Source organism: Janthinobacterium sp. PLB04 (genome assembly GCF_021165895.1).
Taxonomy (GTDB): domain Bacteria; phylum Pseudomonadota; class Gammaproteobacteria; order Burkholderiales; family Burkholderiaceae_D; genus Janthinobacterium; species Janthinobacterium lividum.
Genome location: NZ_CP088968.1, coordinates 781,485 through 838,244 on the forward strand (window position 1 = coordinate 781,485; position 56,760 = coordinate 838,244).

The 56,760-nt window shown below is 62.1% G+C and carries 55 protein-coding genes and 1 tRNA gene (2 of these 56 running past the window's edge); 47 read left to right on the forward strand and 9 right to left on the reverse strand.

From position 1 onward, the window contains the following. The 7 genes from LSO07_RS03335 to pth form a co-directional block, all read left to right on the forward strand. Positions 1-1,633, forward strand: the 3' portion of a protein-coding gene (locus LSO07_RS03335; RefSeq protein ID WP_034778524.1) for a tetratricopeptide repeat protein. Its footprint begins 152 nt before the window's first position; the window shows 1,633 of its 1,785 coding nt (coding positions 153-1,785); the start codon falls outside the window, past its left edge; it ends in the stop codon at positions 1,631-1,633. A gap of 126 nt (positions 1,634-1,759) precedes the next feature. Then, the gene (locus tag LSO07_RS03340) at positions 1,760-2,410 is read left to right on the forward strand and encodes an outer membrane lipoprotein LolB (protein ID WP_034778337.1); all 651 of its coding nucleotides are present in this window, start codon (positions 1,760-1,762) and stop codon (positions 2,408-2,410) included. Next, the gene (gene ispE / locus LSO07_RS03345) at positions 2,407-3,291 is read left to right on the forward strand and encodes a 4-(cytidine 5'-diphospho)-2-C-methyl-D-erythritol kinase (RefSeq protein ID WP_151092279.1); all 885 of its coding nucleotides are present in this window, start codon (positions 2,407-2,409) and stop codon (positions 3,289-3,291) included. The genes LSO07_RS03340 and ispE overlap by 4 nt, the downstream gene beginning before the upstream one ends. A 78-nt stretch (positions 3,292-3,369) precedes the next feature. After that, positions 3,370-3,446: transfer RNA gene (locus tag LSO07_RS03350), tRNA-Gln, on the forward strand. 150 nt (positions 3,447-3,596) lie between these two features. After that, positions 3,597-4,547 (forward strand): ribose-phosphate pyrophosphokinase, encoded by a 951-nt coding sequence (locus tag LSO07_RS03355; protein WP_034753270.1) that lies wholly within the window; start codon positions 3,597-3,599, stop codon positions 4,545-4,547. 168 nt (positions 4,548-4,715) lie between these two features. Then, positions 4,716-5,324 (forward strand): 50S ribosomal protein L25/general stress protein Ctc, encoded by a 609-nt coding sequence (locus LSO07_RS03360; protein ID WP_034778340.1) that lies wholly within the window; start codon positions 4,716-4,718, stop codon positions 5,322-5,324. Between the two features lie 115 nt (positions 5,325-5,439). Beyond that, on the forward strand, positions 5,440-6,024 hold the full coding sequence (gene pth, locus LSO07_RS03365) for an aminoacyl-tRNA hydrolase (RefSeq protein ID WP_151092281.1): 585 nt from the start codon (positions 5,440-5,442) through the stop codon (positions 6,022-6,024). Here pth and LSO07_RS03370 read toward each other — a convergent pair whose 3' ends face one another. Beyond that, positions 6,025-7,122 carry a serine hydrolase domain-containing protein gene (locus tag LSO07_RS03370; protein ID WP_151092283.1) on the reverse strand — a complete coding sequence of 366 codons (1,098 nt, stop codon included), beginning with the start codon at positions 7,120-7,122 and terminating at the stop codon, positions 6,025-6,027. 118 nt (positions 7,123-7,240) lie between these two features. Here LSO07_RS03370 and LSO07_RS03375 point away from each other — a divergent pair, with 118 nt between their 5' ends. From LSO07_RS03375 to LSO07_RS03445, 15 genes are all read left to right on the forward strand, one after another. After that, positions 7,241-7,816, forward strand: a complete 576-nt coding sequence (locus LSO07_RS03375) for a DUF2975 domain-containing protein (protein ID WP_070278949.1) — start codon at positions 7,241-7,243, stop codon at positions 7,814-7,816. Then, complete coding sequence (locus LSO07_RS03380; RefSeq protein ID WP_034778346.1) at positions 7,816-8,049, forward strand: helix-turn-helix domain-containing protein; 234 nt, start codon at positions 7,816-7,818, stop codon at positions 8,047-8,049. Before LSO07_RS03375 ends, LSO07_RS03380 begins: the two co-directional genes overlap by 1 nt. 153 nt (positions 8,050-8,202) lie before the next feature. Further along, the gene (gene ychF / locus LSO07_RS03385) at positions 8,203-9,294 is read left to right on the forward strand and encodes a redox-regulated ATPase YchF (protein ID WP_151092284.1); all 1,092 of its coding nucleotides are present in this window, start codon (positions 8,203-8,205) and stop codon (positions 9,292-9,294) included. Between the two features lie 110 nt (positions 9,295-9,404). Next, positions 9,405-10,328, forward strand: coding sequence for a glycosyltransferase family 2 protein (locus tag LSO07_RS03390; protein WP_151092286.1), 924 nt, complete (start codon positions 9,405-9,407; stop codon positions 10,326-10,328). A 56-nt stretch (positions 10,329-10,384) separates the two neighbouring features. Continuing rightward, positions 10,385-10,933 carry a dTDP-4-dehydrorhamnose 3,5-epimerase family protein gene (locus LSO07_RS03395; protein WP_208672446.1) on the forward strand — a complete coding sequence of 183 codons (549 nt, stop codon included), beginning with the start codon at positions 10,385-10,387 and terminating at the stop codon, positions 10,931-10,933. A 21-nt stretch (positions 10,934-10,954) separates the two neighbouring features. Then, positions 10,955-12,367 (forward strand): lipopolysaccharide biosynthesis protein, encoded by a 1,413-nt coding sequence (locus tag LSO07_RS03400; protein WP_151092288.1) that lies wholly within the window; start codon positions 10,955-10,957, stop codon positions 12,365-12,367. Positions 12,368-12,488: 121 nt separating this feature from the next. After that, positions 12,489-13,007, forward strand: coding sequence for a sigma-70 family RNA polymerase sigma factor (locus tag LSO07_RS03405; protein WP_092609933.1), 519 nt, complete (start codon positions 12,489-12,491; stop codon positions 13,005-13,007). Positions 13,008-13,010: 3 nt separating this feature from the next. Then, on the forward strand, positions 13,011-13,976 hold the full coding sequence (locus LSO07_RS03410) for a FecR domain-containing protein (RefSeq protein WP_151092290.1): 966 nt from the start codon (positions 13,011-13,013) through the stop codon (positions 13,974-13,976). A gap of 103 nt (positions 13,977-14,079) precedes the next feature. Continuing rightward, positions 14,080-15,846, forward strand: coding sequence for an ABC transporter ATP-binding protein (locus tag LSO07_RS03415; protein WP_151092292.1), 1,767 nt, complete (start codon positions 14,080-14,082; stop codon positions 15,844-15,846). Next, positions 15,840-17,615 carry an ABC transporter ATP-binding protein gene (locus tag LSO07_RS03420; RefSeq protein WP_151092294.1) on the forward strand — a complete coding sequence of 592 codons (1,776 nt, stop codon included), beginning with the start codon at positions 15,840-15,842 and terminating at the stop codon, positions 17,613-17,615. The genes LSO07_RS03415 and LSO07_RS03420 overlap by 7 nt, the downstream gene beginning before the upstream one ends. 13 nt (positions 17,616-17,628) lie before the next feature. After that, a complete protein-coding gene (locus LSO07_RS03425) occupies positions 17,629-18,585 on the forward strand; it encodes an ABC transporter permease (protein WP_225317162.1) in 957 nt (318 codons plus the stop codon). Beyond that, on the forward strand, positions 18,582-19,532 hold the full coding sequence (locus LSO07_RS03430) for an iron chelate uptake ABC transporter family permease subunit (RefSeq protein ID WP_151092298.1): 951 nt from the start codon (positions 18,582-18,584) through the stop codon (positions 19,530-19,532). Before LSO07_RS03425 ends, LSO07_RS03430 begins: the two co-directional genes overlap by 4 nt. Next, positions 19,529-20,299 (forward strand): iron ABC transporter ATP-binding protein, encoded by a 771-nt coding sequence (locus tag LSO07_RS03435; RefSeq protein ID WP_151092300.1) that lies wholly within the window; start codon positions 19,529-19,531, stop codon positions 20,297-20,299. The genes LSO07_RS03430 and LSO07_RS03435 overlap by 4 nt, the downstream gene beginning before the upstream one ends. 1 nt (position 20,300) lies before the next feature. Next, positions 20,301-21,284: a siderophore ABC transporter substrate-binding protein gene (locus LSO07_RS03440; RefSeq protein WP_151092302.1), complete on the forward strand. Its 984-nt coding sequence runs from the start codon at positions 20,301-20,303 to the stop codon at positions 21,282-21,284. Positions 21,285-21,388: 104 nt separating this feature from the next. Continuing rightward, positions 21,389-23,842 carry a TonB-dependent receptor gene (locus tag LSO07_RS03445; RefSeq protein ID WP_151092304.1) on the forward strand — a complete coding sequence of 818 codons (2,454 nt, stop codon included), beginning with the start codon at positions 21,389-21,391 and terminating at the stop codon, positions 23,840-23,842. Positions 23,843-23,844: 2 nt separating this feature from the next. Here LSO07_RS03445 and LSO07_RS03450 read toward each other — a convergent pair whose 3' ends face one another. Both LSO07_RS03450 and LSO07_RS03455 read right to left on the reverse strand, forming a co-directional pair. Continuing rightward, positions 23,845-24,681 carry a MipA/OmpV family protein gene (locus LSO07_RS03450; RefSeq protein WP_151092306.1) on the reverse strand — a complete coding sequence of 279 codons (837 nt, stop codon included), beginning with the start codon at positions 24,679-24,681 and terminating at the stop codon, positions 23,845-23,847. Next, a complete protein-coding gene (locus LSO07_RS03455) occupies positions 24,678-25,172 on the reverse strand; it encodes a hypothetical protein (RefSeq protein WP_151092308.1) in 495 nt (164 codons plus the stop codon). The genes LSO07_RS03450 and LSO07_RS03455 overlap by 4 nt, the downstream gene beginning before the upstream one ends. Before the next feature lie 133 nt (positions 25,173-25,305). Here LSO07_RS03455 and LSO07_RS03460 point away from each other — a divergent pair, with 133 nt between their 5' ends. From LSO07_RS03460 to LSO07_RS03470, 3 genes are all read left to right on the forward strand, one after another. Further along, positions 25,306-26,400 carry a type II asparaginase gene (locus tag LSO07_RS03460; protein WP_070259582.1) on the forward strand — a complete coding sequence of 365 codons (1,095 nt, stop codon included), beginning with the start codon at positions 25,306-25,308 and terminating at the stop codon, positions 26,398-26,400. A gap of 128 nt (positions 26,401-26,528) precedes the next feature. Further along, positions 26,529-27,380, forward strand: coding sequence for an MOSC domain-containing protein (locus tag LSO07_RS03465; RefSeq protein WP_151092310.1), 852 nt, complete (start codon positions 26,529-26,531; stop codon positions 27,378-27,380). A gap of 34 nt (positions 27,381-27,414) precedes the next feature. Next, positions 27,415-28,572: a GGDEF domain-containing protein gene (locus LSO07_RS03470; protein ID WP_092609076.1), complete on the forward strand. Its 1,158-nt coding sequence runs from the start codon at positions 27,415-27,417 to the stop codon at positions 28,570-28,572. Here the strand turns inward: LSO07_RS03470 and LSO07_RS03475 are convergent, their stop codons facing one another. After that, positions 28,573-30,552, reverse strand: a complete 1,980-nt coding sequence (locus LSO07_RS03475) for a monovalent cation:proton antiporter family protein (protein ID WP_034778378.1) — start codon at positions 30,550-30,552, stop codon at positions 28,573-28,575. Positions 30,553-30,636: 84 nt separating this feature from the next. Here LSO07_RS03475 and LSO07_RS03480 point away from each other — a divergent pair, with 84 nt between their 5' ends. From LSO07_RS03480 to LSO07_RS03515, 8 genes are all read left to right on the forward strand, one after another. Then, complete coding sequence (locus tag LSO07_RS03480; protein WP_034778532.1) at positions 30,637-31,671, forward strand: KpsF/GutQ family sugar-phosphate isomerase; 1,035 nt, start codon at positions 30,637-30,639, stop codon at positions 31,669-31,671. Then, positions 31,671-32,204 (forward strand): KdsC family phosphatase, encoded by a 534-nt coding sequence (locus tag LSO07_RS03485; protein ID WP_034778379.1) that lies wholly within the window; start codon positions 31,671-31,673, stop codon positions 32,202-32,204. Before LSO07_RS03480 ends, LSO07_RS03485 begins: the two co-directional genes overlap by 1 nt. 42 nt (positions 32,205-32,246) lie before the next feature. After that, positions 32,247-32,858, forward strand: coding sequence for an LPS export ABC transporter periplasmic protein LptC (lptC, locus tag LSO07_RS03490; protein ID WP_225317163.1), 612 nt, complete (start codon positions 32,247-32,249; stop codon positions 32,856-32,858). A 25-nt stretch (positions 32,859-32,883) separates the two neighbouring features. Beyond that, positions 32,884-33,465, forward strand: coding sequence for a lipopolysaccharide transport periplasmic protein LptA (gene lptA / locus LSO07_RS03495; protein ID WP_034778381.1), 582 nt, complete (start codon positions 32,884-32,886; stop codon positions 33,463-33,465). Continuing rightward, on the forward strand, positions 33,465-34,220 hold the full coding sequence (gene lptB, locus LSO07_RS03500; protein ID WP_034778383.1) for an LPS export ABC transporter ATP-binding protein: 756 nt from the start codon (positions 33,465-33,467) through the stop codon (positions 34,218-34,220). Before lptA ends, lptB begins: the two co-directional genes overlap by 1 nt. Before the next feature lie 4 nt (positions 34,221-34,224). Then, on the forward strand, positions 34,225-35,703 hold the full coding sequence (locus tag LSO07_RS03505) for an RNA polymerase factor sigma-54 (protein WP_092609065.1): 1,479 nt from the start codon (positions 34,225-34,227) through the stop codon (positions 35,701-35,703). A 69-nt stretch (positions 35,704-35,772) separates the two neighbouring features. Continuing rightward, a complete protein-coding gene (hpf, locus tag LSO07_RS03510; protein ID WP_034778388.1) occupies positions 35,773-36,135 on the forward strand; it encodes a ribosome hibernation-promoting factor, HPF/YfiA family in 363 nt (120 codons plus the stop codon). Between the two features lie 135 nt (positions 36,136-36,270). Beyond that, positions 36,271-37,356 carry an enoyl-CoA hydratase/isomerase family protein gene (locus tag LSO07_RS03515; RefSeq protein WP_151092314.1) on the forward strand — a complete coding sequence of 362 codons (1,086 nt, stop codon included), beginning with the start codon at positions 36,271-36,273 and terminating at the stop codon, positions 37,354-37,356. On the opposite strand, the gene rapZ is transcribed toward LSO07_RS03515, so the two are convergent. The 5 genes from rapZ to ilvA form a co-directional block, all read right to left on the reverse strand. Further along, a complete protein-coding gene (gene rapZ / locus LSO07_RS03520; protein WP_035824128.1) occupies positions 37,357-38,220 on the reverse strand; it encodes an RNase adapter RapZ in 864 nt (287 codons plus the stop codon). A gap of 321 nt (positions 38,221-38,541) precedes the next feature. Then, a complete protein-coding gene (hprK, locus tag LSO07_RS03525; RefSeq protein WP_034753337.1) occupies positions 38,542-39,477 on the reverse strand; it encodes an HPr(Ser) kinase/phosphatase in 936 nt (311 codons plus the stop codon). A 36-nt stretch (positions 39,478-39,513) separates the two neighbouring features. After that, positions 39,514-39,996, reverse strand: coding sequence for a PTS sugar transporter subunit IIA (locus LSO07_RS03530; RefSeq protein ID WP_034753339.1), 483 nt, complete (start codon positions 39,994-39,996; stop codon positions 39,514-39,516). A 333-nt stretch (positions 39,997-40,329) separates the two neighbouring features. After that, positions 40,330-41,172, reverse strand: a complete 843-nt coding sequence (gene queF, locus LSO07_RS03535) for an NADPH-dependent 7-cyano-7-deazaguanine reductase QueF (protein ID WP_070278970.1) — start codon at positions 41,170-41,172, stop codon at positions 40,330-40,332. An 82-nt stretch (positions 41,173-41,254) separates the two neighbouring features. Next, complete coding sequence (gene ilvA, locus LSO07_RS03540; RefSeq protein ID WP_034753344.1) at positions 41,255-42,790, reverse strand: threonine ammonia-lyase, biosynthetic; 1,536 nt, start codon at positions 42,788-42,790, stop codon at positions 41,255-41,257. Positions 42,791-42,991: 201 nt separating this feature from the next. On the opposite strand from ilvA, the gene LSO07_RS03545 reads away from it, so the two are divergent. The 14 genes from LSO07_RS03545 to aspS all read left to right on the forward strand — a co-directional run. Then, entirely contained in the window at positions 42,992-43,483 is a 492-nt protein-coding gene (locus tag LSO07_RS03545; RefSeq protein ID WP_034778395.1) for a YqaA family protein, read from the forward strand. 268 nt (positions 43,484-43,751) lie between these two features. Beyond that, a complete protein-coding gene (locus LSO07_RS03550; RefSeq protein WP_151092316.1) occupies positions 43,752-47,792 on the forward strand; it encodes a DUF3683 domain-containing protein in 4,041 nt (1,346 codons plus the stop codon). Then, the gene (locus LSO07_RS03555) at positions 47,789-48,232 is read left to right on the forward strand and encodes an HIT family protein (protein ID WP_225317164.1); all 444 of its coding nucleotides are present in this window, start codon (positions 47,789-47,791) and stop codon (positions 48,230-48,232) included. Before LSO07_RS03550 ends, LSO07_RS03555 begins: the two co-directional genes overlap by 4 nt. Before the next feature lie 9 nt (positions 48,233-48,241). Continuing rightward, complete coding sequence (locus LSO07_RS03560) at positions 48,242-48,694, forward strand: gamma-butyrobetaine hydroxylase-like domain-containing protein (RefSeq protein WP_070278973.1); 453 nt, start codon at positions 48,242-48,244, stop codon at positions 48,692-48,694. Positions 48,695-48,792: 98 nt separating this feature from the next. After that, on the forward strand, positions 48,793-49,137 hold the full coding sequence (locus tag LSO07_RS03565; RefSeq protein ID WP_034778403.1) for a YciI family protein: 345 nt from the start codon (positions 48,793-48,795) through the stop codon (positions 49,135-49,137). Positions 49,138-49,139: 2 nt separating this feature from the next. Beyond that, positions 49,140-50,381, forward strand: coding sequence for an RNA polymerase sigma factor (locus LSO07_RS03570; RefSeq protein WP_151092318.1), 1,242 nt, complete (start codon positions 49,140-49,142; stop codon positions 50,379-50,381). Between the two features lie 29 nt (positions 50,382-50,410). Further along, on the forward strand, positions 50,411-51,145 hold the full coding sequence (gene ubiE, locus LSO07_RS03575; RefSeq protein ID WP_034778407.1) for a bifunctional demethylmenaquinone methyltransferase/2-methoxy-6-polyprenyl-1,4-benzoquinol methylase UbiE: 735 nt from the start codon (positions 50,411-50,413) through the stop codon (positions 51,143-51,145). A gap of 42 nt (positions 51,146-51,187) precedes the next feature. Next, complete coding sequence (locus LSO07_RS03580; protein WP_151092320.1) at positions 51,188-52,132, forward strand: Tim44 domain-containing protein; 945 nt, start codon at positions 51,188-51,190, stop codon at positions 52,130-52,132. Between the two features lie 152 nt (positions 52,133-52,284). After that, positions 52,285-52,923 carry a ubiquinone biosynthesis accessory factor UbiJ gene (locus tag LSO07_RS03585; protein WP_070257694.1) on the forward strand — a complete coding sequence of 213 codons (639 nt, stop codon included), beginning with the start codon at positions 52,285-52,287 and terminating at the stop codon, positions 52,921-52,923. After that, on the forward strand, positions 52,920-54,491 hold the full coding sequence (gene ubiB / locus LSO07_RS03590) for a ubiquinone biosynthesis regulatory protein kinase UbiB (RefSeq protein ID WP_034778413.1): 1,572 nt from the start codon (positions 52,920-52,922) through the stop codon (positions 54,489-54,491). The genes LSO07_RS03585 and ubiB overlap by 4 nt, the downstream gene beginning before the upstream one ends. A 19-nt stretch (positions 54,492-54,510) precedes the next feature. Then, on the forward strand, positions 54,511-55,113 hold the full coding sequence (locus LSO07_RS03595) for a methyltransferase (RefSeq protein ID WP_151092322.1): 603 nt from the start codon (positions 54,511-54,513) through the stop codon (positions 55,111-55,113). Positions 55,114-55,192: 79 nt separating this feature from the next. Next, positions 55,193-55,507 carry an FmdB family zinc ribbon protein gene (locus tag LSO07_RS03600; RefSeq protein WP_034778416.1) on the forward strand — a complete coding sequence of 105 codons (315 nt, stop codon included), beginning with the start codon at positions 55,193-55,195 and terminating at the stop codon, positions 55,505-55,507. Positions 55,508-55,547: 40 nt separating this feature from the next. Beyond that, entirely contained in the window at positions 55,548-56,189 is a 642-nt protein-coding gene (locus LSO07_RS03605; protein WP_034778417.1) for a DUF502 domain-containing protein, read from the forward strand. A gap of 63 nt (positions 56,190-56,252) precedes the next feature. Continuing rightward, positions 56,253-56,760, forward strand: the beginning of a protein-coding gene (gene aspS, locus LSO07_RS03610) for an aspartate--tRNA ligase (protein ID WP_071653294.1). The gene runs 1,295 nt beyond the window's last position; the window shows 508 of its 1,803 coding nt (coding positions 1-508); the start codon lies at positions 56,253-56,255; its stop codon lies beyond the right edge, outside the window.

Consider the following 56,760-nt stretch of genomic DNA (forward strand, 5'->3'; position numbering starts at 1 on the left):
GGGCGAGAAGCTGCCCAAGGTCGAGTTGAGCAGCGATTTGCTGTACAAGCTGACCAAGGCGGAAATGGAATTCAAGAGCGGCCAGTGGCAAGGGCCGTACGTGACGATGATGGTGGCGGCGCAGCAGACGCGCGACCCGCGCCTGGCGCGCCGCGCTTCCGAAATGGCGCTGGCCGCCAAGCAGGGCAGCGAGGCGCTGGCGGCCATCCGCCTGTGGCGCGACCTGGCGCCCGAATCCGATGAGGCGACCCAGTTCTTCCTCGGCTTCGTCGTATTGACGGACAAGATCGAAGAAGCGGAACCGATTTTTGCCGAGCGCCTGGCCAATGCGCCGCAGGGCGCGCGCGGCGTGGCCCTGTTCCAGATGCAGCAGATCCTGTCGCGGGCGAATGACAAGCTGTATGCCTACGCGATGGTGACGCGCCTGGTGCAGCCCTACCTGGACATGTTCGAAGCCCACCTGGTGCTGGCGCAGGGCGCGCTGTCGCTCGGCGAGCGCGAGCGCGCCATCGGCGAAGCGAACAAGGCGCTGGCCATCAAGCCGAACTCCGAGCTGGCCGCGCTGACCCTGGCGCAGGTGACGGGCGAGCCCGAGGCGGCAGGCAAGGTGCTGGCCACTTTCCTGCAAAAGAATCCCGATGCCGTCGAAGTGCGCGGCGCGTATGCGCGCCTGCTGGTCGAGCAAAAACAGCTGGAGCCGGCGCGCGACCAGTTCCTGCTGCTGCTGAAAAGCCAGCCCGATAACGTGGGGGGCCTGTATGCGCTGGGCATCGTGGCGCTGCAGCTGGAAGACACCAAGGGCGCGGAGCAGTACTTCAAGCGCTTCCTGGCCGTGCTGGATAAAAATCCTGGCGACGCGCGCGATCCGTTCAAGGCCCTGATGATACTGTCGCAGATCGCCGAGACGCGCGGCGACACGGCCGGCGCCATCGCCTGGCTGGACAAGGTCGACAACAGCGCTTCCGCCGGCTATGTCGAGGCGCGCTTGCGCCGCGCCCAGCTGATCGCCCGCGGCGGCAATCTCGATGCGGCGCGCAAGGCGCTGACGGAAATCGAAACGGACGATCCGGCAAGCCAGGCGCAGGTGCTGCTGGTCGATGCGCAATTCCTGCGCGATGCCGGCTATGTGCAAAGCGCCTACACGGTGCTGGAAAACGCCTTGCTGCGCTTCCCCGACAATCCGGAGCTGCTGTACGACTACGCCCTGCTGGCCGAGCGCCTGGATAAGCTCGAGCTGATGGAAGCGAGCCTGCGCCGCGTGATGGCGCTGGCGCCCGACAATCAGCATGCGTATAACGCCCTCGGCTACTCGCTGGCCGAACGGGGCATCCGCCTTGAGGAAGCCCATGCGCTGATCGAAAAAGCCTTGCAGATGGCGCCGGGCGACCCGTTCATCATGGACAGCATGGGCTGGGTGCAGTTCCGCATGGGCAACCTGGCCGCCGCGGAAAATGCGCTGCGCCGTGCCTATGCCGTGCGCAGCGATCCGGAAATCGCCGTCCACCTGGGCGAAGTGCTGTGGCAGAAGGGCGACAAGGCCGAAGCGCAAAAGCTGTGGCGCGAGGCGCAAGGCAAGGACCCGAAAAACGATGCGCTGAAAAGTACGCTGGCGCGCTTGAATGTCAGTTTGTGATTGTTAACCCAAGGACAAATGCTGCGGTCAGACCCTGCAGGGGGAATGCGTTCCAATGGAACGCATTCCGATCCCGCAGGGACTGACCCCGGGTTTTGCACTTGGGGTGAACTCAAAAAATTCCCCATGCCAAAAAACTTCATCCCTCTGACCGTTCTGTGCCTGTCCCTCTCGGCCTGCTCGACCCTGACTTCCCCCTTTTCGTCCGGCGCCGCGCCGTCCGGTAATGCCGTCGCGCCTTACCGCGAACAGGTGGAACTGACGGGCCGCCTGAACGTCGTGTACCAGAAGGATGACAAGCCTGAATCGGCCACCGTCAATTTCAACTGGCAACAGACGGCGCAGCGCACGGACGTGACCCTGTATTCGCCTGTTGGCAGTACGCTGGCGACGATTGCCGTCACGCCGCAGCAAGCCGTATTGACGCAGAGCGGCAAGGCGCCTCGCAGCGCGCCCGATGTCGATACCCTGAGCGCGCAGATGCTGGGCTGGTCCTTGCCCGTGTCGGGCTTGCGCGACTGGCTGCAAGGCTATGCCGTGGGCGCCGATGGCAAGCGTTTCGTCGCTTCGCCGGCGAACGACAGCGTCACCACGAAAGATGGCTGGCGCTTGCGCTATGTGTCGTGGCAAGAAGTAGGGCAAAATGCGGCCGACAATACACCGGGCGCCTTGCCCCAACCGCGGCGTATCGATGCCGAACGCAATGCCAGCGCGCAGGCCGATGCCGTCTCGCTGCGCATCGTGCTCGATCCCGCCCCATCCGCTCAAGCACAATGACGTTGACTACCCTGAATAACTGCCCGGCTCCCGCCAAGCTGAACCTCTTTTTGCACGTCAACGGCCGCCGCGCCGATGGCTACCATCTGCTGCAGACGGTGTTCCAGTTGCTCGACCATGGCGACACCTTGCACTTCGCGCTGCGCGACGATACGCTGATCCGCCGCGTGACGGCACTGGCCGGCGTGCCGGAAGAACAGGATTTGATCATCCGCGCCGCCAAGCTGCTGCAGGCGGAAGTGCTGCGCCGCACGGGCGCCTTGCCGCGCGGCGTCGATATCGCCATCGACAAGGTGTTGCCCATGGGCGGCGGACTCGGCGGCGGTTCATCCGATGCAGCCACGGCCCTGATGGCATTGAACCGCCTGTGGCAAGCGGGCTTGAGCCGCGAGGAATTGATGGCGCTGGGCTTGCCGCTGGGCGCCGATATCCCGTTTTTCATCTTTGGCGAAAACGCCTTTGCCGAAGGCGTGGGCGAGGCCTTGCAGCCCGTCGCCACGCCCGAATGCTGGTACGTGGTGATCGAGCCGGGCGTGCAAGTGCCGACCGCCGCAATTTTTTGCGCGGAAGGCTTGACGAGAAATACCGAACCCGTCACAATAGCGGACTTTTCCAGGCACCTCGCAGAAGGCAACGATGCGGGCGGGTTTGGCAAGAATGATTTACAGCAAGTGGCATGCAGTCTTTTCAAGCCGGTAGCAGATGCGGTAGAATGGATGGGTGCTTACGGTGAGGCCAGGATGACTGGCTCCGGTGCTTGTGTATTCAGTGCGTTTGGCAGTCAGGAAGAAGCGGATGCGGTGCTCAGCAATGTGCCACCGGTCTGGATCGCCTGGAAGGCAAAAGCGCTGAGCCGCCACCCGATGCTCACCATGTTGTAGAGAGCAAAAAAAGATTTTGCTTAGCGTCAAATAGTCGGTATAATACTGGCCAACATGACGGCAAGCAGTCAGTAACGTAGGGGAATCGCCAAGCTGGTTAAGGCACTGGATTTTGATTCCAGCATGCGAAGGTTCGAATCCTTCTTCCCCTGCCACCATTTCACCGTAGTCTGTCGATGCGAAGTTGGCGTCCAGTGCGGGAAAAAGCAGATATGTCGCCACGCGGCATATTCTAAACAATGACTGACCGGGCCTATGCCCGGTTAGTGCTTTTCAAGACTTCTATATCACCTCTTGGGACTCCCATGGCTTACGAAAACCTGATGGTTTTTACCGGCAACGCGAATCCAGCGTTGGCAGAGGGGGTCGCAAAAAACCTCGGCATCCCTCTCGGTAAAGCAAACGTTTCGAAATTCTCCGACGGCGAAGTAATGGTCGAGATTAACGAAAACGTGCGCGGCAAGGATGTTTTTGTTTTGCAATCCACCTGTGCTCCAACCAACGACAGCCTGATGGAAATCATGCTGATGGTTGATGCCTTGAAACGTGCTTCCGCTGGCCGCATCACCGCCGCAATTCCTTACTTCGGCTACGCCCGCCAAGACCGTCGTCCACGCTCCGCGCGTGTGGCGATTTCGGCCAAGGTGGTGGCGAACATGCTGGAAGAAGCCGGTGTCGAGCGCGTCCTGATCATGGACTTGCACGCTGACCAGATTCAAGGTTTCTTCGATATTCCAGTCGACAATATTTACGCTTCGCCAATTTTGCTGGGCGACCTGCAAAAGAAAAACTACCAAGACCTGCTGGTGGTGTCGCCGGACGTCGGCGGTGTGGTACGTGCGCGCGCACTGGCAAAACGCCTGGGCTGCGACCTGGCCATTATCGACAAGCGTCGTCCAAAAGCGAACGTGTCCGAAGTGATGAACATCATCGGTGAAGTCGAAGGCCGCAACTGCGTGATCATGGATGACATGGTCGACACGGCAGGCACCCTGACCAAGGCTGCCGAAGTGCTCAAAGAGCGCGGCGCGAAAAAAGTCGTGGCGTATTGCACGCACGCGGTGCTGTCGGGCCCGGCGATTGACCGTATTTCGGCATCGCCACTCGATGAGCTGGTCGTGACCGATACGATCCCCCTGTCCGAAGCGGCCCTGGCCTGCGGCAAGATCCGTCAATTGACGTGCGCGCCGCTGCTGGCCGAGACGTTCAAGCGCATCATCAAGGGTGATTCGGTTATTTCCCTCTTTATCGATTAATTCGACAAGAGCAGCAACAGACGTAATGCCTGCGGCGCGACTGGCTTTTTGCCTGTTGCGCCGCAGTGTTTTGATTTTCGGGGTGTTTTGCACCCCATTTTCGAGGATTCCTGGTCGCGGGAGTCTTCATAACACAAGGCGCAAGCCTTGTTCTTCTTGGAGTTTCACATGAAAGTTATCGCATTTAAACGCGAATTGCAAGGTTCCGGAGCGAGCCGCCGCCTGCGCATTTCCGGCCAAACCCCTGGTATCGTCTACGGTGGCGCTGAAGCCCCGGTGCTGATCTCGCTGGATCACAACGCCCTGTACCACGCGTTGAAAAAAGAAGTGTTCCACTCGTCGATCCTGGACCTGGAAATCGACGGCGTTTCCCAGCAAGTTCTGTTGCGCGACTTCCAAGTCCACGCATACAAACAACTGGTTCTGCACGCTGACTTCCAGCGCGTTGACTCGAAGCAAGCTATCCACGTGAAAGTGGCGCTGCACTTCGTCAACGCTGACGTTTCCCCAGCAGTCAAACTGCACGGCGCGACCATCAGCCACGTAGCCAACGAAATCGAAGTTTCGTGCCTGCCAGGCCAACTGCCAGAATTCATCAACGTTGACCTGTCGAACATCGACGTCGGTCACTCGCTGCACGTTGGCGACCTGGTCCTGCCAGCTGGCGTGACCGCTGTCACCCACGGCGCCAACCTGACCATCGCTACCGCTTCGGTACCGGCTGGCCACGTTGCTGCTGAAGCCGCTGCTGCTGAAGTTGTTGCTGACAAGAAGTAATTTTGCCGCCGCAGCAATGCGGTAGTCGCAAGGAAAAACCCGTCCGGTTCGCTCCGGACGGGTTTTTTTCTGCCTGTTTTCACCGATAATACGTTTTTACACTGCAGACACAGCCATGCCCATACGCCTGATCGTCGGCCTCGGCAACCCGGGACCCGAATACGAACAAACCCGCCACAATGCCGGCTTCTGGCTGGTGGACAACCTCGCCAACAGCTTGCCCGGCACGCGCTTGCAGCGCGATTCGCGCTACAACGCCATGCTGGCCAAGACTGCCATCGGCGGCAATGAAGTCTGGCTGCTCGAACCGCTGACCTTCATGAACCGCTCGGGCCAGTCCGTGGGCGCGCTGGCGCGCTTCTTCAAGATTGCCGCAGATGAAGTGCTCGTCGTGCACGACGAACTCGATCTGATGCCTGGCATCGCGCGCCTGAAGAAGGGCGGCTCGGCCGGCGGCCATAATGGCTTGAAGGACATCACTGCCGCGCTGGGCACACAGGATTACTGGCGCTTGCGCCTGGGCATCGGCCATCCGCGCACCCTGAGCCTGCAGCAGCAGGTGGCCGATTTCGTGCTGCACCGCCCGCGCCGCGAAGACCAGGAGCTGATCGAGCAGGCGATCGAGAAATCCCTGCAGGTGATGCCGCAGATCGTCGAGGGCAAGTTCGAGGCGGCAACCATGAAGTTGCACACCGCGTAATTATTTCCCCGCCTTGCCGAAGCCGGCCAAGATGGTTTTCGCCATCTGCTGCTGGCTGGCCTGGGCGCTGCTGCCTTCACCCGCGTTGGCGGCGATCAGCAAGCCATCGCCGCTGCCGGGCGCCAGCGCGATCAGCGCGTGCCAGTAGCCGTTCGAACCCAGGTGCGTGAGCACGCGCTGCGGCGCCTGGGGCGGGAAATGCATCACGCCCCAGCCCAATGCCGCATTTGTGTCGCCCTGCGCCGTGTGCAGCAACACATACGTTTCCTGTTTCAGCAGTTTCCCCTTGCCTTGCTCGCCATGCAGTTGATCGAGCGCAAACTTGGCCCAGTCTTGCATGCTCAGGTGAATTTCCCCATCGGGCGCCATCATCAGCGGATTGCTGGCCATCAGGCCGGCAATCGGCTTGTTTTCCTTGTGGCCCAGGTTTTGTCCCTGCACGGTGGGGCCGAAGGCGGCCCGCATGCCCAGCGGGCCGAACACCTCCGCCTGCATCAGGTCCTCATATGTCTTTCCCGTGACCCGCTCGGCGATGGCGGCGGCGATCATGGCGCCGCTGTTCGAGTAGTGCGATTCGCCGCGCGGCGCGGCCACCGGCGCATCGGCCAGCGCCCGCTGCGCGTATTCCAGGCGCAGCAGGGGCAATGGCCGCGTGTCCGTATAGGTGGAATTGATCCATGCCTCATCGGGATTGGGCGGCAGGCCGGCGCGGTGCGACAGCAGATCCATCAGGTTGACATCGCGGTACTCGGCGCGCATGTCGCCGGCCAGCGCGGGCAGCATGCCTGACAGCGGCGCATCCCACGACAGCACGCCCCGTTCCACCAGCCGCGCGATCAGGGTCACCGTCATGGCCTTGCCGTTGGAGCCGATATTCCACACGTCATCGGCGCGCACGGCGTCCTGGCCGTCATTGGCCCGCACGCCCGCTTGCGTTTGCGCCTCGATCTTGCCGTCGCGGATGACGAGAATGGCCATGGCCGGCACGCTCTTGTCGGCCAGCGCCTGCTGCAGCATGGCATGCAAGTCATGGGCGCGGGCGGCGCCGCTGAGCAAAAAGGCGGTGCTGCAAACGAGTGAGGCAAACAGGGTTTTCATGGTGTTTCCAGTCGATAGGGGTGAGCTAACATGTTAAAATGGTCGCAAAACATGATTTAATTATTGTTTTACGATAATTTATTCTAACGAGACTTGACGCTTTCGTATACTTTTAAATATGAAAAAAAATCCAGAGGGACCGGCGGCGCTGAGCCGGCGCGTGCGCTACGGCGTCTCCGCGTTCTTTGTGCTGTACCTGCTGCTGACGGTGCTGGGCTGGCTGGCGCCCGCGCCGGCCGCGCACGGCAGCCTGGGCGATGCGGGCATGTATGAATTGTTGCTGCAATTGCAGAGCCAGCCATTCGAGCGCCTGGCGGCCATGCCCTTGTGGCAGCGGGGTCTGGGCCTGGCGCTGGCCTTGCCAGCCTTGCTGGTGCTGGGCGACGCCGTACGCCAGCTGGCCGTGGTCTTGCGCCAGTTCGAGCAGGGGGTGTTTTTTACGCCGCAGGTGGCGCAGCGCTTTCGCCGTTTTGCCGGCGGCTTGCTGCTGGGAACGGTGTTGACGTTGCTGGAGCCGACCGTGCGCGGCATGCTGTTTGGCTTGCTGGACGAGGGGACGAGCCAGTTGCGCCTGGTCATCGACATCACGGGCGGCGACTTGTGGACCTTGCTGTTGTGCACGGTTTTCCTTGCGCTGGCGCAAATCCTGCATGAAGGCCAGCGCCTGGCCGATGAAAACAGCGGGTTTATCTGATGGGCATCGTCGTGCGCCTCGACCTGGTACTGGCCAGGAAAAAAGTGAAATCGAAGGAACTGGCGGCCTTCATCGGCATCACGGAACAGAATTTGTCCCTCTTAAAGTCGGGCAAGGTGCGCGGCGTGCGTTTCGATACCCTGTCGAAAATCTGCGAGATGCTCGAATGCCAGCCCGGCGACATCCTGGAATTCGATGCGTCGCAGCCGGACGACGGGGATGGCGACAGTTAGCGGCACAGAGGGCGGTTTTTTTGAAGAGTAGGGTGCATAGAGGTACAATTGACCCTTACAAGCATTAATACAGCAAGATTATCCAGAAAACGCCCGCAACGGCCGTTTTGCACCAGCCGCTTGCCGGCAATATTGATTATTTAAAGGTTTTCCATGAGTCTCCAATGCGGTATCGTCGGCTTGCCGAACGTCGGCAAGTCCACCCTGTTCAATGCACTGACGAAAGCCGGCATCCCGGCTGAAAACTATCCGTTCTGCACCATCGAGCCGAACGTCGGCGTCGTCGAAGTGCCGGATCCGCGCATGGATGCGCTGGCCGCCATCGTCAAGCCGGAACGCATGGTCAACGCCATCGTGGAATTCGTCGACATCGCCGGCCTGGTGGCCGGTGCATCGAAGGGCGAGGGCCTGGGTAACCAGTTCCTGTCGCACATCCGCGAAACGGACGCCATCGTCAACGTCGTGCGCTGCTTCGAAGATGACAACGTCATCCACGTGGCCGGCAAGATCAATCCGCTCGACGATATCGAAGTCATCCAGACTGAACTGGCGCTGGCCGACATGGGCACCGTGGAAAAAGCCATTCACCGCGAAAACAAGAAAGTCCGTTCGGGCGACAAGGACGCGGCCAAGCTGCTGGCCATCATGGAACGCATGATGCCTTACCTGAACGATGCCAAGCCCGTGCGCGCCATGGGCCTGGACGCCGACGAAATGGAACTGATCAAGCCGCTGTGCCTGATCACGGCCAAGCCGGCCATGTTCGTGGCCAACGTGTCCGACACGGGCTTCACGAATAACCCGTTGCTGGACCAGCTGACGGCCTATGCGCAATCGCAAAACGCGCCCATCGTCGCCATCTGCGCCGCGCTGGAAGCGGAAATCGCCGACCTGGACGATGCCGACAAGGGCGCTTTCCTGGCCGACATGGGCATGGAAGAGCCAGGCCTGGACCGTCTGATCCGCGGCGCGTACAAGCTGCTGGGCTTGCAAACCTACTTCACGGCTGGCGTGAAGGAAGTGCGCGCCTGGACCATCCATGTGGGCGACACGGCACCGCAAGCGGCCGGCGTGATCCACACCGACTTCGAACGCGGCTTCATCCGCGCGCAAACCATCGCCTATGACGACTTCATCGCCTACAAGGGCGAAGCGGGCGCCAAGGAAGCGGGCAAGATGCGCGCCGAAGGCAAGGAATACGTGGTCAAGGATGGCGACGTGCTGAACTTCCTGTTCAACGTCTAAGGACAGATGCTTGCTGGCGAGCGCCAGCAACATACTGCATTCGTCCATTGCGAAATGCCGCTCAATGTATTTGGGCGGCATTTTTTTGTCTGTGATGTGAAAGGCTTGCCATGCAGTCAGAGAAACACCCGCTCGTTTCCATTGTCATGGCCACGTATAACCGGAGCAATATCCTCGGGTATGCGATTCAATCGGCACTCGCCAGCACCGTGCAGGATTGGGAACTGATTATCGTCGGCGATTGCTGCACCGACGACACTGCCGAGGTGGTCGCCGCGTTCGGCGACGCGCGCATCCGCTTTGTGAACCTGGACACCAATTACGGCGAGCAGACGGGACCCAACAATCTCGGTGTCAGCCTGGCGCGTGGCACCTATCTGGCATTCCTGAACCACGATGACCTGTGGTTGCCCGATCATTTGCAAAGCAGTATCGATGTCCTCGAGCGCGCCGGGGCCGACCTGGCCTTTGGCCAGGGATTGGTGGTCTTGCCGGTCGGATATCACATGGTGGGGGCGCTGGCGGACGGCGTGCAACCGTACCGTCCATGGATGGACGTGCCCGCCACTCTGTGGGTCATGCGGCGTGAACTGACCCGGCAGATCGGCCCGTGGAAGCCATCATGGGAAGTGCGCTGCTCGCCGTCGCAGGCGTGGTTGCACCGCGTGTATCGCGCGGGGCGGCCGATGCTGGTCCATCCCCGTATCGGTGCCATCCTTATCCAGTCTGGCACCCGCAGCAATGCCTACCTGGAACGGCAGCACAGCGAGCATGCGTTCTGGTGGGCGCACATGCAAGATCCGCTGAATATTCTGCAGGCGGTTACCACGCTGTATGGCAAAGTGGGCCATGAGCGTCTGATTGCGCCGCTACAGTCTGCCATGACGACCGTAAAAGCGTTGTCGCGCCGTCTTTGTTATATGTTGGGGCTGTGGCCGCCGTATCCCGGTTACTGGCTCAGGTATTGGCGCAAAGGCACATTTTTACGTGAATTGCGCCGCCGCCGGGGATTGAAGGAGCTGCCGCGGCGATAGATAATATGATGGCAATACATAAGAGAATTTTTATAAAATTTCTGGGGGTAGATCTGGTGGATGAGAAAGATAACTGGCTGTTGGCTGGCGCGAAGCAGGATGGCGAAAGCATTACCAAGGAGTGGAAGCCGACGACGCCTTCCTTGATCGATGGCGTGATCTTTCAGGAAATCAAGCCTGTCTTGACGGCGTACGGTAGCCTGACTGAAATTTTCCGTACGGAATGGGTGCCCGATGCGGCGCAGATAGGCCAGATATTCGCCTCGACCCTGGAGCCGGGCGGACTGAGTGCCTGGCATGCGCATGCCATCACGACGGACCGCCTGTTCGTGGCGGCAGGCCAGATGCGCGTGGTGCTGTACGACGCGCGCACGGATTCGCCGACCTTTGGCATGCTCAACGAATTCAAGCTGGGCACCAAGCGTCCCGGCCTGCTCGTCGTGCCGCCGCGTGTCTGGCATGGCGTGCAGAATTACTGCAGCACGCCAGCCATCCTCGTCAATGCGGTGGACCATGCGTATCGCTATGATGCGCCGGATCACTGGCGCGTGCCGGCCGATTCGGACACGATCCCATATCGTTTCTCTAACGACAGGCATGGCTGAGATGTCCTGCCTGCCTGGCTGATGCACCTGACCCGTCTCGCGGGTTTTTCAGCCGGCCCCATCTTGTCGCTGCTGGGCAGCCTAGCCACCGTGCCTGCCGTGGCCTGGCTGTTTCCGCCTGCCGACATCGGCAAGCTGGATTTCTTCATGACCGCGTGCACGGTGGCCAGTTTGCTGATGTCGCTGGGGCTGGATAAGGCCTTTCTGCATGAATACCATTACAGCACCGCGCGTAGCGGCTTGCTGAAGGCGTGCCTGTTGCCGGCCGTGCTGCTGGCGCCCGTGGCGCTCGCGCTGGTGCTGCTGTTTGCCGCGCCCGTAGCGCAGTTGTTATTTGACGTTGCGCAACCCGCACTGGCCGTCCTGTTCGCTGTAGGCATGCTGAGCGCCCTGGTCAATCGCCTGATCGCGCAACTCTTTCGCATGCAGGAGCGCGCCTGGGTATTCAGCCTGGCGCAAGTGCTGCCAAAAATCACACTGCTGATGCTGTTGCCTGTCCTGTGGTGGGATTCGCAGCGAAATTTCGTGCACCTGGCAAGCCTGGTGGTGACCACCACCTGGATGGTCACGCTCTGGCTGCTGTGGCATGCACGCGCATCGCTGGCGCAAGCCTGGAACGCCGCCCTGGACTGGGTGCTGTTGCGGCGTCTGCTTTCCGAGGCGGGCCCCCTGCTGGTGAGCAGCATTTTTTACCTGTCCATGCTGTCTGCCGGCATGGGCTTGCTGCGCCTCTTTGCCGGCTTTGACGAGCTCGGTATTTATGCGTTGGCCATGCGCGTGGCTGCCGGCGCCTGGCTGGTGCAGTCGATTTTCACGATTGTCTGGGTGCCGCAAGTGCACAAATTGGCCGCGTCCGGTGGCGACCTGTCGAATATTGCCGCCATTTGCCGCCATGCGCAGTCTGTTGTGGTTGTGGGCTTTTGCCTGGCGGGCGCCCTGGCCTGGCTGATCGGTTGGGTCTTGCCGCCCAGCTATCATGGCGTCGCCTACCTGGCAGTGGCCACCGTGGGCCAGCCGCTGCTGTACGCCCTGGCGGAAGTGAGCGGTGTCGGCATCAGCCTGGCCCGCCGTCCTTCCTTGTCCATCGCCGCTTTCGCGGCAGGCTTGCTGGGCACCTTGCTGGCGGGCGCCGTGCTGGTGCCGCGCTGTGGCGCCACGGGCGCCGCCGTGGCGCAGTTGCTGGGTTTCCTCGTGTATTTTGTCGTCAAGACGGAACTGGGCATGCGCGTCTGGCGTCAGCTGCCGCGCCGTTCGCTGTACCTGAACGCCATCGTGCTGTCGCTGCTGGCGATGGGGCATGCCCTTTTTGCCCAGCGCCTGGGGCTGCTTGCTCCGCTGGCGTGGGGCGTGCTGCTGGCGGCCGCACTGCACGTCTACCGGCCTTCGCTATGGGCCGCCTTCAGGCTGCTCAAGCCGGCCAGGCAGCAGGGCTGACCGCATTTGCTGCCCGCCGCCGTGTTGCGCTTTCCTTGTTACTCCGCGTACAATGAGAATAATTCTCATTTATAATCCGATGCGCCTGTTCTTGCCGGCCGTTGGCGACAGGAAGGGTATCGTGAGCACCGCCGAGTTAGCGCTTCAGCAGCAAGTCAGCAGTCTTTACACCGACCACCATCACTGGCTGCGTGGCTTGCTGCGCCGTAAACTCGGCAATGCCTTCGATGCGGCCGACCTGGCGCACGATGTGTACCTGCACCTGATGAAGACGGGCAGGGTGCCGCCGGCCGGGGAGTCGCGCCGTCACCTGACGCAGATCGCCAACGGCATGGTCATCGACCTGTACCGCCGCCGCCAGATCGAAGCGGCCTACCTGGAAGTGCTGGCCCTGGTGCCCGAAGCGCTGGCGCCGTCCGAGGAAGAGCGCGCCCTGGTGATCGAGGCACTGACGGAAATCGATGCCGTGCTGCACCGGCTGCCCGCCAAGGCGCGCAAGGCATTGCTGCTGTGCAAACTCGATGGCCTGAGCTACCGCGACATCGCCGCCGAACTGGACGTCTCGGTGTCCTCCGTCGAAAAATACATCGCCGCCGGCTTGCTGGCCTGCTATCAAGCCATGCATGCGCCGGACGCCTGAGCCATGGAGGTGGTGATTGCACCGGCCATCGTGCAGCAGGCGGCCCAGTGGATGGCGCGCCTGTGGTCCGATGACGCCAGCGAGGAAGACCGGGCTGCCTGTGCCCGCTGGCGTGCCGCCCATCCCCACCACGACCTCGCCTGGCAGCGTTTGCAAGCGTTCGAAGGCAAGCTGCATAGCGTGCCGCGCGATGCGGCCCGGCATGCGCTGCGCGAACCGGCGCCGGCCGCCTACCTGAACCGCCGCCGTGCCCTGAAGCTGCTGGCCGTGCTGTTGCCCGTGGGCGGCATGGCGTACCTGCTGCGCGGCACGGATGCCTGGCAAGTGGCCACGGCCGGCCACGGCACCGGCACGGGCGAGATCCGCGAGATTACCCTGCCTGACGGCACGCGCGTGATGCTCGCTTCCGCCTCCGCCATTGACGTGCGCTTCGACGCCAGCGAGCGCTTGCTGATACTGCGCAGCGGCGAAATCCTCGTCACGACGGCGCACGATCCCGATCCGGCGCAGCGGCCTTTCCGCGTGCAGGGACGCCACGGCACGGTGCGGGCGCTGGGCACGCGTTTTACATTGCGGCAAGACGAACACACGTCGCGCGTGGCCGTCTTCGAGGGCGCCGTCGAAGTGCGCCTCGCGCATGCACCTGGCCAGGCCGTGCGCATCGACACGGGCTACAGTGCCATCTTCTCGGCCGATATCGTGCAGTCTGGCGCACCCGCGTCCGCCAGCGCCATGGCCTGGAGCAAGGGCGTGCTGGTGGCCGACAACATGCGCCTGGACGAGCTGCTTGCGGAACTGGCCCGCTATCGCCCCGGCCTGCTGCGCTGCGACCCTGCCGTGGCCAGCTTGAGCGTCAACGGCGTGTTTTCCCTGCGCGACACGGACCGCGCGCTGCATAACCTGGCGCTGGCCTTGCCCGTGCAAATCGTTGCGCGCACGCGCTACTGGGTGACGGTGCAAGCCTCCTGACAATTTCGCAGGCCCGATTGAGGGTTTCGCATTCTCGTTCGGGATATAGGGTGAGAGCCACCCTTAATCATTGACCTTATGCCCGTTTTTTCCCGCCTTTCCCATGAGTAGCCCAAGCCGCCAGGCCGGCCCGATCAGCCGGATACTCCAGCCCATCCGCGGACGCCTGATCGCCGCCGCCGTGCTGGCCGGCGCTGGTTCCATGCTGACCCTGGTACCGCTGGCAGGCATCGCGCAGATCGCGCAAATCGCCCTGAATCCCGCGCTGGCGCGAGGCGATGTATGGCAGATCATCATCGCCAGCGTCGCTTGCCTGTTTGCCGGCATGGCCCTGATCTCGCTGGGCGAGCTGGCCGCGCACCTGGCCGACAACCGCCTCACCCATCAACTGCGCCTGCAAGCCATGCAGCGCCTGGGGCAAGTGCCGCTGGGCTGGTTCACCAGCCGCGCTTCGGGCGAGGTCAAGCAGGCGATGCAGGACGACATCAATACCCTGCACAGCCTCACGGCGCACTTTTACACGACGACGGGGCGCGCCGTGGGCGCCATCGCCATCTCCATTATTTACCTGTTCGCCATGGACTGGCGCCTGGCCCTCATTGCCATCCTGCCATTTCCAGGCTTCTTCCTGTTCTTTGGCCGTGCCATGAAAGCCAGCGGCGGCAACATGGAACAATTCGTCGCCGGCATGGGACGCATCAACAATGCCGTGGTGGAATTCGTCAACGGCATTCCCGTGGTCAAGGCCTTTGGCGCCACGGGACGCGCGCACGGCAGCTACCGCACGGCCGTCGATGCGTTTGCCGAGGCGTTTGTCGCGTTTACCCGTCCGCTGGTCGGTTCCATGGCCAACGCCAACGCGCTGATCGCGCCCGTCGCCGTGCTGGGCGTGGTGGTGCTTGCCGGCACGGCCTTCGTGGCCTTGGAGGCGATGGCGCCTGTGGATATCCTGCCGTTCGCCCTGGTGGCGCCCGGCATTTCCGCGCCCATGCTATTGCTGCATTACCTGACGCATGACCTCAACAATGCGACGGGTGCCGCCCAGCGCGTGCAAGCCTTGCTCGACACGCCCGTACTGGCGCAGCCGGCACCGGATGAGCAGCAGTTGCCTGACGGCACCGAGATTCGCATGGAGCGTGTGGGCTATGCCTACGATGGGCACAACAAGGTGCTGTCGGACATCACGCTCACTTTGCGTCCTGGCACGGTGACGGCCATCGTCGGCGCCTCCGGTTCCGGCAAGTCGACCCTGGCACGGTTGCTGCTGCGCTTTTTCGACCCGACCGAAGGACGCATCACGCTCGGTGGCGTCGACCTGCGGCACATCGCCACGCCCGAGCTGTACCGGCGCATCGGTTTCGTGCTGCAGGAAGTGCGGCTGATCCACGCCAGCGTGCGCGAGAACATCGGGCTGGGCCGGCCGTCGGCCAGCTTGCAGGAAATTGAAGCGGCGGCGCGCCTGGCGAACATTCACGAGCGCCTCCTGGCCTTGCCACGCGGCTACGATTCCGTCATCGGCGAGGATGCGCAACTGTCCGGCGGCGAATTGCAGCGCGTGAGCATCGCGCGCGCCGTGCTGCTCGACCCGCCCGTGCTGGTGCTCGATGAAGCGACGGCCGCGGCCGATGCGGAAAATGAAGTGGCGATCCAGGACGCGCTGTCGCGCTTTGCCCAAGGCCGCACCCTGCTGGTGATCGCGCACCGGCTCGACACCATCATGCATGCCGACAATATCGTCGTTGTCGAGAACGGCGTTATCGCCGAGCAGGGCAGCCATGCCGGCTTGCTTGCCCGCCAGGGCCGCTATGCGCAACTGTGGGCGCTTGGCGGCTATCAAGACACCTCGAAAGAAACGGTGCTCCCATGCTGAAAACATTCATTCAACTGCTGGGCGACGATGCGCCCGTGTTTCGCCGCTACTGTGCCATGGCGCTTGCGTACGGCGTGCTCAGCGGGCTGACGATCACGGCGCTGGTGCTGGCCCTGGGACGCTTGCTGGCCGGCGATACGGGCGGCGCGGCCCTGTGGCTAATCGTGCTGCTGGCCGGGCTGGTCGCTTGCTGGGCCTGGCGGCGCCAGGTGGAAAAAGCGGGCGTGCGCGTGGGCGTGACGGTCTTGCAAGGGGCGCGCCAGCGCCTGGGCGACCACGTGGCGCGCCTGCCCGTCGGCTGGTTCACGCCGGAGAATACAGCGAAGCTGGGCCACGTCATCACGCAAGGCATGATGAATGTGGCGCAGCTGCCCGCCCACGTGCTCACGCCTGTCATCTGCGGCGCCGTCACGCCCGTGGTGATGCTTGCCGCGCTGTTTGCGCTGCACTGGCAGCTGGGCGTCATCGCGCTGCTGGCGCTGCCCCTGCTGGCCGGCGCCTTGCGGCTCACGGCATACCTGGGCCAGCGCGCCGACGATGCCTACCACCATCATTTTGCCCAGACCAGCCAGCGCCTGGTGGAGTTTGCGCAAGCGCAATCGGTGTTGCGCGCCTTCAATGGTAACGGCGGTGGTGCGGCTGACGGCGGCACGCGTTTCCTGCAGCAAGCCATCGACGCGCAGCGCCACGCGGGCACGCGGCTCATTTACCTGTCGGCGCTATCGTCCGTACTCAACGCCTGGACCGTGCAAGCCATCTTTGCCGCCTTGCTGGCCGCCGCCGCGCTGTGGCTGAACGCGCTGCTGGGCGGTGCCGCCGGCACGGGCGATGCCATCGCCGTCATCGTGGCCTTGCTGCTGGTGGTGCGCTTTGTCGACCCGCTGCAGGAAGTGGCCAGCTATGGCGAAGTGCTGCGCGGCGCGCGCGGTCCGCTGGACGCTGCGCGCGATATCTTCGCCGTGCAGCCCTTGCCGGAAGCACACAAGCCGCAAGCGCCGCGCGATGGTTCCGTTGAGCTGCGCGGCGTGGCTTTCCGCTATGCACAGGATCAGGCCGACGTATTGACGGACATTAACCTGCACATCGCGCCGGGCAGCATGACGGCGCTGATCGGCGCCTCCGGCTCCGGCAAGACGACCCTGGTGCGCCTGATCGCGCGCTTCTTTGACGCCAGTGCCGGCACTGTGCTGGTGGGCGGCGTCGATGTGCGTGACATGTCCAGCGAGCAACTGGCTGGTCAGATCAGCCAGATATTCCAGGACAGTTATCTGTTCCAGGGCAGCATCGGCGACAACATCCGCATCGGCAAGCCGGATGCCACCGATGCCGAGGTGCTGGAAGCGGCGCGGCAGGCGGGTGTGACCGAAATCATCGCCCGCTTGCCGCAGGGGCTCGATACCCTGGTGGGCGAGGGCGGCGCGCGCCTGTCCGGCGGCGAACGCCAGCGTATCGCGATTGCGCGCGCGCTGGTCAAGGATGCGCCGATTCTGCTGGTCGACGAGGCGACGGCCGCGCTCGACGCGGAAAACCAGGCCGCCATCGCCGAAGCGCTGGCGCGGTTGCGCGGCAGGCGCACGGTGATCGTCATCGCGCACCAGCTGTCGACGGTGGCCATGGCCGACCAGATCGTCGTGCTGGACGGTGGCACGATTCGCGATCAGGGCACGCCAAGCGCCTTGCGCGCGCAGGACGGCCTGTATGCGCACTTCCTGGCGCAGCGCCAGGCGGCCAAGGGCTGGCGCATCGCCTCCGCCGCGCCGCAGCAATGAACGGGATGACGATTTGACGCGCGCGAGTCTGCTGTGCCTATTCTTCCTCCTGTGCTGCGCGTCCTTGCTGGTCGGTGCACGGCAGATGGAGTGGGCGCAGCTATTGTCCTCGTCCGACGCGCTGTCCGCCGATGCTTGGCTGACCCTCACGGCCAGCCGGCTGCCACGCCTGGCCGCGCTGGTGCTGACGGGCGTGGGCCTGTCTGTCTGCGGCGTCATCCTGCAGCACATCGTGCGCAACAAATTCGTCGAACCGGCCACCTCGGGCGGCCTCGACGCGGCCAAGCTGGGCATCCTCGTGGCGCTGACCGTGGCGCCCGCGGCGGGCACGGCCGGCAAGATGGCGTTTGCGCTGACCTTCTGTTTTGCCGCCAGCCTGATTTATGTGGCGCTGATCCGCCGCATCCGCTTCAAGAACACGATACTCGTCCCCGTGATCGGTCTCGTGTATGGCGGCGTGCTCAGCGCCTTGGCCGAATTCTATGCCTACCGCCACAACATCCTGCAAAGCATGCAGGGCTGGCTGCTTGGCGATTTTTCGCGCATCGTGCAGGGCAATTATGAAATCATTTATCTGATCCTGCCCATCGTTGCACTCACGTATGTGTACGCGCAGCGTTTTACCGTGCTGGGCATGGGCGAGGGCATGGCCACCAGCCTGGGCTTGAACTATGCGGGCACGGTGGCGCTGGGCCTGATGCTGGTGGCCGTCACGGTGGCGGTCACGGTGATCACGGTGGGGGCGATCCCGTTTGTCGGGCTGGCCATTCCCAACCTGGTGGCCTTGCGTTACGGCGACAATCTGGCGCGCACCCTGCCCATCGTGGCGCTGGGCGGCGCGGCGCTGCTGCTGGCCTGCGACATCGCCGGGCGCCTGCTGATCTATCCATTCGAAGTGCCGATAGGCCTGACGGCAGGCGGCGTGGGCGGGGTGCTGTTCCTCGTGCTGATCATCCGGGGGCGGCGATGAGGCGTGTATTGACGCAACGGACGCTGTGGCTGGCCGTGTTTGCATTGGGGCTCGCTTTCCTCTTCATCGGTGCGAATCTGGACTTCGATTACATCATCCCGAAGCGATTATCGCGCCTGGCCGCCATCGTCATCGGCGGCGTTTGCGTGGCCGTGTCGTCGATTGTGTTCCAGACCATCGCCGGCAACCGCATCCTGACGCCGGCCGTCATGGGCTATGAAGCCGTGTATTTGCTGTTGCAATCGCTGCTGATCCTCGCGATGGGCATGCACAGCGTGGTGCTGCTGGGGCAGAACGGCAACTTCGTGCTGTCCATCGCGCTGATGCTGGCGTATTCCTGGGCCATCCACTATTGGTTGTTTCGTGATGGCAAGAACAACGTGTATTTCCTGTTGCTGCTGGGATTCGTGCTGACGATGGTGATCGGCACATTTACCCAGTTCATCCAGCTGCGCATCAGTCCCGGTGAATTTGCCATTTTGCAGGGTTTCAGCCAGGCATCGTTCAACAAGGGGCAGCCCGCACAATTGCTGTACTCGGCCTTGCTGGTGGGCGCTGCCTGCGTGGCCGTGGTGAAAGCCCTGCCGGCGCTCGACGTACTGGCGCTGGGGCGCGAACAGGCCATCTCGCTCGGTATCGATTACCGGCGCATGGTGCGGCTGCAGCTGGCGCTGATCGCCGTGCTGGTGGCCGTGTCGACAAGCTTGCTGGGGCCCACGGCCTTTATGGGCATCTTTGTAGCGAACACGACTTATGCCCTGGCCCGCACGGCACGCCACAGGGTCACCTTGCCCTTGGGCTGCGCCATCGCCATCGCCATCTTCCTGGCCGCCCAGCTGCTGGTCGAGCACGTTTTCAACTACCGGACCACGGTTGGCATCCTCGTCAACCTGGTGTGCGGCGCGTATTTCCTCGCGCTCATGGTCCGCACCCGAGGTACAGCATGATCCACGTCAACCATATCAAAAAAAGCTACGGCGCCAGGCCCGTGCTGGACAACGTCAGTGCGCAGTTTCCCAAGGGTAAAGTGACGTCCTTGATCGGCCCGAATGGCGCCGGCAAGACGACCTTGCTGATGCTCATCGCGCGCCTGCAGGAAGCGCATGGCGGCGAGATTACGATAGACGGGCACAGCATTGCAGCCATCCAGATCCGGGACTATGCGCGACTGGTGGCCACCCTGCGCCAGTCGCCCGATTTTCATCTGCGCCTGACGGTGGAAGAGCTGGTCGCCTTCGGGCGCTTTCCTTACAGCCGAGGTAGCTTGACGCCGCAAGACCGGCAAGCCATCGATGACGCCATCGCCTTCTTGTCGCTGGAAAACTTGCGCGCCGCCTACGTCGATGAGCTGAGCGGCGGCCAGCGGCAGATGGCCTTCCTGGCCATGACGATAGCCCAGCAGACGGACATTTTGCTGCTTGACGAGCCGCTCAATAACCTCGACATGAAGCACGCCGTGCAGATCATGCGCGCGCTGCGGCGCCTGTGCGACGAGCAGGGCCGCACCGTGGTCCTGGTGATCCACGACATCAATTTCGCCGCCAATTATTCCGACCACATCGTCGCCATGCAGGGCGGCGCCGTGCGCTTTTCCGGCCCCGCCCACGAGGTCGTGACGGAACAGCGCTTGCGGGCGCTGTACGACATCGACTTTCACATCGTGCGCAACGAGCGCGGCTGTGTCTGCAATTACTTTACCCCCACAGGAGCTTGAGATGATCTGGAACAAATCCCGCTGCGCGCTGGCCGTGCTGCTCGCCGCCATGGCCGCCCTGCAAGGCTGCAGCGACAAGGCGGCCACGGCGCCGCCAGCGCCTGCCGCTTCCGCGTCAGAGCAGGCATTTACCCCCATCACCATCGTGCACAAGCTGGGCACGACGGTGCTCACACATCGTCCGCAGAGGGTGGCCGTGCTCGACATGAACGAAGTTGATTTTCTCGACCAACTGGGCGTGCCCGTGGCCGGCATGGTGAAGGATTACGTGCCGCATTTCCTCAGCCGCTACAAGGAAGATCAGGGTATCCGCGACCTGGGCGCCATCGTGCAGCCCAATCTCGAGCATATCCACGCGCTCCAGCCCGACCTGATACTGATGACGTCGATCCAGGCCAACCATTACAAGGAACTGAGCCAGATCGCGCCCACCTTGCATTTCGACGTGGATTACCAGAACAGCGAGAGCAAGCACATCGACGTGGTCAAGCAACACTTGCTGACCCTGGGACGCATCTTCAGCAAGGAAGACATCGCCAGCCGGAAAGCGCAGGAGCTGGACGCCAAGGTGGCGGACGCGCGCAAGGTGATTCAGGACCGTCCCGAGAAGGCGCTCATCGTGCTGCACAACAATGGCGCCTTCAGCGCGTTCGGCGTGCGGTCGCGCTACGGTTTTGTCTTCGATGCGCTGGGCGTGAAACCTGCCAGCACAGCCGTCGAGGCGGGCTTGCATGGCCAGCCGATTTCCAGCGAATTCATCCAGCAAGCCAATCCCGACATCATCTATGTGGTGGACCGCACGGCCGTGATGGAACACCGTCCCGTCATGACGGCCGAGCAGATGGCCAATCCGCTGCTGCGCCAGACCAATGCCTGGAAGAATGGCCGCGTGGTCTTTGTCGATGCTGACGCCTGGTACATCACGGCGGCCAGCGTGACGTCGCTGAAGCGGGTGATCGACGATGTGCTGAAGGGCTATCAGTAATCAATAGTTTTAGTAATGATTCGTATTTGCATTGAGGGTTTTACCTTTTCGTTCGGGAGATAGGGTGAGAGCAAGCAATCATCCCATCTGAAAGGATTTACTGTATGACCCAACGCATGGCAACGCGCCACCTTCCCACCTTTAACCTGAGCCGCATCGCCACCGCCGTGCAACTGGCGCTTATCACGGGCTTGACCGTAGGGGTGTTAGGCGTGGCGGCCCCGTCAGCCTACGCGCAAGCGGGGGCGAGCCAGGCCCGGCATGCGTTCAGCGTGCCGGCCGGTACACTGGGCCTGGCGCTCAATACCTTTGCTGCCGAGGCGGGCGTTGAATTGACGGTCGAGGCTAGCCTGCTGCAAGGCAAGAGCAGCGCCGGCCTGTCCGGCAGCTACAGCGTGCCCGAAGGCTTTTACGAATTGCTGCGCGGCCATGGCTTGCAAGCCGTGCGCGAGGGTAATGGCAGCTACACGGTGCGCCGCGAAGCGGCGCATAGCGCCGCCGCCGAGGCTGCCGCCACCATGCCGGCCGTGACGGTATGGGGCAAGGGCAATGCGGTGACGGATGCCTACGCAGGCGGCCAAGTGGCATCCGGCGGCCGCGTGGGATTCCTGGGAGACAAGGACTTCATGGAAACCCCGTTCAACACCATCAGCTATACGGATAAATTCATCGAAGACCGGCAGGCGCGCGACATCACCGATGTGATTTCCGCCACCGACCCCACCGTCTTCAGCAGCGGCATGACGGGCATCATCGGCGAGAATTATTCGATACGGGGCTTCAGTTCGAATATCGGCGACGTCGCGTTTGGCGGCCTGTACGGCATCTCGCCCTACTACCGCACCTCGCCTGAAATGTTCGAGCGCATCGAAGTGCTGAAGGGACCGTCGGCCTTGCTCAATGGCATGCCGCCGGGCGGTTCCGTGGGCGGCAGCATCAACCTCGTGCCCAAGCGCGCGGGCGATGCGCCGCTGGCGCGGGTGACGGCGTCGTATATGTCGGACGCGCAATGGGGCGGCCATGTGGACCTGGGCCAGCGGTTCGGCGAGCATAAACAGTTCGGCATCCGCGTCAACGGCGTCTACCGCGATGGCGACGGCGCCATCGACCATCAGAAAAAGAAGACCGAGCTCGTCTCCGTGGGCCTGGACTGGCGTGGCAACGGTGCGCGCCTGTCCGCCGACCTGTATCACAGCGAGGACCGCGCCGATGGCTTGAACCGGGGCGTCAACCTGGCCGCCGGCTTGCCCGTGCCGCGTCCGCCGAAAGCGGAAACCTTATTAAATCCCAGCTGGGCGTTCTACGATACCAGGGACAAGGGCGCCATGCTGCGCGGCGAGCTGGACTTGAACGCGCAAGTGATGGCGTATGCCGCCGTGGGCGCCAGCCGGGCCGACTATCAGTCGACGGGCGCGTACCTGATCCAGGTGTTCAACACGGCTGGCGACTACCGCACCAATCTTGCCGACCTGGGTTTTGACGTGGAAAAGCAATCGGCGGAAGCGGGCTTGCGGGGCAAGCTGCGCACGGGCGGTATCGGCCATCAATGGGCCGTCAACGCCACCTATTATCACCATACGGACAAGCAGTACGGCCGCAGGAATACCCTGGCGAAAGACTGGATCACGAATATCTACAACCCCGTCTGGGGTCCGGCGACGCGCTTCGAGGCGCCGCAGATTTCCAAGGCAGAACTACGCCTGGCCAGTGTCGGCCTGGTCGATACGCTTTCTTTTGCGCAAGACACCGTGCAGCTGACGGTGGGCTTGCGCCGCCAGGAAGTGCTCAGCGATAACTTCAACATCAAGACGGGCGCGCGCACCTCGCGCTATGACGAAGGCGCCACCACGCCGGCCGTCGCCCTGCTGGTCAAGGCCAGCAAGACGATTTCCCTGTACGGCAACTACATCGAAGGCTTGAGCCAGGGCGCCACGGCGCCATTGACGGCGGCCAATTCGGGCGAGGTCTTTGCGCCGTACAAGTCGAAGCAGGCGGAACTGGGCTTCAAGGTCGACCTGGGCGAGTTCGCGCATACGGTCAGCGTGTATGAAATCAAGCGCCCCAGCAGCTATGTCGACCCGGTCAGCAATATCTTTTCCTTTGGCGGCGAACAGCGCAACCGCGGCATCGACTGGGGCTTCTTCGGTTCGCCCTTGCGCGACGTGCGGCTGATGGGAGGCGTGGCGTATGTCGATCCCGTCTTGAGCAAGACGGTGGGCGGCGCCAACCAGGGCAAGCAGGCCACGGGCGTGCCCAAGCTGCAAGCCAAGCTCGGTGTCGAATGGGATACGCCCGCCATCCCCGGCGTGACCCTGACCGCGAACGCGACGGCGGCATCGAAGCAATACATTAATGCCGACAATTCGATGTCCGTGCCGGGCCGTACCGTGTTTGACGTAGGTGCCCGCTATGCGACGCAGGCGGCTGGCCGGCCCCTGACCGTGCGCGCCAGCGTGACGAACGTCGGCAACAGGGCGTACTGGGCGCTGCCGCAATGGACCAGCCTGGGCCTGGGCGCGCCGCGCACCGTCATGCTGTCGGCCACGACGGAGTTTTAAGCCTATTCGTCCGGGCCCCGTGCCAGGCTGCTTGAACGTTGCCACGTCCACATCAGGCCGATGCCGGCCGAGGTGCCGCTGTTCTGGCGCAACAGGGGGCTGGCGCGGTTGGCGGCGCCTGTGTAAGTATCGTAGCGTACAAAGGCAAAGGCGCGCCAGTCCGGGTGCAGCCGGTACGAACCACCCAGGCCCAGCCGCGTGAGCATCAGCCCGCCTTTTGCCGCATACGCCGGGCGCTGAGCGGTGGCGAACGCGGGGCGCACGCCATACAAGTAATCGTTGATGGCGGCATTGCCCAGCACGGCGCCCAGGCTGGCATCGACATGCCATGCCTGCTGCTCGCCTTGCAGCGCGTAGACGAAGCGGGGCTCGAACGTGGCGCCCTGGCGGCGCAGGCCGCCGCGCGCTTCGATGACGGCGCGCAAGGGCAATTCCAGCCCCAGGCGGCTGTGCTGCGTCGGCTCGGCCAGCTTGATCTTCAGGCGCGGGCCAAACTCCACCAGGGTACCCAGGTCCGGCATGCCGCGCCGGGCCGGCACGTCGCTGGATCTGGCCGGCAAGGACAGGGCAAAACCGATATCCAAATCGAGGCGGTCTGTATTGAGCAGACGCGCGCCCACGCCGGAGCGGTCGGCGCGCAGCACTTTCCCGCGATAAATCAGATAGGGCAGGGCCAGGCTGCGCGTCGAGCGTTCGCTGGCGCCGGGATAGGCGGGCGTGACGGCCGTGCCGCCAAACACGCCCGCTTCCCATAAGGGCAGCGGTGCTTCGGCGGCGCGCGCCGGCGCCATGGCAATGCAGAGGGAGGTGGCGGCCAGCAAGGTGCGTGCGATATTCATCGGGGGACTCCGCAAGGTTTGCCCTCCGGCAGCGATTCCAGGTCGGCAAACGCCCCCAGCGCTTGTGATTGATGCCAGCCCAGTTCATTGCGCACGGCCAAGGCTTCCGTCGCCTTGCCCTGGCGTTCATACTGGTCGATCAGCGCCTTGTAGCTGAGGGCGCTCGATTGTTTGCTGCGCTTCGCCAGTGCGATGGCCTGACGGAAATGAAATTCAGCCGCATCGTAGCGGCAGGCCCCGCTGGCGGCGCGTCCCGCCTGGTGGTGCAGCCGCGCCTGCCAAGCGAGATCGCCATGGCCCAGTTCGACATTCCCGACGGCGTCCGCGTAGCTGCGCATGGCTTGCGCCCAGTCGCCCTGGCTGGCCGCCTCGCGTCCGAACTGCTCCTGCTGTGCCGCCATGCGCAGTTCCACCTGCGTGGCGCAGGCTGCCAGCGTCATCAAGACCAGCGCCAGGACGAGGCAAGAGCGGAAGGGGAGCAGTGTGGACATGGCGCCACTGTAGCGCATGGGAAGGCGCGCACGTTTGCGCGATACGCATGAATTCGGGATTTGCCCCGGCATGGATGACATATAATTTGCACACGACTTTGTTATTTTTGACAGTACACTTCACGGGAGCACCATGTTTTCACGCAAATTCCATTCTTGTGCACAGCTGATGCTGGCTACCTTGCTGATGGGCTTTATCGCCGCCTCCCCGGCGCGCGCGCAGCAGGCAGCCGTCAAATTGCCGAATGTGGTGATCCTGGCCACGGGCGGCACCATCGCCGGCAGCGGCGCCGACAGCACCACCACCGTCGGCTATACCTCGGCCACCGTGGGCGTCGAGCGCCTGATCGCGGCCGTGCCGGAATTGAAGAAAGTGGCGAATGTGAAAGGCGAGCAAGTGTTCCAGATCGCCAGTGAAAGCATGGGCAACAGCCACTGGCTGACCCTGGCCAAGCGCATCAACGTGCTGCTGGCCTCGAACGATGTCGATGGCGTGGTCGTCACGCACGGCACCGACACCATCGAGGAAACGGCGTATTTCCTGAACCTGACCGTGAAAAGCCATAAACCGGTGGTGGTCGTGGGCGCCATGCGTCCGTCGACGGCCATTTCGGCTGACGGCCCCATCAACCTGTACAACGCCGTGATGCTGGCGGGCAGCAAGGAAGCCGTGGGCAAGGGCGTCTTGGTGGCCTTGAACGACCAGATCAACGCGGCGCGCGAAGTGACCAAAACCAACACCTCGACCACCGACACCTTCAAGTCGCCGGAACTGGGCATGCTCGGCTATATCCAGGGCAGCAAGGCCTTCTTTTACCGCCAGTCGACGCGCAAGCACACCTTGGAATCGGAATTTGACATCAGCAAGCTCGATGCTCTGCCGCAAGTGGACATCGTCTACGGCTACGCGAACATGAACCGTGTCGGCATCGATGCCTTCATTGCTGCTGGCGCCAAGGGCATCATCCACGCGGGCGTGGGCGATGGCAGCGTGGCCGCGCAAATGAAGCCGGCTCTGGTGGAAGCGCGCCAGAAGGGCGTGCTGATCGTGCGTTCGAGCCGCGTCGGCCAGGGCATCGTGGCGCGCAATGGCGAAGCCAACGACGATGAACTCGACAGTGTCGTATCCGACACCCTGAACCCGCAAAAAGCCCGCATCCTGCTGATGCTGGCCCTGACCAAAACGAATAGCACGCAAGAAATCCAGCGTATCTTCTATACCTATTGATCGCTGTCACGCCGGCCTAGCCACTGAGGCTGGGCCTGGTAGATTTACGCTTGCCCGCTTTGCTGCCATACTTCGCTTCTGAATAATTTCCTGGCAGAAGCAGCAATACTGTTCCTTCTCCCCTGTCCATGGCTATCCTGTCCGACATCATTCTGTATCCGATCAAATCGTGCGCCGGCATCCATTTGCGCGAGGCCGTCCTGACGCGCTCCGGGCTGATGAGCGAGCACGTGTTCGACCGCGAATGGATGGTGGTGGATGCGCAAGGCCGCTTCCTGACCCAGCGCGAATATCCGCGCATGGCGCTGATCGTGCCATCCATCAAGGCCACGACCCTGGAATTGCGCGCGCCGGGCATGCTGCGCCTGGAAATCGAGCTGGGCTTGCCGCACCCGCAACTGGCACCGATGCTGGACGTGCAAGTGTGGGACGATACCGTGCGCGCCTACGATTGCGACGACGTCACGGCCACCTGGTTCAGTCAGGCCATCGGCGTGCCATGCCGCCTGGCGCGCTTTCACCCGGACGTGGTGCGCGCCACCAGCACCAAATGGACGGCTGGCGTGGCTGCCTCGACCATGTTTGCCGATGGCTATCCCGTGCTGATCGCCGGTGCCGCCTCGCTAGCCGATGTCAATGACAAGCTGCGCGCCGCCGGCCGTGAAGCGCTGCCGATGAACCGTTTCCGTCCCAACCTCGTCATTGGCGACATCGGCGCCTTCGAGGAAGACTACGCGGACTTCCTGCAATTCGGCGCGACCACCTTGAAACCCGTCAAGCCGTGTTCGCGCTGCCCGATCCCGTCGGTGGACCAGGCCACGGGCGTGCCCGGCCCGGACCCGCTCGACGTCATGCATGGCTATCGCGCCAAACCCGAGCTCGACGGCGCCATCTGCTTCGGCATGAACGCCATCGTCACCGAAGGCGGCGATGAGCGTATCGTGGTGGGGCAGGACATCGGTTTCGAACTGGCATTTTAAGCATGGCGCCCGCACACAAGGGTTTAAGGTTTCTATGAATCAAGCAATACAGCCAGACCCGCGCATTGCCAGCCTCGAAGCCGAAAACCAGGCTTTGCGCGCGCGCATGGCTTTCCTGCTGGAACAGGTCGAGCGCAACCACGACATCATGTGCCGGCACCAGGCGTTCGACCTGGAAATCGTCAGCGCGTCCACCTTTCCCGAATTGATCGGCACCATCTTCCGCACTTTGCCCGTGATTTCCGACCTCGACGGCGTTACCCTGAGCCTGCTCGACGAGGATGACGATATCGTGCTGGTGATGGAAAAGCTGGGCGTCGATTTCAGCGCCTTCCCGCAGTTGCTGTTTGTGCATGCCGTGGCGGAGCTGGGTTTTGCTCCGCCGGCGTCCGTGGCCGAGGGGGAGGCGGCCTTGCCGCCGTTGCCGCTGCTGGGTGCCTTCGACGCGGCCGTGCATGGCCCGCGTTTTCCGCAGATCGACGCTCTGCGCAGCGTGGCGCTGGTGCCCTTGCTGCGCAACAAGCGCCTGATTGGCAGCCTGAACCTGGCCAGCAGCGACGTGACGCGCTTTACGCCCGCGCTGGGCACGGATTTCATCAAGCACATGGCGTCCATCATCGCCATATGCCTGGAAAACGTGATCAGCAATGAAATGCTCAAATACATCGGCTTGACCGATTCCTTGACGGGCGTCTACAACCGGCGCTATATCGACCGCCGGCTGCTGGAAGAAATCGCCCGCGCACGGCGCCAGAATTATTGCATCTCATGCATGTATATCGACATCGACCATTTCAAATTGGTCAATGACACGCATGGCCACCAGGGCGGCGATGAAGTGCTGCGCGAGGTGGCCACGCGCATCCGCACGGAATTGCGCCGCTCCGATGCGCTGGGCCGTTTCGGCGGCGAGGAATTCGTCGTCCTGCTGATCGACGCCGACCTCGATAGCGCGACCTTTGTTGCCGAACGCATTCGCGCCAGCATCGCCGGCACCATGTTTGACTTGCCGGGCAGCGCGCAAGCGTGGGTCAGCGTGTCGATCGGCGTGGCCAGCCTGGAAGCGGACGCGGCGCTACTCCCCATCGAAACGGTGGCGCAGCAGCTGGTGGCGCACGCCGACCAGGCCCTGTACCAGGCCAAGGCCGATGGCCGCAACAAGGTCGTCAGCTGGCAGGCGCAGCCCGGCTAATTATTTCAACAGCAAGGTTTCGGCTTTGGCCACGGCGTCGGCCGTGCCGCGCAGCACCACCACGTCGCCGCTGGCCAGCTGCGTCTCGGGGGTGACATCAAGGCGGCCCCGGCCGCGGCGGATGGCGGTCACAAACGCGCCGCAGCCGGCCACGTCGATCGTGCTCAAGGGCAGCCCCACGCAGTGCGCGCCCTCGTTGACGGTGACCGTATGCAGGCGTTCCAGCTCGGCATCGTCGCCCGCGTCGCTGGAACCGTGGAAATAGCCGCGCAAGGACGCATAGCGTTCTTCGCGCGCCGCCTGCACCCGGTGCACGACGCGGCGCAGGGGCACGCCCATCATGATCAGCGCATGCGAAGCGAGCATCAGGCTGCCTTCCATCAATTCCGGCACCACTTCGGCCGCGCCCGCCTTCTTCAGCTGGTCGAGGTCGGTATCGTCGTGGCTGCGCACGATGACGGGCAGGGTCGGCGCCATTTCGTTGAGCAAATGCAATAACTTCAGTGCCGAAGGCGTATTCGCATACGTGATCACCACGGCGCTGGCCCGGTAGATGCCGGCCGCCACCAGGCTTTCGCGCCGGCCCGCGTCGCCATACGACACGTGGGCGCCGGCCAGCTGCGCTTCCTGCACCCGTTCCGGGTCCAGGTCCAGCGCGTGGTATTCGATCTTTTCTTCCGCCAGCAGGGTGGCCAGGCTTTGTCCGCTGCGCCCGAAGCCGGCGATCAGCACGTGTTTCTGCGACGCCATGGTGCGCGTGGCGATCTTGGTCAGCGCCAACGATTGCATCATCCAGTCGTTGGCCGCCAGTTTCATGACGATGGCGTCGGACTTGGCGATGAGGAAGGGCGCCACCAGCATCGACAGCACCATCGACGCCAGCACCACCTGCACGACAAACGGGTCCATCAGCTTGATGCCGCCAGCCAGGTTCAGCAGCACGAAGCCGAACTCGCCCGCCTGCGCCAGTCCCAGCCCCGTGCGCAAGGCCACGCCGTTGCTGGAGCCGAACAGCCGGGCCAGGCCCGCGATCAGGGCGAATTTCAGCAGCACGGGGCCGCACAGCAAGAGCAGGACGAGCCACCAGTTTTCAAACACCACACGGATATTGAGCAGCATGCCGACGGTGATGAAGAACAGGCCCAGCAGCACGTCGCGGAAGGGCTTGATATCCTCTTCCACCTGATGCTTGAATTCCGTCTCGGAAATGAGCATGCCGGCAACAAACGCTCCCAGGGCCAGCGACAGTCCGGCCCGTTCCGTGATCCAGGCCGCGCCCAGGGTAATCAGGAGCAGGTTGAGCATGAACAACTCTTGCGAGCGGCGCTTGGCGACGATGGTCAGCCAGCCGCGCACCAGCTTCTGGCCGATGAAAAGCAGCAAGATCAGCACCACCAGGGCCTTGCCGCCGGCCCAGGCCAGGGTTTCGGCCAAGTTGTCCGAATCGCGCGTGAGGGCGGGAATCAAGATCAGCAGCGGCACGACGGCCAGGTCCTGGAACAGCAGAATGCCGATGATCTTGCGGCCGTGTTCGCTTTCGAGTTCCAGCCGTTCCGTGAGCATTTTCGAGACGATGGCCGTCGACGACATGGCCAGCGCGCCGCCCAAGGCGAAGGCGGCTTGCCAGCTCAGGTGGATGTAGGCGGATAGGTAATGTCCGACGAACCAGCCGAAGAAGACGGTGGCGATGATGGTGGTGACCACCTGCGCCATGCCAAGGCCGAAGACGATGCGCCGCATGGCGAGGAACTTGGGCAGGGAAAACTCGAGCCCGATGGAAAACATCAGGAAGACGACGCCGAATTCGGCCAGAGTGTGGCTGGCCTCGTTTTCCGCCGCCAGGCCCAGCGCGTGGGGGCCGATGACGATGCCGACGGCCAGGTAGCCCAGCATGGGCGGCAAATGCAACATTCTGAAAGCGACCACGCCCAGCACGGCGCTGCCGAGTAACATCAGGGTCAGTTCAAGCGAGGAAAACATGGGTTGCCCGGTGCGGTCAATGGAAATCGTTGTTTGTTGTGACTGGCAAGTTTTTTGCTTTCCTAATTCGTTTATACTTTGGGCATGAGTGTAACCCATGAAAAAACAATGCTGAAAGCTTTTGATCGAATTGACATGCAAGCGACGACCGAGCGCGCCGTCGCGCTGGCCCGCACCACCTTGCAGATCGAGTCCGACGCCATCGTTGCGCTGCACGCGCGCCTGGCCACGGACGACAGCGTGGGCCGCGCCGTGGCGATGTTGTTGCAATGCAAAGGAAGAGTCGTCGTCTCCGGCATCGGCAAATCCGGCCATATCGCGCGCAAGATTGCCGCCACCCTCGCTTCCACCGGCACGCCGGCCCTGTTCGTGCATCCGGCCGAAGCAGCCCATGGCGACCTGGGCATGGTCACCTCGGAAGATGCTTTTATTGCCATATCGTACTCCGGCGAATCGTCGGAACTGATGGCCATCATGCCCGTCGTCAAGCGCATGGGTGGCGTGCTGATTTCCATGACGGGCAAGCCGAATTCGAGCCTGGCCCAGCTGGCTGACGTGCACCTGGATATTTCTGTTGAGAAAGAAGCCTGTCCGCTGAACCTGGCGCCGACGGCCAGCACCACCGTCACCCTGGCCCTGGGCGACGCGCTGGCCGTGGCCTTGCTCGACTTGCGCGGCTTCAAGGAAGAAGATTTCGCCCGCTCGCACCCGGGCGGCGCCCTGGGCCGTCGCCTGCTCACGCACGTGCATGACGTCATGCGCAGCGGCGAACGCGTGCCGAAAGTGCCTGTGCAGGCTTCCTTGCTGCAGGCGCTGGAAGAAATGACGAAGAAAGGCATGGGCATGACGGCCATCGTCGACGCGGACAACCGCCCCGTGGGCGTGTTTACGGATGGCGACTTGCGCCGCATGTTCGAGCGCGTGCAGGATTTCACGCAAGTGGCGATCCGCGACGTCATGCATGCGCAGCCGCGCAGCATCGCGCCCGAACGCCTGGCCGTGGACGCCGTGGCCGTGATGGAGCAGTTCCGCATCAACCAGATGCTGGTCGTCGATGCTGACGGCAAACTGGTGGGCGCGCTGCATATCCATGATCTGACGCAAGCGAAGGTGATCTGATGGATAGCGTCGCGGACAACCTGGCACGCGCTGCCAAGGTCAAACTGATGATCTTTGACGTCGATGGCGTGCTCACCGACGGCAGCCTGCATTTCGGCCCGGACGGCGAGATGATGAAAACGTTTAATGTGTATGATGGCCTGGGCATCAAGCTGCTGCAGGAATCGGGCGTGCAGACGGCCATCATCAGCGCGCGCCGCTCGGCCATCACGGCGCGCCGCGCGCAAGACCTGGGCATTACTCACGTGCACCAGGGCGGCCACGACAAGCTGACGCCGTTTCGCGAACTGCTGGCGCTGACGGGCTTGACAGAAGAGCAATGCGGCTATATCGGTGACGACGTCATCGATGCGCCCATCCTGAAACGCGTCGGCTTTGCCGTCAGCGTGCCGGGCGGACGCCCGGAAGTGCAGGGCCTGGCCCACCATGTGACGCAGGCCGGCGGTGGCCGCGGCGCGGTGCGCGAGATCTGCGAATTCCTGCTGCGTGCCCAGGACAATTATGCGCGCGTCATGGCGCCGTTCCTGGAGTGAGGCGCGCCGCCTCGCCAGTGACATTTGAAAGAGTGAAGCCCTATGCGTAAGCCAGGAGGCGCCCATCGCTGGCGCATGATTTTTACCGTGCTGGGCGCGGTTGTTGTCGCGCTGGGCAGCTTTTGGCTGCTCGAGGTGATGAACAAGAATAGCCAGGACATCACGGCCAGCAAGCATCTGGATGAGCCCGACTATTTCATTACCAATTTCAGCATGGTGCGCATGGACTTGACGGGAAAACCCAGCTATATCGTGTCGGGCACCAAGCTCACGCATTATCCGCTGGACGATTCGTCCGATATCGACCGGCCCTTCGTGCGCAAGCTCACGCCAGGCATGCCACCGATGAACATGAATGCGGAACTGGCGCATATCGACCAGGACAATACCCGGCTGCAACTGCACCGCAATGTCGTGATCGACCGCGTGGCCAGTCCGAAGGCGCAGAACCTGACAGTCAAGACGGAAGCGCTGACGGTGTTCCCGGATGAGGAAAGAATGGAAACGGACGTGCCTGTCGATATCCTGACGGGCACCTCGCGTCTCAATGGCATCGGCATGAAAGCGAATAACGCCACCGGCGTGGTGGAAGTGCAGAATGCGCTGCGCATGGTCCTCCCGCCGAAACCGCGCCCGGCCGCGGCGGCAAAATGACAGAATGAAACAAGGAAACCATACTATGAAGAACATCTTGCTGTTGACCGTATTTTCCCTGGCCATCATGGGCGTGGCGCATGCCGAGAAGGCCGATTCCGAGAAGGAAGCCGTCATCACGGCACGCAGTGGCCACGTCGATGACATCAAGCAGGTACGCACCCTGACGGGCGACGTCGTGCTGGTCAAGGGGACCCTGACCATGAAGGCGGGCCGCGCCGTGATCACGGAAGATCCGCAAGGCTACCAGTTCATTACCTTCTGGGCCGATCCCGGCAAGCTCGCCACCTTCCGCCAGAAGCGCGATGGCGCGGGCGACCTGTGGGTGGAAGGCGAAGCGGAGCGCGTGGAATACGACAACAAGACGGAAGTGGTGAAACTGTTTTCCAGGGCCAAGCTGACGCGCCTGGAAGGCACGAAAGTGACCGACGTGGCCAATGGCGCCTTCATCTCGTATGACAGCCGCAAGGAAGTGTTTGCGATGGAAAATTCCAACAGCGGCACCAGCACCCCGGATGGCGGCAGCGTGCGCATGGTGATCCAGCCGAAAACCAAGGCACCGGCGGCGGAGAAAGCGCCGGCCACGCCTGCGCCAGGAAAGAAATAATGGACAATACTCGTTGCGGCAGCACCCTGATCGTTCGCGGGCTGCAAAAAACCTATGGCAAGCGGCAAGTCGTGCATGATGTCTCGCTGCAAGTCGAATGCGGCGAAGTGGTGGGTTTGCTGGGCCCGAACGGCGCCGGCAAGACCACCTCGTTCTACATGATCGTCGGCCTGGTGCCGTCCGATGGCGGCAGCATCGATATCAGCGGCGTGGACATCTCCAGCCTGCCGATCCACCGCCGCGCGCAGATGGGCCTGTCCTACCTGCCGCAGGAAGCGTCCGTCTTCCGCAAGCTGACGGTGGAAGACAATATCCGCGCCGTGCTGGAAATCCAGACCGTCGAAGGCCGTCCGCTGACGAAGGCCGAGATCGAGGTGCGCCTGGATAAATTGCTGGCCGACTTGCAGATTGAAAAGCTGCGCGAGAACCAGGCCCTGTCCCTGTCGGGCGGTGAGCGCCGCCGCGTGGAAATCGCCCGCGCGCTGGCCACCGATCCCCGTTTCGTGCTGCTCGACGAACCGTTCGCCGGCGTCGATCCGATCGCCGTGATCGAGATCCAGCGCATCGTGCGTTTCTTGAAGGAGCGCAATATCGGCGTGCTGATCACCGATCATAATGTGCGCGAGACGCTGGGTATCTGCGACCGTGCCTACATCATCAACCAGGGCTCGGTACTGGCGTCGGGACGCCCCGACGACATCATCGCGAACGAGTCGGTACGCCGGGTCTATCTGGGCGAACACTTCCGCATGTAAGCCAATGAAACAATCATTGCAGCTGCGCACTTCGCAGCACCTGGCACTGACGCCGCAGTTGCAGCAATCGATACGCCTGTTGCAATTGTCTACCTTGGAATTGCACCAGGAACTAGAGCAACTGCTGACGGACAATCCCTTGCTCGAACGCCTCGATGATCCGCTCGACCGTTCGCTGCGCCTGCTGTCCGATGGCGCCTTGAGTTCCACGGCCGCGCCGGCCGAAGCGCCGCCCCAGCCGCCGGGCCAGGAAGCGCCCGCAGCGCCGGCCGAAGCGGAAACCTTTGATGGCGATGCCGGCGAGGGTCCGGCCGCTGCGGATGGCGGCGACAGCGACTGGAGCGAGGCGAGCCGCGGCAAGGCGCCCGACGACGAGGATTCGCGCCCGCAACTCGAAGCCCATCACTGCACCCTGCGCGAACACTTGATGGAGCAGATGCGCGTGACGGTGCTTGAATTGCGCGACCGCGCGCTGGTCGAGCTGATCATCGACGCGCTCGACGACAATGGCTACCTGGAAGAGTCGCTCGACGACATCCTGGCGCGCCTGCCGGAAGAGCTGGAAATCGACGCCGACGAGATGCGCACGGCCTTGTCTCTCTTGCAAAGTTTCGATCCGCCCGGCGTGGGCGCGCGCAATGCTTCCGAATGCCTGGCGCTGCAAATCAAGCGCTTGCCGCACATCGCCATGGTGACGCGCCGCATGGCCCTCGTCATCGTGGAAAAGCACCTGGCCTGGTTTGCCCAGCGCGATTTCAACAAGCTGAAAAAAGCCCTCGATTGCGACGATGAAGACTTGCGCGAAGCGCAGACGGTGATTCGCCAGTGCAATCCGCATCCGGGCGCCGTGTTCGCCTCGGACGTGTCCGATTACGTGGTGCCCGACGTCGTCGTCAAGCGCGCGCGCAATGGCTGGCAAGTCACGCTGAACAACGATGTCATGCCGCGCCTGCGCGTCAATGCCATGTACGCCAACTTGCTCAAGCAGGGCAAGGGCGAGGGCGCCATGGGCGCACAGTTGCAGGAAGCCAAGTGGCTGATCAAGAATATGCGTCAGCGCTTCGACACGATCCTGCGCGTGGCGCAGGCGATAGTAGAAAGACAAAAGAACTTTTTCTCGCATGGGGCCGTTGCCATGCGTCCCCTTGTGCTCCGTGAAATAGCTGATACACTAGGTTTACACGAGAGTACTATCTCGCGGGTAACAACTCAAAAGTACATGCTGACCCCGCACGGCATGTTCGAGTTGAAATATTTCTTTGGTAGCCACGTCGCCACCGAAGCGGGGGGCGAAGCGTCATCGACGGCGATACGGGCATTGATCGTGCAACTGACAGGAGCAGAAGACCCTAAAAATCCTTTATCCGACAGTAAGATTGCGGACATGCTGGGGGAACAAGGCATGGTGATTGCGCGACGTACTGTTGCCAAATACCGGGAAGCGTTGAAAATTCCGCCAGTGAGCCTGCGTAAGTGTTTGTAAGTTTTTTTCGGTTCCTCTGCGGGCCGGATAGGATGGACCGCACGAACCCGATCATCTTTAGGAGTGTGTATGAATCTCACCATCAGCGGACATCATCTCGAAGTGACACCAGCCATCCGTGAATACGTACAAACGAAGCTGGAGCGCGTGAAACGTCATTTCGATCAAGTCATCGATATCGCCGTGATTCTGACCGTGGATAACCTCAAAGAGAAAGAAAAACGTCAAAAGGCTGAAGTCAACCTGCGTTTGAGCGGCAAGACTGTCTATGTGGAAAGCTTGGCGCACGACCTGTACGCCGCGATCGATACCCTGATCGACAAGCTCGATAGGCAAGTGATGAAATACAAAACCAAAGTGCAAGGGCACGGTAAAGAGGCGATCAAGCATCTGCCAGACAACTCCGAGGAAGAAGCCGTCGTCGCCGTCTAAGGCCACCCGCTTCCAGCAGTTGTGATCAACTAAGGGCGCACATCTTGCGCCCTTTTTTGCGCCTGGACCTTTTGAGCGCAATGTTCGCCGCGCAGGGGCTAAAATGTTTGCACTTTCACTTCTTTCCTGCCTGCCATGAGCGATTTCGTCCAGACTTCCATCCGCAACCGCACGGGCCATATCGTGCTCGACCGTCCGAAAGCCTTGAATTCCCTGTCGCTGGAGATGGTGCGCGCCCTGAGCGCGGCCTTGCTGGCCTGGCGCGACGATCCGCAGGTGGATGCCGTGGTGATCCGCTCCAGCAGTGAAAAAGCCCTGTGCGCCGGCGGCGACATCCGTTTCTTTTACGATGCGGGCCTGGCCACGCCGCAAGGCGGCAGTGCCTTGCTGGAAGATTTCTTTACGGAAGAATATGCTTTAAATCATTTAATTCATTTCTACCCGAAACCGTATATCGCCGTGATGGATGGCGTGGTGATGGGCGGCGGCATGGGCGTGGCGCAAGCCGGGCCGGGCAACCGCCTGCGCATCGTGACGGGCCGCACGCGCATGGCCATGCCGGAAGTCAATATCGGCTTGTTTCCGGACGTGGGCGGCAGTTATTTTCTATCCCGCCTGGCCGGCCAGCTGGGCCTGTACCTGGGCTTGACGGGCTTGACGATCAACGCGGCCGATGCCCTGTACACGGGGCTGGCCGATGTCTACGTGCCTGAGGCGCAGATGGGGGCGCTGCTGGACCTGTTCGAATCGACGCGGGGCGAGGCCTTGCCGGTGGCCATCAAGGCGCTGGCGGCGCCTTTCCAGGCCGAGGCGGGGGTATCTCCCTTGGCCACGGCGCGCGCGGCGCTGGACCGCCATTTCAGCGCCCCTTCCGTGGCCGCCATCATGGCCTCGCTGGCGCAGGATGACAGCGCGTTCGCGGCCAAGGCGCTGGCGGCCATGCGCCTGCGTTCGCCCTTGATGATGTCGGTGACCCTGGAATTGCTGCAGCGGGGCGCCCACCTGGGCGTGGCCGATTGCCTGCGCCTGGAGCGCACGGTGGTACGTCATAATTTCGAACATGGCGAAGTGCTCGAGGGCGTGCGCGCGCTGGTGGTCGACAAGGACAATGCACCGCGCTGGAACCCTGCCAACCTGGACGACGTCGATGCGGCCATGGTGGCGCGCTTCTTTGCCCCCGTCTGGCCAGCCGCGGCGCATCCCCTGCGCCACCTCGACTAATTAGCTGCGTTCGCGGTGGCGCAGGACGACGCGCTCGTTGGGGCCGAAATACTGCGCCAGCCGCTCCGCCATGTACACGGAGCGGTGCTGGCCGCCCGTGCAGCCCAGGGCCACCGTCAGGTAGCTGCGGTTGTCGGACTTGAATGACGGCAACCATTTCTCGATGAAGGCGCGGATGTCGGCCAGCAGTTCCAGCGCGCTCGGCTGCGCGTCGAGGAAGGCGATCACGGGCGCATCGCGGCCGTCGAGCGGGCGCAGCGCGAGGTCGTAATACGGATTCGGCAAGGCCCGCACGTCGAAGACGAAATCGGCGTCCAGCGGCACGCCCAGCTTGAAGGCGAACGATTCGAAGAACAGGGTCAGCGGCGCGCGTTCGGAGGCGACGATATCCTTGATCCAGGCGCGCAGCTTGTTGGCGCTCAGTTCCGACGTGTCGATCACATGGCCCAGCTGTTCGATGGCTGACAGGCGTTCGCGTTCTTCCGAGATGCACTCGATCAGCGTGCGGCGGCTGGCCGGATTCTGGTTCGGACGCAATTCGTGCGACAGCGGATGGCTGCGCCGCGTTTCCGAGAAGCGCGCCACCAACGAATGCGTGGTGGCCGTCAGGAACATGACCTTGACGTCATGCCCCTGGTCGCGCAGCAGGGCCACATTGTGCGGCAGGCTGGTCAGCGACTCGGCGCTGCGCGCATCGACGGCGACGGCCAGTTGCGGTGTACCTTCGTCGAGCAGGGTCTGCACCAGGCTGGGCAGCAAGGCCGGCGGCAGGTTGTCGACACAATAGTAGCCGGTATCTTCTAGCACATTGAGCGCAACGGATTTACCGGAGCCGGATATTCCGGTGATAAGGACGATATGCATACGCCGATCATACAATAAAGATCGGCGCTCCGCTTCCAAGGCAATTATCTTTACAAATTATTGCAATTTGGAATGTGATATTGCCGGGATTGGCAGGGCGCTCTCGTCACGACCGTAGGTCGGCTTAGCGCGTCGCGCGTAAGCCGACACCGCGGCATGGGCCAACAATGTCGTCGGATTACGCACGGCGTTGCCGCGCTAATCCGACCTACTTGCTAATCGCCACTCATGGCGAGTCGTTGGTGCAGCAGGGAATTCACGCAGCACAGCTGCGTGCCTGCATAACGGTTCGCCCTTGCAAGGGCGAACTCCTTGGCAACATTAATCGCCACTCATGGCGAGTCGTTGCCGCTCCATGAACTCCTGCAAGGTATCGATGCCGCGCAGTTGCAAAATCGTGTTGCGCACGGCCGCTTCCAGCAGTACGGCGATGTTGCGGCCGGCGGCGACGGGGATGACGACTTTGCGCACGGGCAAACCCAGCACGTCTTCCGTGGGGAACAGGAAAGGCAGGCGCTCGACTTCCTCTTCCAGCGCGTTGCGGCGCACCAGATGCACGATCAGTTTCAGGCGCATCTTGCGGCGCACGGCCGTTTCGCCAAAGATGGCTTTGATATCGAGCAAGCCCAGGCCCCGCACTTCCAGCAGGTTTTGCAGCAAAGGCGGGCAGCGGCCTTCGATCATGTTGGGCGCGATGCGCGAGAATTCGACGGCGTCGTCGGCCACCAGGCCGTGGCTGCGCGAAATCAGTTCCAGCCCCAGTTCGCTCTTGCCCAGGCCCGAATCGCCCGTGATCAGCACGCCCACGCCCAGCACGTCCATGAACACGCCATGCATGATGATGCGTTGCGCCAGCTTTTTAGACAGATAGACGCGCAGGAAGTCGATCACTTGCGCGGCCGGCAGCGGGGTGGAGAACAGGGGAATGTTTTGCTCGTCGCAGATGGCGAGGATGTCGGGCGGCGTTTCCAGCCCTTGCGCGATGATCAGCGCGGGCGGACCGCCGGCGATCAGCTCGCCGATCACGTGGGTGCGCGTGTTGACCTTCAGGCGCTGGTAGTAATTGATTTCCTGGTGGCCGAAGACCTGGATGCGGCCCGGATGGATCAGGTTCAAGTGGCCCACCTGGTCGGCGGCCGACGAGACGTCGCCCGAGATCAGGCGCTCGCCGCCGGGGAAGCCGGCGAACCAGCCCAGTTGCAGACTTTCACGATTGTCGTCGTACAGGCGTTGTATCGTCAGCGGCGTTTGCAACATGGCAGTCTTCTTCAGGAGTGGAGGAATACCTGAAGTTTAACCCGCCGCTTGCAGACTAGGTTGCCAATTGACGATGCGCGAATGTACGGATTTCGGTTCCGGATCCGTGGCCAGTGCCGTGCGGAAGGCGTCATCGGAAAACATTTCAGCGATTTCCGACAGGATTTCCAGATGTTGCTGGGTGACATGATCGGGAATCAGCAGGAAAAACAGCAGATTGACAGGCTTGCCATCGGGCGACTCGAACGGAATCGGCTCGGCCAGGCGGACGAAGGCGCCCAGCGGCGATTTCAAGGTTTTGCTGCCCTTGACCCTGCCATGCGGCACGGCCACGCCATGGCCCAGACCAGTCGAGCCCAGGCGTTCGCGGGCAAACAGATTGTCCGAGACGGTAGAGCGGGCGATGCCGTAATTGTTTTCGAAGATCAGGCCGGCTTGCTCGAAGGCACGTTTTTTACTGGAGACTTCCAGGTCCAGCAGGACGTTTTCGAGGGATAGTATTTTGCTAAGATTAGTCATGACACTCAATGAAATGGTGCAATGCGCAGAGGGCTTGCGAGCCGAATTATAGGCCTGTTTCGGCGGCCTGTAACGCCAATTCTCAACAGTATACGCCCGCTGCGGGCGCAGTGGGCGCTACAGCCTATGTCACCATCATTTTAGCAAAAAAATAACATCGGCGTGTATCGGCTATTTCTTGATTAAAAACACGCGGCGCGCCGGTTTTTCCGCCGCCGAATGCCGATTTTCCGATTTTTCAGCGTCTTTGACATGCTCTGCGGCACTACTGCAACGTTGTTTTAAAACACAGCCAACATTCCTGTTGGCATGGTTTCATGGCGTTGCCTAATGTTACTGACGGGCGTTGCGCAGATTCCCCGGCATCGCTCCCGTGCTGAAGTTGCTGCGCCAAGGATTGATATCGAGGCCGCCGCGGCGCGTATAGCGCGCATACACGGACAGTTTTTGCGGCTTGCACTGACGCAAGATATCGACAAAGATGCGTTCCACGCATTGTTCGTGGAATTCATTGTGCTCGCGGAAACCGATCAGGTAACGCAACAGGCTTTCCTGGTCGATCTGCGGTCCTGCATACTCGATCTGCACGCTGCCCCAGTCGGGCTGGCCCGTCACCAGGCAATTCGATTTGAGCAAGTGCGAGACGAGTTTTTCTTCCACTGGCGCTTCGTCCAGCGCTGCCTTCAGCAGCAGCGGCGAGGGCGTGTATTGCGTGATTTCCAGGTCCAGGCGGTCCAGCAGCACGCCATCGAATTCGCCCATTTTCAGCTTGCCGAAATCTTCCTGCAAGGTCAGTTCCACTTGCACGGGCGCGCCGAAGCCGTTCGATAAATCCTGCTTGAGCAATGCCACCAGCGCATCCGGGCTGTCCAGCTTGGTCTGGTTGAAGGAGTTCAGGTACAGCTTGAACGATTTCGACTCGATGATGTTCGGCGAATCGGCCGGCGCGCTGACCTTGGCGATGGCCACCTGCGGCTTGCCGCGCTGGTTCAGCCACGACAGTTCATAGGCATTCCAGATATCGAGGCCGAAAAACGGCAAGGTGCCGTGCAATTCCAGCTCGTCGCGCTTGCCCTGGCGTGGAATGGGAAACAGCAATTCCGGCGCGTAATCGGTGCGGTAGGCGGAGCTTTTGCCCAGCGGGGATTGTTCGGCGAGGTCGTTGGTGGTGGTCATGGTCGTGTGGCGTGAATTCAGTCAAGGACGCATGGTAGCCTAATTCCCCCGACGGCGAGTAGCCGCCGTCGGGAGGTGATGCTTAACCCAGGAACAGCTTGTAGACGGGATTGCTGCTTTCATCCCAGTAACGGTACCCCAAGGTATCGAGGAAGCGGGCGAACTCTCCCATTTCATCGGGCGGCACTTGCAAGCCGATCAGGATGCGGCCCACGTCGCCGCCCTGGCTGCGGTAATGGCAAAGTGAAATATTCCAGTTCGGCGCCATGCTGTCGAGGAAGCGCATCAGCGCGCCCGGGCGCTCGGGGAACTCGAAGCGGTACAGCAGCTCATCCTGCGCCAGCCGGCTCTTGCCGCCCACCAGGTGGCGGATGTGCGACTTGGCCAGCTCGTCGTGGGTCAGGTCCAGCGTCTTGAATTCGTGTTCCTCGAAGGTCTTTGCCAGCACGCTCGATTCATGCCGGTCGGCAATTTGAATGCCGACGAACACGTGCGCGGCTTTTTCATCGCTGATGCGGTAATTAAATTCCGTCACGTTGCGCGCGCCGATGAGCGAGCAGAAACGTTTGAAGCTGCCCCGCTGTTCGCGCATGGTGACGGCAAACACGGCTTCGCGGAATTCGCCCAGTTCGGCCCGTTCCGCGACGAAGCGCAAACGGTCGAAATTCATGTTCGCGCCGCTGGCGATGGTGACCAGCGTTTCATTGTTGACGGGATGCTTGGTCAGGCTGGCCCGTTCCACATAGGCCTTGGCACCGGCGATGGCCAGCGCGCCGGACGGTTCCAGAATGCTGCGCGTATCCGTAAACACATCCTTGATGGCGGCGCAGATGGCGTCCGTGTCGACGGTGATGATTTCATCGACATACGCCTGCACCAGGCGGAAAGTTTCCTCGCCGGCCAGGCGCACGGCCGTGCCGTCGGCAAACAGGCCCACGTCGTTCAGGGTCACGCGCTCGCCCGCCTTCAGCGAGCGGGCCATGGCGTTCGAATCGACGCTTTGCACGCCGATGATCTTGATGTCGGGACGGATCTGTTTCACGTAGGCGGCAATGCCGGCGATCAGGCCGCCGCCGCCGATGGGTGCGAAGATGGCGTGGATGGGGCCGGCGTGCTGGCGCAGGATTTCCATGCCGATCGTGCCCTGGCCGGCGATCACGTCCGGATCGTCGAACGGGTGCACGAAGGTCAGCTTCTGTTCCTTTTCCAGGGTCAGCGCGTGGTTGTAGGCATCCGTGTAGGACTCGCCGTGCAGCACCACTTCCACGTTCACACCGCCGCGGCCCTTGACCGCCTCGACCTTGACCAGCGGCGTGGTGGTCGGCATGACGATGACGGCGCGGCAACCCATGCGGGCGGCCGACAGGGCCACGCCCTGGGCATGGTTGCCGGCCGAGGCGCAAATCACGCCGCGCTTGCGTTCCGCTTCGCTCAGCTTGGACATCTTGTTGTAGGCGCCACGAATCTTGAAGCTGAACACGCTTTGCATGTCTTCGCGCTTGAAGTAAATCTGGTTGTTCAGGCGCTGCGACAGGGCAGGGGCCAGTTCCAGTGGCGTTTCGGTAGCGACGTCATAGACGCGGGCGGTCAGGATTTTCTTGAGGTAGTCGATGTTCATAGTCTGCAAGCAAGTGATTCTGGGCCAGAAAGGGTCTGGAACGTGTCGGGCGATAGCGGCGGCGCGGCGGCGGATAGCCTGGCGACAATAATGCTCTATGGAACTGCGGGCGGGTAGGCCTTTGCCGGCCGGCGCGGATTGTGCGGCGCGCAAGCTGCTCTTCATTATAATGGAGAGCCTTACTGCATCGCGAAGTGTTCCATGATCGAATCCGCAATCGCCTGGCTGCTGCAACTGATCGCAGCGCCGGAAGTCGGGCTGACATCGGTCTTTCTGATCAGCTTTATTTCCGCCACCTTGTTGCCGCTCGGCTCGGAACCGGCCGTCTTTGCCGTCATCAAGGCCAATCCCGCGCTGTTCTGGGCCGCCATCGGCGTCGCCACCCTGGGCAATACCCTGGGCGGTATCGTCGACTACTGGATGGGCTACCGGGCCAAGCAGGCGTTTGCCAAGGAGCGCGACACGCGCTGGTTCCGCTGGCTGGCCCGCTATGGGGCCAAGACCATGCTGCTGGCCTGGCTGCCGCTCGTGGGCGACCCCTTGTGCACGCTGGCCGGCTGGCTCAAGCTGCCGTTCTGGCCCAGCGTGGCCTACATGGCCGTCGGCAAGTGCGCGCGCTACCTGACCATGACGGGCTTGCTGCTGTACGTGCCCGATGGCGTATGGCACAGGATTGGACAAATGCTGGCGTAAACGGCAGGCAAACGGGCGTAATGCAACGCCAGTTTGCCCCATTTTTGGGCAGTTCGATAGTTTGCAGCAGAGTCCGATTCTTGGCATTTTTGCGTCAAAAAATCACCAAGACTGATTTTTTATTCATGCAAAAGAAGGCTTTTCCATATTTGCTATGGTGACGGATGGGGTGTTTAAACCTTAGGCGGCCTAAGGCTGTTCCGGCATGGTGCGGCGCAATAAGATAAAATGGGCCTTTAGGGTCCAGTCCACATCGTCACCACACTCCATGAACGCTCCCGCACATATCCAAGCTTTACTGGCAGAAACGCCGAATGGTCCCGCAGCAAGCCGCCTGCGCGAAATCCCGTATAACTACACGTCGTTTTCCGATCGCGAGATCGTCATACGCCTGTTGGGGGAGGACTCCTGGCGCCTGCTCGACGAGCTGCGAGGCGCCCGTCAGACAGGTCGTTCGGCCCGCATGCTGTACGAGGTGCTGGGCGATATCTGGGTCGTGCGCCGCAATCCGTATCTGCAAGATGACTTGCTCGACAACCCGAAGCGCCGCCAGGGCTTGATCGATGCCTTGCATCATCGCCTGGCCGAAGTCGACAAGCGCCGCCTGTCCATCGATGCGGCCGGCGGCGACGTGGCCGCCAGTGGCGAATCGCCCGAAGTTGCCAAGGCGCGTAGCGCCAATGTGGAGTTGCTGCTGAAAGCGGCCAGCAAGGCCGTGGCCGACTTTGGCGATGAATTCCGCAAGACCTACGACTTGCGCAAGCGCACGGTCAAGGTGCTGGGCCGCTACACGGAAAAACACAATGTGCGCTTCGACGGCATGACGCGCGTGTCGCACGTGACGGACGCCACCGACTGGCGTGTGGAATACCCGTTCGTCGTCCTGACGCCCGACACGGAAGAGGAAATGGCCGGCCTGGTGAAAGGCTGTATCGAGCTGGGACTGACCATCATCCCGCGCGGCGGCGGCACCGGCTACACGGGCGGCGCGATTCCATTGACGCCGATGTCGGCCGTCATCAACACGGAAAAACTCATTACCCTGGGCGCCGTGGAAATGACGGTCTTGCCGGGCCTCACGCACGAATACGCGACGATTAATTCGGGTGCGGGCGTGATCACGAATAAAGTGTCGGAAGCGGCGGAGAAGGCCGGTTTCGTGTTTGCCGTCGACCCGACCTCGGCGCACGCCTCTTGCATCGGCGGCAACGTCGCCATGAATGCGGGCGGCAAGAAGGCCGTGCTGTGGGGCACGGCGCTGGACAACCTGGCTTCGTGGCGCATGGTCGACCCGAACGGCGACTGGCTCGACGTCACGCGCCTCGACCATAACCTGGGCAAGATCCACGATATCGCGCTGGCACGTTTCCAGCTGGAATGGCGCCACCCGAGCACGCGCGACGCGACGAAGCCGAACGCACCGTTCAAGACGGAAATCCTGGAAATTCCTGGCCGCAAGTTCCGTAAAGAGGGACTGGGCAAGGACGTAACGGACAAATTCCTCGCTGGCTTGCCGGGCATCCAGAAAGAAGGCTGCGACGGCCTGATCACGTCGGCGCGCTGGATTCTGCACAAGATGCCGAAGTTCGCCCGCACCGTCTGCCTGGAGTTCTTTGGCCAGGCGCGCGACGCGATCCCGTCGATCGTGGAAATCAAGGATTACCTCGATGGCTTGCCGGCCAAGGGCGAGCAATATACGACCATCCGCCTGGCGGGCCTGGAGCACCTGGACGAGCGCTACCTGCGCGCCGTCGGCTACGCCACCAAGTCGAAGCGGGGCGTGCTGCCGAAGATGGCCCTGTTTGGCGACATCGTCGGCGACGATGAAAACGCCGTCGCGCAAGCGGCGTCGGAAGTGGTGCGCATCGCCAACACCCGCGTGGGCGAAGGTTTTGTTGCCGTCAGCCCGGAAGCGCGCAAGAAATTCTGGCTCGACCGGGCCCGCACGGCGGCGATCGCCAAGCACACGAATGCGTTCAAGATCAATGAAGACGTGGTGATTCCCCTGAACCGCATGGGCGAATACACGGATGGCATCGAGCGCATCAATATCGAGCTGTCGATCAAGAACAAGCTGCAACTGGCGGACGCCTTGAGCGAATTCTTTGGCAAGGGCAACTTGCCTGTTGGCAAGAGCGACGATGCATCGGACGACCGCGTCGACGATGCGGAAATGTTGGGCGACCGCGCCGAGCAGGCACAGCAGTTGCTGGCGCAAGTGACGAGTCGCTGGACCTATCTGCTGGCCCAGCTGGACCGTCCGCTGGTGGACGTGAAGGGCGAATTGGCCGAACTGGGCATGGAGCGCTTGCTGCCCGTGTTTGATGCGCGCCTGGAAACGCAGCCTGACGCCACCCTGTTCGACGTGGTGCAGGACCGCACCGTGCGCATCACCTGGAAGCAGGAAATCCGCGCCCAGTTGCGCCAGATCTTCAACGGCGCCGCATTCAAGCTGATCCTCGACGAGGCTACCGCCATCCACGCGCGCATTCTGCGTTCGCGCGTCTTTGTCGCGCTGCACATGCACGCAGGCGACGGCAACGTGCACACGAACTTGCCCGTCAACTCGGACAATTACGAAATGCTGCAGGATGCCCATGAAGCCGTGGGCCGCATCATGATTTTGGCCCGCTCGCTGAATGGCGTCATTTCCGGCGAACACGGTATCGGCATCACCAAGCTGGAATTCTTGACGGAAGAAGAGATCGGCGAGTTCCGCAGCTACAAGCAGCGCATCGATCCGGAAGGCCGTTTCAACAAGGGAAAATTGTTGAACCTGCCGGGCATGGGCGCCGACTTGCGCAATGCCTACACGCCATCGTTCGGCCTGATGGGCCACGAATCCTTGATCATGCAGCAAAGCGATATCGGCGCCATCGCCGACAGCGTCAAGGATTGCTTGCGTTGCGGCAAGTGCAAGCCCGTGTGCTCGACCCACGTGCCGCGCGCCAATTTGCTGTACTCGCCGCGCGACAAGATCTTGGCGACCTCGTCCCTGATCGAAGCGTTCCTGTACGAAGAGCAGACGCGCCGCGGTATTTCCATCAAGCATTGGGAAGAGTTCGAAGACGTGGCCGACCATTGCACGGTATGCCATAAGTGCGTCACGCCTTGCCCCGTCAACATCGACTTCGGCGACGTGTCGATGAACATGCGCAACTTGCTGCGCAAGATGGACAAGAAGAGCTTTAATCCGGGCACCAAGGCAACGATGATGTTCCTCAACGCCACCGATCCCGTGACCATCAACGCCACGCGCAAGGTCATGATCGGCTGGGGTTACAAGGCGCAGCGCCTGGGCCATGACTTGCTGAAGAAGTTTGCCAAGAAGCAAACCAAGGCGCCGCCGCCATCGACGGGCAAGCCGCCCGTCAAGGCGCAGGTGATCCATTTCATCAACAAAAAGATGCCGGGCAACCTGCCGAAGAAATCGGCGCGCGCGCTGCTCGACATCGAAGACGACAAGGTCATCCCGATCATCCGCAATCCGAAGACGACGACGGCCGATACGGAAGCCGTGTTTTACTTCCCTGGTTGCGGTTCGGAACGTTTGTTCTCGCAAGTGGGCCTGGCCACGCAAGCGATGCTGTGGGAAGTGGGCGTGCAGACGGTCTTGCCGCCGGGCTACCTGTGCTGCGGTTATCCGCAGCGGGGCGCGGGCGAGTTCGACAAGGCCGAGAAGATGATGACGGATAACCGCGTCCTGTTCCACCGCATGGCCAACACGCTCAATTACCTGGACATCAAGACGGTGCTCGTCTCGTGCGGCACGTGTTACGACCAGCTGGCCACCTACCAGTTTGAAAAGATTTTCCCTGGCTGCCGCATCATGGATATCCATGAGTATCTGCTGGAGAAAAACGTCAAGCTGGAAGGCGTCAACGGCACGCGCTATATGTACCACGAGCCATGCCACAATCCGATGAAGCTGCAGGAATCGGGCAAGACCATCAACTCCCTGATCAGCACGGTGGACAACGTGAAGATCGAGAAGAATGACCGTTGCTGCGGCGAATCGGGTTCGCTGGCCGTCACGCGCCCCGATATTTCCACGCAAGTGCGTTTCCGCAAGGAAGAGGAAATGGTCAAGGGCGCCGACAAGCTGCGCGGCGACGGTTTTACTGGCGACGTGAAGATCCTCACCAGCTGCCCGTCGTGCCTGCAAGGCTTGTCGCGCTACAATGACGATTCGGGCACGACGGCCGACTACATCGTCGTCGAGATCGCCAAACACTTGCTGGGAGAGAACTGGATGCCGGATTACGTGAAACGCGCCAATGACGGCGGCATTGAACGGGTGTTGGTGTGACCTGCGATCTGTGCACACTGCTCGACGGCTTTGCCAACAAGCAGGGCTGTGAAGCCTTGCTGTGGCGCAGCGAGCGCCTGTCCGTCGTGGCGGTTGATGACGACGCCTATCCCGGCTTTTGCCGCGTGATCTGGAACAAGCACGTCAAGGAAATGACGGATCTCACGCCCGGTGAGCGCAACTATGTGATGGAAGTCGTGTGGCAAGTCGAACTGGCCGTGCGGGAAGTGATGCAGCCGGAAAAGGTCAACGTGGCCAGTTTCGGCAACATGACGCCGCACGTGCATTGGCATGTGATTCCCCGCTACCGCGACGATGCGCATTTTCCGAATCCCAGCTGGGCGGTGATTCAGCGCGAGACGGCGCCCGAGGTGCTGGCCGCGCGCCGCGCCCTGTTGCTGGCCTTGCGCGACGCCATCATTCAACGTTTATCCGCATAAAGTATTGTCATGACTGAAAAAGTAGCAACGCCCCAACCCACCGGCTTGACCGTGCATAACCAGTCGCGCGTGCTCGACGTGGCTTTCGATGATGGCAGCGAATTTGCGCTGCCGTTCGAATACCTGCGCGTGTACTCGCCGTCGGCCGAAGTGCAAGGCCATGGCAAGGGCCAGGAAACCTTGCAATTAGGAAAACGCCTGGTCGGCATCACGGGCCTGGAACCGGTCGGCAACTACGCCGTGCAGCCCACCTTCAGCGATGGCCACAATTCCGGCCTGTACACCTGGGCTTATCTGTACAAGCTGGGCGCGGAGCAAGCGACCCTGTGGCAGGATTATCTGGACCGCCTGACGGCAGCCGGCTATCCGGGCGACAGCGGCCGCGACGCCAAGGCCGACATGACGGTCAAGCAATCTTCCGGCGGTCATGTTCATGGGCCCAGTTGCGGGCACAAACACTAAGGTGAAAAAATAATGCGGTAAGCTTGTCGGATTGCCGCATATCCATTCGTCGTATGAATGCCCGCGCTTGCGGGCATTTTTCTTTTGGAGAAGAGACTATGGAATACATGATCCTGATCTACGCCGACGAGGCCCGCTATGAAGCCATGGAGGAGGGCCAGATGGCCAGCCTGATGGCCGACTTTGCCAGCTATACGCAAGACCTGGAGGCCGCCGGCGTGCTGCGCGGGGGCGCCGAGCTGGCGCCCGTGCGCAGCGCCACCAGCGTGCGTGTGCAAAACGGCAAGCCTGTCATCACGGATGGGCCGTTCGCGGAAACCAAGGAGCAGCTGGGCGGCTATTATCTGCTGGATTGCGCCCACCTGGACGAGGCGCTGGCCTGGGCCGGGCGCTGTCCGGCCGCCTCCCTGGGCACCATCGAAGTACGGCCTGTCACGGCATAAACATGGCCGGCGACGCCATTGCGGCCGTCGAGCACGTCTTTCGCCAGGAAAAGGGCCGGGTGCTGGCCGGCCTGATGCGGCGCTTCGGCGACCTGGGTCTGGCGGAAGATGTGTTGCAGGAAGCGTGCCGCAAGGCGCTGGAACTGTGGCCGCGGGCGGGCATCCCCGATAATCCCGCCGCCTGGCTCAGTGCCGTGGCGCGCAATGCGGGCCTCGATCACGTGCGCCGGGCAGGCAAGAGCGTCAGCGAGGCCGAAGCCGTGCTGTCCTGCCTGCCGGCGGCCGTGATTGAAGACGCGCACGCCATCGGGGACGACCGCCTGCGCCTGCTGTTCATCTGCTGCCATCCCGCGCTGGCGTCCGAGGCGCAGGTGGCGCTGGCCCTGCGCACCCTGTGTGGCTTGTCCACGGCCGAGATCGGGCGCGCCTTCGGCGTGGCGGAAGCGGCCCTGTCGCAGCGCTTATTGCGCGCCAGGCGCAAGATCGCCGAAGCGCGGATTCCTTTCGAGTTGCCACCTGAGCAAGAATTGCAGCAACGGCTGGCGCAAGTGCTGCACGTGATTTATCTGGTGTTCAGCGAGGGTTATTGCGCCAGCGGCGGCGACACCCTGCTGCGCGCCGACCTGTGCGCGGAGGCGCTGCGCCTGGGGCGGCTGCTTGACAGCCTGCAGCCCGGCCAGCCGGAAGTGCAGGGGCTATTGGCCCTGATGCTGCTGCAGGCGTCGCGCGGTCCGGCCCGCCTGTCGCCCGAGGGGCATTTGCTGACCCTGGAAGAGCAGGACCGGCGCCTGTGGGATGACGCCCTGATTGCCGAGGGACTGGCGTTGCTGGAACTGGCTTTGCTTGCGCGCGCGCCAGGGCCCTACCAGCTGCAGGCAGCCATTGCCGCTTTGCACGCCAAAGCTCCCACGGCCAGCCAGACGGACTGGCGCCAGATCAGCGCCCTGTACGGCGCCTTGCTGCGGCACAAGCCGGAGCCGTTGATTTTGCTCAATGCCGTGATCGCCTGCGCCATGGCGCACGGTGCCGCACACGGCCTGGCCTGGCTGGCGCGGCTGGAAACCGTGCCCAGCCTGGCCAATTCGCACTATCTGCACGCGGCCCGAGCCGACTTGCTGCGCCGCCAGGGCGACCGGCCGGGGGCGCTGGCGGCGTATGCCCGGGCGGCAATGCTGGCTTCGAATGCAGTGGAAAGGCAATACCTTCTCCGGCGTCACGGGGAAATGCGCCTGCCGCTTGTATAATGCTCCCAAGTTCAAACAGACTGCCTACCATGACCAATACGACCCATTTCGGATACAAAACAGTTGCAGAAGACGACAAAGTGCGCGAAGTCGCCAAGGTGTTCCATTCCGTCGCTGCCAAATACGACGTGATGAACGACTTGATGTCGGGCGGGCTGCACCGTCTGTGGAAGACGTTTACCATTGCCAATGCGGGCGTGCGCCCCGGTTTCAAGGTGCTCGACATCGCCGGCGGCACGGGCGACCTGTCGAAGGCGTTTGCCAAGCAGGCGGGCCCTACCGGCGAAGTCTGGTTGACTGATATCAATGAATCGATGTTGCGCGTGGGCCGCGACCGCCTCTTGAATCGCGGCTTGCTCACCCCCACCATGTTGTGTGATGCGGAAAAGCTGCCATTCCCCGATAATTATTTTGACCGTGTCAGCGTGGCCTTTGGCCTGCGCAACATGACGCACAAGGATGTGGCGCTGGCGGAAATGCGCCGCGTGCTGAAACCGGGCGGCAAGCTGCTGGTGCTGGAGTTTTCCAAGGTAGCAGCGCCCCTGCAAAAGCCGTACGACCTGTATTCGTTCTCGGTCTTGCCGTGGTTTGGACAGAAAATCGCCGGCGACGCGGAAAGCTATCGCTACCTGGCAGAATCGATCCGCATGCATCCGGACCAGGAAACGCTGAAGACCATGATGGAAACGGCGGGCCTGGAGCGCGTGCAGTACTACAATTTGACGGCAGGCATTGCCGCTTTGCATACCGGCATCAAGATGTAATTCAAGCTGTAACTCACCAAGCCGGTGATTTTAGGAGATGGAATGAAATTGAAGAAATTTATGGTCGGCATGATGCTGGCCGCGACCACGGTATCCATGCTGGGCGAGGCGCTGGCCCGTCCCATGGGCGGTGGCCGTTCGTTTGGCCGCCAGTCGCAAAACGTGGGGCGCCAGGCGCCCGCACCGGCGCCAACGCCGGCACCGGCCGCCGCGCCACGCCAGGCGCAACCTGCGCCGGCCCCCGCGCCAGCGCCTGCCGCCAAGGCGCCGAGCCGCTGGAAAGGCTTGCTGGGCGGCGCCTTGCTGGGCCTGGGCCTGGGCGCGCTGCTGTCGCATTTTGGCCTGGGCGGCGCCCTGGCCAGCATGATCAGCACCCTGCTGATGGTGGCCTTGCTGGCCGGCGTGGCGTTCTTCATCTACCGCATGGTGCGTGGCAAGCGCGACAACAATGCTGGCGGCAATGCGCCATTCGCGGGCTTTGGCGGCAACCAGCCTGCGCCAGCCGGCAACGTGCCTGACATCGGTTCGCGTATTCCACCGCTGCCGCCGCTGCAGCCTGTCTCGTCCGGCGTAGGCCTGGACAAGCCGGCACCGGCTGCCGCGCCATGGGGCGTGCCAGGCGACTTCGACAAGGATGCCTTCCTGCGCCATGCGAAAAGCAATTTCATTCGCTTGCAAGCGGCCTGGGACAAGGCCGACGTCAACGATATCCGCGAATTCACGTCGCCGGAAGTGTATGCGGAACTGCGCATGCAAATCCAGGAACGGGGCGCGCAGCCGGACTTTACGGATGTCGTCACCATCGATGCCGAACTGCTGGGCATTGAGACGAGCGTCAACGATTACCTGGCCAGCGTGAAGTTTACGGGCCTGATCCGTTCGGCGCCTGGCGCGGCAGCGGAACCGTTCGCGGAAGTGTGGAATATGTCGAAACCCGTCAGCGGCAATAGCGGCTGGGTCTTGGCAGGCATCCAGCAATTGAATTAATTGTAAAAACTTGCTGAATAATGGCTTAAGTCCATGCGGAATGCATGATGCTTAACAGATATTTCCTGCTGAACTGGTAAGATCGAAACCGCCTACGTTGTTTTACGGGCGGTTTTTTCTTTTTAGGGGCGCGCCTGGCGCGCTGTATATAGATGGCACCACTTCCCGATCTCTCCCTGATGACGCCCGTCATCGCGACAATTAACCATTTGCTGGCGCAAGAGCCGTGGGCGCGCCAGCAGCTGGCCGTGCACGCTGGCAAGCTGGCCTGTATCGACACGGGCGCCGTGGCCTTGCGCCTGCGCGTCGATAGCGCAGGTATGCTGGAGGCGGCGCCGGCCGACATGCCGGCCAACGTCACCATCCGCGTGAAATTGTCCGATGTGCCGCTGATTCTGCAAAACCGCGAGCGGGCGTTTTCCTACGTCAAGATCGAAGGCGATGCCGAGTTTGCCAATGCGATTTCGCAATTGAGCAAGGGCTTGCGCTGGGAAGCGGAGCACGACCTGGAAAAGGTCGTGGGACCCATGCTGGCCACGCGCCTGGTTGCCGGTGCCAGGGATGCCGCCGCCTTTGTGCGCACGGGCCAGCAAAAACTGGCGGAAAACGTGGCCGAATATTTTCTCGACGAACAGCCCATGCTGATCCGTCCTTCTACCTTGCAAGAGTATTCCGCTGGCGTGACGCGCGTGCGCGATGACGTCGAACGCCTTGCCAAGCGCCTTGCCCGGCTGGAAAAGGCGGCCGCCGCCGTCCAGCCGCAGTCTTCCTCACCGGATTTGTCTACATGATATTGAAATTCCTGCGCCTGTTTAAAATCATCCGTGTTTCCATCAAGTACGGTCTGGATGAGATAGCGATTTCTGGTCTGCAAGTTCCCCGCACCGCCAAATTGATCGACACCCTGATTTTCTGGCGCGACCTGTCGTCGCCACGGGGCTTGCGCCTGCGCCTGGCGCTGGAAGAGCTGGGTCCGATTTTCGTCAAATTCGGCCAGGTGCTGTCGACCCGGCGCGACCTGATGCCGCTCGACATCGCCGAAGAACTGGCGCGCCTGCAAGACCGGGTGCCGCCGTTTGATTCCGACCTGGCCATCGCGCAGATCACCAAGTCCCTCGGCGCGCACCCGGATCAGCTGTTTGCCAGCTTCGAGCGCGAACCGGTGGCATCCGCCTCGATTGCCCAGGTGCACTTCGCCACCTTGAAAGATGGCCGCGAAGTGGCCGTGAAGGTCTTGCGTCCAGGCATGAAAAAGCTGATCGACGAAGACGTGGCGCTGATGCACATCGCCGCCGACTGGACCAGCCGCCTGTGGGCCGACAGCAAGCGCCTGAAACCCAAGGAAGTTGTGGGCGAGTTCGACAAATACCTGCACGACGAGCTGGACCTGATGCGCGAGGCGGCCAACGCCAGCCAGTTGCGCCGCAACTTCGCCAACTCGGAATTGCTGCTGGTGCCGGAAATGCACTGGGATTATTGCTCCAGCAGCGTCATCGTCATGGAGCGCATGTATGGGATTCCCGTGTCGCAGACCGAGCGCCTGGTGGCGGCCGGCGTGGATTTGCGCAAGCTCTCCAGCGATGGCGTGGAAATTTTCTTCACGCAAGTGTTCCGTGACGGCTTTTTCCATGCGGACATGCACCCGGGGAATATTCTTGTGTCGATCGCGCCCGAATCGTTCGGCCGCTATATCGCGCTCGACTTCGGCATCGTGGGAACGTTGAACGACTACGACAAGGATTATCTGTCGCAAAACTTCCTCGCTTTCTTCCGCCGCGATTACAAGCGCGTGGCCGAGGCGCATATCGAATCGGGCTGGGCGCCGAAAGACACGCGCGTCGATGAGCTGGAAGCGGCCGTGCGCGCTTGCTGCGAGCCGATCTTCGACCGTCCGCTGAAGGATATTTCTTTCGGACAAGTTTTGCTGCGGCTGTTCCAGACCTCGCGCCGCTTCAACGTGGAAGTGCAGCCGCAACTGGTGCTGCTGCAAAAGACCCTGCTAAATATCGAAGGCCTGGGCCGCCAGCTGGACCCGGAACTGGACCTGTGGCAAACGGCCAAGCCGTATCTGGAAAGATGGATGAGCAACCAGGTGGGGCCGCAAGGCTTCATGGAGCGCCTGCGCGCCGAGGCGCCCCGTTATGCGCACATCTTCCCGCAACTGCCGCGCTTGCTGCACCAGGCCTTGACGGTGCATGGCGAGCCGCGCGAAAACGAGGTGGAACTGATGAAAACCTTGCTGGCGGAGCAACGCCAGACGAATCGATTGCTGAGCTTTATCGTGTACTTCGTGGGCGCCTTCGCCCTCGGCGCGCTGGGCTTGCAAGTGTTCATGCGCTGGCATCAACTGCCGTTTTAACGGCCTGAGGACGTAAGTGATGGCTGACTTCACTACCCGCGATCCGCTCTCGCCCGCCTTCTGGGACGAGCGTTTCGAGAAACAATTCACGCCGTGGGACCAGGGCGGCGTGCCGTCGCGCCTGCGCAGCTTTGTTGCAGGCAGCCCGGCGCCGCTGCGCTGCCTGATTCCTGGCTGCGGCTCGGCCTATGAACTGGTCTTCATGCTGGATCACGGCTGGGATGCCACGGCCATCGACTTTTCGCCGGCCGCCGTGGCCGCCGCGCGCGCTGTCGTCGGTGCGCGGGCAGGGCAGGTGGTGGAAGCGGATTTCTTTGCCTGGGAACCCGTTGCGCCGCTGGACCTGATCTATGAACGGGCCTTCCTGTGCGCCATGCCGCGCGCCATGTGGCCGCAGGTGGCGGCCCGCTGGGCGCAGCTGCTGGCGCCGGGCGCCATGCTGGCCGGTTACTTTTTCTTTGATGACAATGTCAAGGGACCGCCATTTGGCATATCGCGTGAGAAACTGCAGGAATTGCTGGCGCCGCATTTCGACTGCCTGGCCGACGAAGCCGTGGACGATTCCATTGCCGTCTTCGCCGGCAAGGAGCGCTGGATGAGCTGGCGCCGCCGGGCGGAGTGAGGCGGGCGGGGCATTTTCCGCTGGGGACAAAGGAAAAGCTTTATAATTCAGGGTTTTTGATGATTTTCTCGGAGTAGAGATGCCGATTTACGCTTACCGTTGTGACGAGTGTGGTTTTGCCAAGGATGTCTTGCAAAAGATCTCCGATCCAGTACTGACGGTGTGCCTGTCGTGCGGCAAGCCCAGTTTCAAGAAACAATTGACGGCCGCCGGTTTCCAATTGAAGGGCACTGGCTGGTACGCGACCGATTTCCGCGGCGGCACGGCGCCCACCACGGCCATTCCAACGGGCCCGGCCGATGGCGCCAAGCCCGCCCCGGCTGCCGAGAGCGCGCCTGCTGCTGCACCTGCACCTGCGCCTGCCCCGGTTGCCACTGCGCCGAAAGCGGACTGAAAAGCGCGCCGCGCCGATACGATCCATTACCGAGAAACTGATGCGTAAATACTTTATTACCGGATTGCTGATTTTGGTTCCCCTGGCCATTACCGCCTGGGTCCTGAATCTGGTGATCAGCACGATGGACCAGTCGCTGTTGCTGGTGCCCGGCAGTACGCAGCCCAGCGTATGGTTCGGCCACAAGATTCCCGCGCTGAGCACCATTCCCGGCCTGGGCACGGTATTGACGGTACTGATCGTGTTCTTCACGGGTTTGCTGACGAATAACCTGGTCGGCAATTACGTGGTGAAACTGTGGGAAAAATTGCTGCAACGCATACCCATCGTCAATTCCCTGTATTCGAGCGTCAAGCAAGTGTCGGATACCCTGTTTTCCCCGTCGGGCAATGCCTTCCGCAAGGCCGTGCTGGTGCCATATCCGCACCAGAACTCCTGGACCATCGCTTTCCTGACCGGCGTGCCGGGCGGCGATGCGGCGAACCACCTGGTAGGCGACTTTGTCAGCGTGTATGTGCCGACGACGCCCAATCCGACATCGGGCTTTTTCCTGATGATGAAGCGCAGCGATGTCGTCGAACTCGACATGAGCGTCGATGCGGCGCTCAAATATATTGTCTCGATGGGCGTGGTGGCGCCTGCGGAAGTTGTTGCTGTACCGGCCCCGGCAGCCAAAGAATAAAGGCAGGCGTCCCATGCGGGACGTGGCCGGATTGAACACTCACTAACCTGAACTGAGAATTTTATGTCTATGCGTACTGAATACTGCGGCCTCGTTACCGAAGCCATGCTGGGACAAACCGTCAGCCTGTGCGGCTGGGTACATCGCCGCCGCGACCACGGCAGCCTGATTTTCATCGACTTGCGCGACCGTGAAGGCCTGGTGCAAATCGTCTGCAACCCGGAACAAGCGGAGATGTTCAAGGTCGCCGAAGCCGTGCGCAACGAATTCTGCCTGCGCGTAACGGGCGTCGTGACCAACCGTATCGAAGGCACCATCAACAACAACCTGAAATCGGGCAAGATCGAAGTGGTCTGCTCGGAACTGGAAGTGCTGAACCCTTCCGTGCCCGTGCCGTTCCAGCTGGACGACGACAACCTGTCGGAAACGACGCGTCTGACGCACCGCGTGCTGGACCTGCGCCGCCCGCAAATGCAGAACAACCTGCGCCTGCGCTACAAGGTGACGATGGAAGTGCGCAAGTACCTCGACGCGCTGGGCTTCATCGACATCGAAACGCCGATGCTGACCA

Excerpts from the sequence above, each read along its gene's own strand:
- LSO07_RS03565 (WP_034778403.1), top strand. The coding sequence starts at position 48,793 with ATGGAATACATGATCCTGATCTACGCCGACGAGGCCCGCTATGAAGCC.
- rapZ (WP_035824128.1), bottom strand. The coding sequence starts at position 38,220 with ATGCATATCGTCCTTATCACCGGAATATCCGGCTCCGGTAAATCCGTT.
- ubiE (WP_034778407.1), top strand. The coding sequence starts at position 50,411 with ATGACCAATACGACCCATTTCGGATACAAAACAGTTGCAGAAGACGAC.
- LSO07_RS03415 (WP_151092292.1), top strand. The coding sequence starts at position 14,080 with ATGAGTAGCCCAAGCCGCCAGGCCGGCCCGATCAGCCGGATACTCCAG.
- lptC (WP_225317163.1), top strand. The coding sequence starts at position 32,247 with ATGCGTAAGCCAGGAGGCGCCCATCGCTGGCGCATGATTTTTACCGTG.
- LSO07_RS03430 (WP_151092298.1), top strand. The coding sequence starts at position 18,582 with ATGAGGCGTGTATTGACGCAACGGACGCTGTGGCTGGCCGTGTTTGCA.
- LSO07_RS03480 (WP_034778532.1), top strand. The coding sequence starts at position 30,637 with ATGAGTGTAACCCATGAAAAAACAATGCTGAAAGCTTTTGATCGAATT.
- LSO07_RS03380 (WP_034778346.1), top strand. The coding sequence starts at position 7,816 with ATGGGCATCGTCGTGCGCCTCGACCTGGTACTGGCCAGGAAAAAAGTG.
- LSO07_RS03360 (WP_034778340.1), top strand. The coding sequence starts at position 4,716 with ATGAAAGTTATCGCATTTAAACGCGAATTGCAAGGTTCCGGAGCGAGC.
- LSO07_RS03595 (WP_151092322.1), top strand. The coding sequence starts at position 54,511 with ATGGCTGACTTCACTACCCGCGATCCGCTCTCGCCCGCCTTCTGGGAC.
- LSO07_RS03355 (WP_034753270.1), top strand. The coding sequence starts at position 3,597 with ATGGCTTACGAAAACCTGATGGTTTTTACCGGCAACGCGAATCCAGCG.
- pth (WP_151092281.1), top strand. The coding sequence starts at position 5,440 with ATGCCCATACGCCTGATCGTCGGCCTCGGCAACCCGGGACCCGAATAC.
- LSO07_RS03475 (WP_034778378.1), bottom strand. The coding sequence starts at position 30,552 with ATGTTTTCCTCGCTTGAACTGACCCTGATGTTACTCGGCAGCGCCGTG.
- LSO07_RS03545 (WP_034778395.1), top strand. The coding sequence starts at position 42,992 with ATGATCGAATCCGCAATCGCCTGGCTGCTGCAACTGATCGCAGCGCCG.
- LSO07_RS03515 (WP_151092314.1), top strand. The coding sequence starts at position 36,271 with ATGAGCGATTTCGTCCAGACTTCCATCCGCAACCGCACGGGCCATATC.
- LSO07_RS03375 (WP_070278949.1), top strand. The coding sequence starts at position 7,241 with ATGAAAAAAAATCCAGAGGGACCGGCGGCGCTGAGCCGGCGCGTGCGC.
- lptB (WP_034778383.1), top strand. The coding sequence starts at position 33,465 with ATGGACAATACTCGTTGCGGCAGCACCCTGATCGTTCGCGGGCTGCAA.
- LSO07_RS03455 (WP_151092308.1), bottom strand. The coding sequence starts at position 25,172 with ATGTCCACACTGCTCCCCTTCCGCTCTTGCCTCGTCCTGGCGCTGGTC.
- LSO07_RS03440 (WP_151092302.1), top strand. The coding sequence starts at position 20,301 with ATGATCTGGAACAAATCCCGCTGCGCGCTGGCCGTGCTGCTCGCCGCC.
- LSO07_RS03505 (WP_092609065.1), top strand. The coding sequence starts at position 34,225 with ATGAAACAATCATTGCAGCTGCGCACTTCGCAGCACCTGGCACTGACG.
- LSO07_RS03460 (WP_070259582.1), top strand. The coding sequence starts at position 25,306 with ATGTTTTCACGCAAATTCCATTCTTGTGCACAGCTGATGCTGGCTACC.
- LSO07_RS03580 (WP_151092320.1), top strand. The coding sequence starts at position 51,188 with ATGAAATTGAAGAAATTTATGGTCGGCATGATGCTGGCCGCGACCACG.
- LSO07_RS03585 (WP_070257694.1), top strand. The coding sequence starts at position 52,285 with ATGGCACCACTTCCCGATCTCTCCCTGATGACGCCCGTCATCGCGACA.
- queF (WP_070278970.1), bottom strand. The coding sequence starts at position 41,172 with ATGACCACCACCAACGACCTCGCCGAACAATCCCCGCTGGGCAAAAGC.
- LSO07_RS03400 (WP_151092288.1), top strand. The coding sequence starts at position 10,955 with ATGCACCTGACCCGTCTCGCGGGTTTTTCAGCCGGCCCCATCTTGTCG.
- LSO07_RS03600 (WP_034778416.1), top strand. The coding sequence starts at position 55,193 with ATGCCGATTTACGCTTACCGTTGTGACGAGTGTGGTTTTGCCAAGGAT.
- LSO07_RS03370 (WP_151092283.1), bottom strand. The coding sequence starts at position 7,122 with ATGAAAACCCTGTTTGCCTCACTCGTTTGCAGCACCGCCTTTTTGCTC.
- LSO07_RS03445 (WP_151092304.1), top strand. The coding sequence starts at position 21,389 with ATGACCCAACGCATGGCAACGCGCCACCTTCCCACCTTTAACCTGAGC.
- ychF (WP_151092284.1), top strand. The coding sequence starts at position 8,203 with ATGAGTCTCCAATGCGGTATCGTCGGCTTGCCGAACGTCGGCAAGTCC.
- ilvA (WP_034753344.1), bottom strand. The coding sequence starts at position 42,790 with ATGAACATCGACTACCTCAAGAAAATCCTGACCGCCCGCGTCTATGAC.
- LSO07_RS03485 (WP_034778379.1), top strand. The coding sequence starts at position 31,671 with ATGGATAGCGTCGCGGACAACCTGGCACGCGCTGCCAAGGTCAAACTG.
- LSO07_RS03465 (WP_151092310.1), top strand. The coding sequence starts at position 26,529 with ATGGCTATCCTGTCCGACATCATTCTGTATCCGATCAAATCGTGCGCC.
- LSO07_RS03550 (WP_151092316.1), top strand. The coding sequence starts at position 43,752 with ATGAACGCTCCCGCACATATCCAAGCTTTACTGGCAGAAACGCCGAAT.
- LSO07_RS03435 (WP_151092300.1), top strand. The coding sequence starts at position 19,529 with ATGATCCACGTCAACCATATCAAAAAAAGCTACGGCGCCAGGCCCGTG.
- ubiB (WP_034778413.1), top strand. The coding sequence starts at position 52,920 with ATGATATTGAAATTCCTGCGCCTGTTTAAAATCATCCGTGTTTCCATC.
- LSO07_RS03570 (WP_151092318.1), top strand. The coding sequence starts at position 49,140 with ATGGCCGGCGACGCCATTGCGGCCGTCGAGCACGTCTTTCGCCAGGAA.
- LSO07_RS03605 (WP_034778417.1), top strand. The coding sequence starts at position 55,548 with ATGCGTAAATACTTTATTACCGGATTGCTGATTTTGGTTCCCCTGGCC.
- LSO07_RS03340 (WP_034778337.1), top strand. The coding sequence starts at position 1,760 with ATGCCAAAAAACTTCATCCCTCTGACCGTTCTGTGCCTGTCCCTCTCG.
- hprK (WP_034753337.1), bottom strand. The coding sequence starts at position 39,477 with ATGTTGCAAACGCCGCTGACGATACAACGCCTGTACGACGACAATCGT.
- lptA (WP_034778381.1), top strand. The coding sequence starts at position 32,884 with ATGAAGAACATCTTGCTGTTGACCGTATTTTCCCTGGCCATCATGGGC.
- LSO07_RS03410 (WP_151092290.1), top strand. The coding sequence starts at position 13,011 with ATGGAGGTGGTGATTGCACCGGCCATCGTGCAGCAGGCGGCCCAGTGG.
- LSO07_RS03470 (WP_092609076.1), top strand. The coding sequence starts at position 27,415 with ATGAATCAAGCAATACAGCCAGACCCGCGCATTGCCAGCCTCGAAGCC.
- LSO07_RS03420 (WP_151092294.1), top strand. The coding sequence starts at position 15,840 with ATGCTGAAAACATTCATTCAACTGCTGGGCGACGATGCGCCCGTGTTT.
- hpf (WP_034778388.1), top strand. The coding sequence starts at position 35,773 with ATGAATCTCACCATCAGCGGACATCATCTCGAAGTGACACCAGCCATC.
- LSO07_RS03450 (WP_151092306.1), bottom strand. The coding sequence starts at position 24,681 with ATGAATATCGCACGCACCTTGCTGGCCGCCACCTCCCTCTGCATTGCC.
- ispE (WP_151092279.1), top strand. The coding sequence starts at position 2,407 with ATGACGTTGACTACCCTGAATAACTGCCCGGCTCCCGCCAAGCTGAAC.
- LSO07_RS03530 (WP_034753339.1), bottom strand. The coding sequence starts at position 39,996 with ATGACTAATCTTAGCAAAATACTATCCCTCGAAAACGTCCTGCTGGAC.
- LSO07_RS03390 (WP_151092286.1), top strand. The coding sequence starts at position 9,405 with ATGCAGTCAGAGAAACACCCGCTCGTTTCCATTGTCATGGCCACGTAT.
- LSO07_RS03560 (WP_070278973.1), top strand. The coding sequence starts at position 48,242 with ATGACTGAAAAAGTAGCAACGCCCCAACCCACCGGCTTGACCGTGCAT.